Annotated in this window: 48 protein-coding genes (1 of these 48 running past the window's edge); 22 read left to right on the forward strand and 26 right to left on the reverse strand. The window is 46.1% G+C overall.

From position 1 onward, the window contains the following. Positions 1 to 95: 95 nt before the first annotated feature. Complete coding sequence (locus tag MIB40_RS03300; RefSeq protein WP_249690801.1) at positions 96 to 602, reverse strand: ferritin; 507 nt, start codon at positions 600 to 602, stop codon at positions 96 to 98. 170 nt (positions 603 to 772) lie between these two features. Next, positions 773 to 1,675, reverse strand: coding sequence for a THxN family PEP-CTERM protein (locus tag MIB40_RS03305; RefSeq protein ID WP_249690802.1), 903 nt, complete (start codon positions 1,673 to 1,675; stop codon positions 773 to 775). A 277-nt stretch (positions 1,676 to 1,952) separates the two neighbouring features. On the opposite strand from MIB40_RS03305, the gene MIB40_RS03310 reads away from it, so the two are divergent. Next, complete coding sequence (locus tag MIB40_RS03310; protein WP_249690803.1) at positions 1,953 to 2,984, forward strand: hypothetical protein; 1,032 nt, start codon at positions 1,953 to 1,955, stop codon at positions 2,982 to 2,984. On the opposite strand, the gene MIB40_RS03315 is transcribed toward MIB40_RS03310, so the two are convergent. Beyond that, positions 2,981 to 3,844 carry a ThiF family adenylyltransferase gene (locus MIB40_RS03315; RefSeq protein ID WP_249690804.1) on the reverse strand — a complete coding sequence of 288 codons (864 nt, stop codon included), beginning with the start codon at positions 3,842 to 3,844 and terminating at the stop codon, positions 2,981 to 2,983. The two genes, MIB40_RS03310 and MIB40_RS03315, sit on opposite strands and share 4 nt — an antisense overlap. A 15-nt stretch (positions 3,845 to 3,859) precedes the next feature. After that, on the reverse strand, positions 3,860 to 4,639 hold the full coding sequence (locus MIB40_RS03320) for a PEP-CTERM/exosortase system-associated acyltransferase (RefSeq protein WP_249690807.1): 780 nt from the start codon (positions 4,637 to 4,639) through the stop codon (positions 3,860 to 3,862). Positions 4,640 to 4,791: 152 nt separating this feature from the next. Between MIB40_RS03320 and MIB40_RS03325 the strand changes: the two genes are divergently transcribed. The 17 genes from MIB40_RS03325 (at position 4,792) to MIB40_RS03405 (ending at position 24,547) form a co-directional block, all read left to right on the forward strand. After that, complete coding sequence (locus MIB40_RS03325) at positions 4,792 to 5,481, forward strand: GNAT family N-acyltransferase (protein WP_249690808.1); 690 nt, start codon at positions 4,792 to 4,794, stop codon at positions 5,479 to 5,481. Positions 5,482 to 5,648: 167 nt separating this feature from the next. After that, positions 5,649 to 6,281 (forward strand): XrtA/PEP-CTERM system exopolysaccharide export protein, encoded by a 633-nt coding sequence (locus tag MIB40_RS03330; RefSeq protein WP_249690810.1) that lies wholly within the window; start codon positions 5,649 to 5,651, stop codon positions 6,279 to 6,281. Between the two features lie 21 nt (positions 6,282 to 6,302). Further along, a complete protein-coding gene (locus MIB40_RS03335; protein ID WP_249690812.1) occupies positions 6,303 to 7,850 on the forward strand; it encodes an XrtA system polysaccharide chain length determinant in 1,548 nt (515 codons plus the stop codon). 24 nt (positions 7,851 to 7,874) lie between these two features. Then, on the forward strand, positions 7,875 to 8,876 hold the full coding sequence (locus MIB40_RS03340) for an XrtA-associated tyrosine autokinase (protein ID WP_249690814.1): 1,002 nt from the start codon (positions 7,875 to 7,877) through the stop codon (positions 8,874 to 8,876). Then, positions 8,863 to 10,371, forward strand: coding sequence for a TIGR03016 family PEP-CTERM system-associated outer membrane protein (locus MIB40_RS03345; protein ID WP_249690816.1), 1,509 nt, complete (start codon positions 8,863 to 8,865; stop codon positions 10,369 to 10,371). The genes MIB40_RS03340 and MIB40_RS03345 overlap by 14 nt, the downstream gene beginning before the upstream one ends. 9 nt (positions 10,372 to 10,380) lie before the next feature. Then, positions 10,381 to 11,388, forward strand: coding sequence for an XrtA/PEP-CTERM system-associated ATPase (locus tag MIB40_RS03350; RefSeq protein ID WP_249690818.1), 1,008 nt, complete (start codon positions 10,381 to 10,383; stop codon positions 11,386 to 11,388). Position 11,389: 1 nt separating this feature from the next. Next, the gene (wecB, locus tag MIB40_RS03355; RefSeq protein ID WP_249690819.1) at positions 11,390 to 12,496 is read left to right on the forward strand and encodes a non-hydrolyzing UDP-N-acetylglucosamine 2-epimerase; all 1,107 of its coding nucleotides are present in this window, start codon (positions 11,390 to 11,392) and stop codon (positions 12,494 to 12,496) included. After that, positions 12,489 to 13,307 (forward strand): XrtA system polysaccharide deacetylase, encoded by an 819-nt coding sequence (locus MIB40_RS03360; RefSeq protein WP_249690821.1) that lies wholly within the window; start codon positions 12,489 to 12,491, stop codon positions 13,305 to 13,307. The genes wecB and MIB40_RS03360 overlap by 8 nt, the downstream gene beginning before the upstream one ends. 12 nt (positions 13,308 to 13,319) lie before the next feature. Continuing rightward, on the forward strand, positions 13,320 to 14,351 hold the full coding sequence (locus MIB40_RS03365; protein ID WP_249690823.1) for a FemAB family XrtA/PEP-CTERM system-associated protein: 1,032 nt from the start codon (positions 13,320 to 13,322) through the stop codon (positions 14,349 to 14,351). Between the two features lie 3 nt (positions 14,352 to 14,354). After that, positions 14,355 to 15,557, forward strand: a complete 1,203-nt coding sequence (locus MIB40_RS03370; RefSeq protein ID WP_249690825.1) for a TIGR03087 family PEP-CTERM/XrtA system glycosyltransferase — start codon at positions 14,355 to 14,357, stop codon at positions 15,555 to 15,557. Beyond that, the gene (gene xrtA, locus MIB40_RS03375; protein WP_249690827.1) at positions 15,554 to 17,023 is read left to right on the forward strand and encodes an exosortase A; all 1,470 of its coding nucleotides are present in this window, start codon (positions 15,554 to 15,556) and stop codon (positions 17,021 to 17,023) included. Before MIB40_RS03370 ends, xrtA begins: the two co-directional genes overlap by 4 nt. Next, positions 17,013 to 18,146, forward strand: a complete 1,134-nt coding sequence (locus MIB40_RS03380) for a glycosyltransferase (RefSeq protein WP_249690829.1) — start codon at positions 17,013 to 17,015, stop codon at positions 18,144 to 18,146. The genes xrtA and MIB40_RS03380 overlap by 11 nt, the downstream gene beginning before the upstream one ends. Then, a complete protein-coding gene (locus MIB40_RS03385) occupies positions 18,125 to 20,029 on the forward strand; it encodes an XrtA/PEP-CTERM system amidotransferase (protein WP_249690838.1) in 1,905 nt (634 codons plus the stop codon). Before MIB40_RS03380 ends, MIB40_RS03385 begins: the two co-directional genes overlap by 22 nt. Continuing rightward, positions 20,026 to 21,246, forward strand: coding sequence for a TIGR04063 family PEP-CTERM/XrtA system glycosyltransferase (locus tag MIB40_RS03390; protein ID WP_249690840.1), 1,221 nt, complete (start codon positions 20,026 to 20,028; stop codon positions 21,244 to 21,246). Before MIB40_RS03385 ends, MIB40_RS03390 begins: the two co-directional genes overlap by 4 nt. Next, entirely contained in the window at positions 21,243 to 22,472 is a 1,230-nt protein-coding gene (locus MIB40_RS03395; RefSeq protein WP_249690842.1) for a glycosyltransferase, read from the forward strand. The genes MIB40_RS03390 and MIB40_RS03395 overlap by 4 nt, the downstream gene beginning before the upstream one ends. Then, the gene (locus MIB40_RS03400; protein ID WP_249690844.1) at positions 22,465 to 23,742 is read left to right on the forward strand and encodes a putative O-glycosylation ligase, exosortase A system-associated; all 1,278 of its coding nucleotides are present in this window, start codon (positions 22,465 to 22,467) and stop codon (positions 23,740 to 23,742) included. Before MIB40_RS03395 ends, MIB40_RS03400 begins: the two co-directional genes overlap by 8 nt. Beyond that, positions 23,732 to 24,547 carry a sulfotransferase family protein gene (locus MIB40_RS03405; RefSeq protein WP_249690846.1) on the forward strand — a complete coding sequence of 272 codons (816 nt, stop codon included), beginning with the start codon at positions 23,732 to 23,734 and terminating at the stop codon, positions 24,545 to 24,547. The genes MIB40_RS03400 and MIB40_RS03405 overlap by 11 nt, the downstream gene beginning before the upstream one ends. Here the strand turns inward: MIB40_RS03405 and MIB40_RS03410 are convergent. The 6 genes from MIB40_RS03410 to MIB40_RS03435 form a co-directional block, all read right to left on the reverse strand. After that, the gene (locus MIB40_RS03410; protein ID WP_249690848.1) at positions 24,526 to 26,286 is read right to left on the reverse strand and encodes a sulfatase family protein; all 1,761 of its coding nucleotides are present in this window, start codon (positions 26,284 to 26,286) and stop codon (positions 24,526 to 24,528) included. The genes MIB40_RS03405 and MIB40_RS03410 overlap by 22 nt on opposite strands. A gap of 284 nt (positions 26,287 to 26,570) precedes the next feature. Then, positions 26,571 to 27,506, reverse strand: a complete 936-nt coding sequence (locus MIB40_RS03415) for a glycosyltransferase (RefSeq protein WP_249690849.1) — start codon at positions 27,504 to 27,506, stop codon at positions 26,571 to 26,573. Then, on the reverse strand, positions 27,497 to 28,444 hold the full coding sequence (locus MIB40_RS03420) for a glycosyltransferase family 2 protein (protein WP_249690852.1): 948 nt from the start codon (positions 28,442 to 28,444) through the stop codon (positions 27,497 to 27,499). The genes MIB40_RS03415 and MIB40_RS03420 overlap by 10 nt, the downstream gene beginning before the upstream one ends. Continuing rightward, the gene (locus MIB40_RS03425) at positions 28,441 to 29,238 is read right to left on the reverse strand and encodes a polysaccharide deacetylase family protein (RefSeq protein WP_249690854.1); all 798 of its coding nucleotides are present in this window, start codon (positions 29,236 to 29,238) and stop codon (positions 28,441 to 28,443) included. Before MIB40_RS03425 ends, MIB40_RS03420 begins: the two co-directional genes overlap by 4 nt. A gap of 53 nt (positions 29,239 to 29,291) precedes the next feature. Next, complete coding sequence (locus MIB40_RS03430; RefSeq protein ID WP_249690856.1) at positions 29,292 to 30,497, reverse strand: glycosyltransferase family 4 protein; 1,206 nt, start codon at positions 30,495 to 30,497, stop codon at positions 29,292 to 29,294. Then, on the reverse strand, positions 30,497 to 32,224 hold the full coding sequence (locus MIB40_RS03435) for an asparagine synthetase B family protein (RefSeq protein WP_249690858.1): 1,728 nt from the start codon (positions 32,222 to 32,224) through the stop codon (positions 30,497 to 30,499). The genes MIB40_RS03430 and MIB40_RS03435 overlap by 1 nt, the downstream gene beginning before the upstream one ends. A 365-nt stretch (positions 32,225 to 32,589) precedes the next feature. On the opposite strand from MIB40_RS03435, the gene MIB40_RS03440 reads away from it, so the two are divergent. Beyond that, on the forward strand, positions 32,590 to 33,180 hold the full coding sequence (locus MIB40_RS03440; protein WP_249690860.1) for a tetratricopeptide repeat protein: 591 nt from the start codon (positions 32,590 to 32,592) through the stop codon (positions 33,178 to 33,180). Between the two features lie 17 nt (positions 33,181 to 33,197). Here the strand turns inward: MIB40_RS03440 and MIB40_RS03445 are convergent, their stop codons facing one another. From MIB40_RS03445 to MIB40_RS03465, 5 genes are read right to left on the reverse strand one after another with little or no spacing between them, the layout of a single operon-like run. Next, entirely contained in the window at positions 33,198 to 34,130 is a 933-nt protein-coding gene (locus MIB40_RS03445; protein ID WP_249690862.1) for a glycosyltransferase family 2 protein, read from the reverse strand. A gap of 33 nt (positions 34,131 to 34,163) precedes the next feature. After that, positions 34,164 to 37,400, reverse strand: a complete 3,237-nt coding sequence (locus MIB40_RS03450) for a hypothetical protein (RefSeq protein WP_249690864.1) — start codon at positions 37,398 to 37,400, stop codon at positions 34,164 to 34,166. Continuing rightward, complete coding sequence (locus tag MIB40_RS03455) at positions 37,397 to 38,719, reverse strand: hypothetical protein (RefSeq protein WP_249690866.1); 1,323 nt, start codon at positions 38,717 to 38,719, stop codon at positions 37,397 to 37,399. Before MIB40_RS03455 ends, MIB40_RS03450 begins: the two co-directional genes overlap by 4 nt. Then, a complete protein-coding gene (locus MIB40_RS03460; protein WP_249690867.1) occupies positions 38,716 to 39,924 on the reverse strand; it encodes an NHL repeat-containing protein in 1,209 nt (402 codons plus the stop codon). Before MIB40_RS03460 ends, MIB40_RS03455 begins: the two co-directional genes overlap by 4 nt. Further along, positions 39,921 to 41,033: a hypothetical protein gene (locus tag MIB40_RS03465; protein WP_249690869.1), complete on the reverse strand. Its 1,113-nt coding sequence runs from the start codon at positions 41,031 to 41,033 to the stop codon at positions 39,921 to 39,923. The genes MIB40_RS03460 and MIB40_RS03465 overlap by 4 nt, the downstream gene beginning before the upstream one ends. Before the next feature lie 175 nt (positions 41,034 to 41,208). Between MIB40_RS03465 and MIB40_RS03470 the strand changes: the two genes are divergently transcribed. Then, positions 41,209 to 42,027, forward strand: coding sequence for a S1 family peptidase (locus tag MIB40_RS03470; protein ID WP_249690872.1), 819 nt, complete (start codon positions 41,209 to 41,211; stop codon positions 42,025 to 42,027). A gap of 22 nt (positions 42,028 to 42,049) precedes the next feature. Here MIB40_RS03470 and MIB40_RS03475 read toward each other — a convergent pair whose 3' ends face one another. Then, positions 42,050 to 42,319: a hypothetical protein gene (locus tag MIB40_RS03475; protein WP_249690873.1), complete on the reverse strand. Its 270-nt coding sequence runs from the start codon at positions 42,317 to 42,319 to the stop codon at positions 42,050 to 42,052. A gap of 233 nt (positions 42,320 to 42,552) precedes the next feature. Between MIB40_RS03475 and MIB40_RS03480 the strand changes: the two genes are divergently transcribed. Further along, a complete protein-coding gene (locus tag MIB40_RS03480; RefSeq protein ID WP_249690883.1) occupies positions 42,553 to 42,894 on the forward strand; it encodes a hypothetical protein in 342 nt (113 codons plus the stop codon). Between the two features lie 259 nt (positions 42,895 to 43,153). Here MIB40_RS03480 and MIB40_RS03485 read toward each other — a convergent pair whose 3' ends face one another. Together MIB40_RS03485 and MIB40_RS03490 are read right to left on the reverse strand one after the other, a co-directional pair. Beyond that, positions 43,154 to 44,635: a lipopolysaccharide biosynthesis protein gene (locus MIB40_RS03485; RefSeq protein ID WP_249690885.1), complete on the reverse strand. Its 1,482-nt coding sequence runs from the start codon at positions 44,633 to 44,635 to the stop codon at positions 43,154 to 43,156. A gap of 46 nt (positions 44,636 to 44,681) precedes the next feature. Further along, a complete protein-coding gene (locus tag MIB40_RS03490; RefSeq protein WP_249690886.1) occupies positions 44,682 to 46,088 on the reverse strand; it encodes a TIGR03013 family XrtA/PEP-CTERM system glycosyltransferase in 1,407 nt (468 codons plus the stop codon). A 258-nt stretch (positions 46,089 to 46,346) separates the two neighbouring features. On the opposite strand from MIB40_RS03490, the gene MIB40_RS03495 reads away from it, so the two are divergent. After that, positions 46,347 to 48,029, forward strand: a complete 1,683-nt coding sequence (locus MIB40_RS03495) for a hypothetical protein (RefSeq protein ID WP_249690888.1) — start codon at positions 46,347 to 46,349, stop codon at positions 48,027 to 48,029. On the opposite strand, the gene MIB40_RS03500 is transcribed toward MIB40_RS03495, so the two are convergent. The 8 genes from MIB40_RS03500 to MIB40_RS03535 form a co-directional block, all read right to left on the reverse strand. Then, the gene (locus tag MIB40_RS03500; RefSeq protein ID WP_249691307.1) at positions 47,934 to 48,791 is read right to left on the reverse strand and encodes a DMT family transporter; all 858 of its coding nucleotides are present in this window, start codon (positions 48,789 to 48,791) and stop codon (positions 47,934 to 47,936) included. The two genes, MIB40_RS03495 and MIB40_RS03500, sit on opposite strands and share 96 nt — an antisense overlap. Before the next feature lie 128 nt (positions 48,792 to 48,919). Beyond that, entirely contained in the window at positions 48,920 to 49,744 is an 825-nt protein-coding gene (locus MIB40_RS03505) for an SDR family oxidoreductase (RefSeq protein WP_249690890.1), read from the reverse strand. Between the two features lie 18 nt (positions 49,745 to 49,762). Further along, positions 49,763 to 51,748 carry an acetyl/propionyl/methylcrotonyl-CoA carboxylase subunit alpha gene (locus tag MIB40_RS03510; protein WP_249690892.1) on the reverse strand — a complete coding sequence of 662 codons (1,986 nt, stop codon included), beginning with the start codon at positions 51,746 to 51,748 and terminating at the stop codon, positions 49,763 to 49,765. Positions 51,749 to 51,779: 31 nt separating this feature from the next. After that, positions 51,780 to 52,622 (reverse strand): enoyl-CoA hydratase/isomerase family protein, encoded by an 843-nt coding sequence (locus tag MIB40_RS03515; RefSeq protein WP_264758429.1) that lies wholly within the window; start codon positions 52,620 to 52,622, stop codon positions 51,780 to 51,782. Between the two features lie 2 nt (positions 52,623 to 52,624). Next, positions 52,625 to 53,785, reverse strand: coding sequence for an acyl-CoA dehydrogenase family protein (locus MIB40_RS03520; RefSeq protein WP_249690894.1), 1,161 nt, complete (start codon positions 53,783 to 53,785; stop codon positions 52,625 to 52,627). Positions 53,786 to 53,842: 57 nt separating this feature from the next. Then, complete coding sequence (locus tag MIB40_RS03525) at positions 53,843 to 55,459, reverse strand: acyl-CoA carboxylase subunit beta (RefSeq protein WP_249690895.1); 1,617 nt, start codon at positions 55,457 to 55,459, stop codon at positions 53,843 to 53,845. A gap of 19 nt (positions 55,460 to 55,478) precedes the next feature. Continuing rightward, a complete protein-coding gene (locus tag MIB40_RS03530) occupies positions 55,479 to 56,345 on the reverse strand; it encodes an SDR family oxidoreductase (RefSeq protein WP_249690897.1) in 867 nt (288 codons plus the stop codon). A gap of 2 nt (positions 56,346 to 56,347) precedes the next feature. Beyond that, on the reverse strand, positions 56,348 to 57,671 hold the 3' portion of the coding sequence (locus MIB40_RS03535; RefSeq protein WP_249690900.1) for an acyclic terpene utilization AtuA family protein. 491 nt of this gene lie beyond the right edge of the window; 1,324 of the gene's 1,815 nt are visible here — the last part of the coding sequence; the start codon falls outside the window, past its right edge; its stop codon occupies positions 56,348 to 56,350.

The raw sequence follows: 57,671 nt of genomic DNA on the forward strand, positions 1-57,671 counted from the left end.
GCCCTTGTCCAGGTCTCGACATGAACGGCAGGCTTCGCCTTGATAAAAGCCATTTTTAGGATCGCATAGCTCTATCTGAATTAATCAGAGGTGCCCTAGGTTTCTTCTGCCGTAACACTTCGCTGTCCTAATTCCTGGTCTAGTAAGTAGAGTCCTTGTCGAGAGTCGCCAAGGAGTTCAAGCTTTCCTAAAATTCCCGCGGCAGTTGCTTCTTCTTCCACCTGTTCATTAACAAACCATTGCAAAAAGCTGTGTGTTGCATAATCGTTTGCTTCTAAAGCCGAACGTACCAGACCGTTGATAGCATTACTGATCATACGCTCGTGACTTAGGGTGCTTTTGAACACGTCCAAAGGTCCTTCCCATTGGTGCTCGGGTTTTGGAACATCCGAAAGCTCAACCCGGCCATCCCTGTCGTTGATGAATTTAAAAAATTTCATCGTATGGCCAATTTCTTCTTGGTATTGGACAAACATCCAGCGAGCAAGACCCGACAGGTTCTGGCTTTCAAAATAGGCACTCATCGACAGATACAAGTGGGCAGAGGCGAACTCGAGATTGAGGTGGTCGTTCAATTTTTGTTCAATTGCAGGGCTCAGCATCAATATTCCTTAGTCATCTGGTAGATACGTAAAGCAACGTGTGGCATTTCTGGTAGATCAAAAGTTTAACAGGATGTTGTTGTTGCATCACGAAAAAAGGGAACCCAATAGGGTTCCCTTTACGGTAACAGTCCCTGTTACCGAGGATTAGATGCTTCTTAGTAGGTTTACTAGGCGTTGCGCTTGCGTTGCAATCCACCCATAGCCAGCAGTCCTAAAGCCATCAGGGCGAGAACACCAGGTTCTGGAATGGTGCGAACATGGTTGATTTGGAGGGCCGCTTGAAACTCATTCACAACACCTTCAGCGGTTACCATAGCTACACAACCGACTTCAGCACCGGCAGCAAGACATGCCTCATCAGAACCAGCTATTAGGCCGTCGCCAGTTCCAGTATTTTGGAGAAAGACAGATGCGCTATACAGTTCTCCGGCAAAGGGGAAAAGCTGCACAAAGCTAAGGGTATCTGGATCAAATCCGGCACCTTCTACATTCAAAACAAAGACATCGCCACAGCCAGACTCGTTATGGGGTACACCATCGGGGCAAAGGTTATTTCCTTCTGGTGGTATGGCAGGATCCCAAAAGTTAGGGGTCTCAATAAACTCGATGGCAAAGGTCAGTGGTGGGGCATTGAAGGCATCACCTGGACCAGGGGTTGCGGGTGGCACTGGAAGTTCTGGATCCAATGTCAATACGTCCAGTAGAGTAGCACTCTCAAGCGAATCACCCGTAATAACGAAGTTATTATGGGTGTAGACAGATGTGTCAACAATTTCACCAGCAACACCTATACCTGTCTGGATAGATCCATTGAAGGTACCGTTGTTGTCAATCGATAGTGAGCTCTGTGCGTTAGCGTCGTTCGATGGGGTACCCCAGGCTATGGTGGTTGAACCCCCTAAAGCCGCATTGGGGTTTGAACCGGTTACCCCAGGGTTTGGGCTGAAAGCGGTAAAAGCACTGTTCAGGGTGAAGTTCCAATCCGTGACGACAATGGCATTGGCACTTGCAGGCATGAGTAGTGGAGCGGTCAAGCAGGCAGCTGTTAATAAGCGTTTTGTACTAAACATTTTCATTCCCTCGCTAAAAGATCTAATCCTCAGCACGCTCGTTCTCCCTAACCTGTTTCTTAATCACTGCATCAAGGGTGTTGAGCATGATGCTCGTTAACAATGCAATGACTTTGCCAGTTTATTTAAATAAAACATAAATCATTGTTTTATGGGCTTTTTTAGTGGTTTGCTATACTTTCTAAGCTCTCTACTACTCACTATGGTGATGTATTTGTAAACTCCATTGACACTTTAGCTTGTGTTGCTCTGTCCGGCATATTATCAGGAGAATTCTTTGGCTATTTCCCATACATTAAGAGCGATTGTTGAAGCTGCCAGTTATTATCCATCGGCTGATAACTCGCAACCCCTGCAATTTGGAATATCTGAGAATGCTATTAGTATCGGTTGTTCTGAAAAGCGTTGTTCAAGAGAAAGCTACTTCGATTGTGATTCACATGCAGTTGCCTTTAGCATGGGATGTGCTGTTGAATCCCTGTTGCTTGTTGCAAAAAATCTTGACACTCCTTGCCTGGTTGAACCTTTACAAAGTGGTTTTCTTTGTACATTCCCCGAGATTGAAGGAGTAGACGTTGGGGATGAGACCTTTACGCCCGTAAAAATGAGGCATACCAACCGAGGACCCTACCGAAAAGACGCGTTAAGCGATTCACTTCCAGAGCAGCTGCTGGATGAATCTGAAGGCGCTGTTTCAGTAAGTTATTACCGAACCGGTATGTCGACTGGCTTGATCCAGCTAATAGTGAAGGCTGCATCTTTGCGGTTTCGATCCCCGGATTTGGTCAAATTTCTTGCCGATTCACTGCGTGATGGTAGCGACGAAGTGGCACAGGGGGATGGTCTGGATATCGAAACACTGTGTTTGCCGCCAGGAGGGAAGGGGATTTTGTCACTTAGCACTTCGAGTCGTTGGTTACCTAGTTTGAATAAGTTGGGTTTTCACCGTTTGTTAGCAGCCTTTGAAGGCATGATGTTAAAACAGTCGGCAGGGCTTGTAGTCATTTCTGGTGGGACATTAGTTAATGATGCGGTGCAGGCAGGTCAGCTGAGTCAGCGTATTTGGGTTATGCTTAATCAGGCTGGTTGCGCAGTACACCCATATTATGTGGTGACTGATCAATTAATGAGAAAAAGAAAGGGCATGGTATCGAGCGACCTAAAGAGCGAAGTTGATGTTCTGGAGGAAGCTGTAAAGGATGTAGTCGGTTCCGAGAGTCTTCATATGGTATTTCGTGTGGGATTTCCAAAAAGGGACGTTGTTCGCTCCCGCAGGCTGCCTCTGGAAGAGGTTTATTCAAAAAGTTAAGCGTTACTCAGAAACGCCTGTTTTACTTTGTTCATAACAAAACGTGTTATGGGATTTCGGTAACCGCCGGGACGCCAGGTATGTTTTATCTGATTAAGAAATGGGTCGTATTGAATGCCATGTGGTGCTGCCAATATTCGACCTCTGCCTGTTAATATTTTTAATGCCTGTGTTGCCGTTACACTGGCACAGATCTCACATCCCATAACAGTGGAAGGCCCTTTTCTGGCCTTAAAGTCAACGCTCGAAGGGTCTACTAAGTAGGATGTGTGGGCTAGTGATGGAGCCAAGCCTACAAAGAAGCGCAGTGTTTTCTCAAGTTCCGGTTGATTTTTAAATCCAAAATACTCTTCAAAGCTTGTTCCCCCGGGCATGAAAATTAAAGTCGCAGCACCTGTTCCCAAAGGTGCAGCAGTAATGGCCGGAATATCATGTTTATGGCAATAATTGAAGGCAAGTTCTCTCGCATCGAATGCAAAAAAATCTAGTCCATCAATATAGATATCTATCTTGGAGAAAAACCTTTCAATGTTGTCGCGATTTAATCCGTCATCAAAAGACTGAATGTTCAATTCTGGATTAATATCAAGTGCCATAGCAGCCATGGTGGCTGCTTTTTTCTGACCATAGGTTGAGGTTTTGGCGCCGACCTGGCGATTGGTATTCTCGATTCCGTATTCATCGAAGTCAGCGATGTTAAAGTTTCCGATGCCTAGTCGGGTCAATGTCAAAAGGTGGCTGCCACCAACACCTCCCATGCCCGCAATTGCAATTCTGGCTTTTCTTAGCGCTTGTTGCTCGTCTTGGGTAGTCCAACCAATATTGCGTGAAAAAGCGACGTCGTATTGAAAATCTTCCATTCTGTAGAGATACCTTTAGCTGATTTTTGTCAGGGAAGAAATAGGGCTTCGTGATATAGGTTCTGATAGTTCTTTTATGACGGTTTCCTTTATCGATTGATAAAGCTCTGCCATAGAGGGGGTGAGGTGGCAAGTTAAGTAATCCTTAGGAATGAAGTACAAGGCCCGATATCCATGGTAATCCATGACATCACTACCTTTCTGAAACATTACTCCAAACCGTTTCAAGTGCCTGGCGAGGCGAGGTTCCATCATCGCGAACACATAATCAATATTGGCCAGATCTACAATAGCCATAGCAGCAAAGTAAAGGCCCATGGCAATATGCGGAAAATGCCTTTTATCTTCGTTGTCTGGAACTTTATCTGCTCTGGGAAATGGAATGACAGATTTATCTTCATCTTTTCTCCGTCTAAAACTCGACGGGACAGCAAGTCTTGAGGCTTCCCCATAGGAGAAAAGATCAAGTCTGGCTAGATCAAACTGATCCTTGGAAATGTACTGAGCGCAAAATTTTTCAAAGGGGGCCATTTGAACTGTGTCTAAAGGATCAGGTATGACCAGGCGAACACAACCCGCTGGAGTGGCGGTTTTTTTGTGATAAATCAATGTGTGGACCGAGTAACGATCGAATTCATCGGATTCCATTTCCTGGGGTGATTTCTCTTCCCAGCCAAATTCTCGGGCGAAAACGTCGTATCGAATTTTGTAAACTTCTGACTGAAGTTCAGGGGTAAGGGCTAGCGCAATTCGGAAAAAACTATTGAATTCTTCACAAACAGTTGGATTTTCCATATCAGTACTCCGTAATAAAATACCTAAATCCTTATTAGTGAATGGTCTAACCAGCTGTGTTCCAGATCACGAAGATATCAATCAAAGAGTGGTAGTGTTTATTTTATAAGGAATCATTTGGAGAATAGCACAGGGATTCGGGTGCGCTGGAGGTGTTTAGTATTTTTAGGAAAGGTTGGGGGGGAGAAATGAGAGAATGCTTATATGAGGTTTTTGTTGCGGATACCGAATTTGCCAGAACAATTAATTATCATGTTCGCTATCAGGTTTATTGCGAACAAAAATCCTATGAAGAAGCCAGTGATGGTTTTATCGATCTGGAGCGTGATGAGTGGGATGATCGCTCTGTTCACTTTATCGTAAGAGATAGAGAGTCTGGTGAATGGTGTGCTGCGCTACGATTGGTTAAGCCAAATCCAGGCTCTCTATTACCTCTAGAAAGTTTTAGTCAAATTGATGACGATTTGTTATCGGGTCGGCGACATAAAGCTGTCGAACTGTCTCGGTTATGTAAGCCAAAAGTCAAAGGTGTGTCCGCCAGGGAAGAGGGTCGTTCAACGGGGGCTGCTGTACTCACTCTGCTCTCCTCAGTTGCACGGTATTGTAGAGATCACGATTATTCTGAACTGTTTTGCTTAACTTCGCCTTCGGTAATCAGAATGATGCCAAGTTCCTGGAATCTTCGGCCTGTTGGACCGGCGGCTGAGCATAGGGGGACACGGTTTCCTTATTCTCTGGATATTGACAGCATACTGGGTTTTTACGACGAATTATCTCCAGCAGTAGGCTATAGCAACTTTTCCCATGCATTCGGTGGGGCGCCAATCAGGCAGTTTGCTTAATTTCAAAATGAAATAAAAACAATATTTTTAATTTCCAATACTTACCATTATCGTTTGTTGGGGTTTGAAAAGAAGACTTTTAAAAAAAAATAGACTTAAAAATTGCCGACTGAGAAATTGGGTATATAATTTTTGCTTAGCATCCAGTATCTAACGGAGTAGATCAGATGATAAGAAAAATTAGCCAAATAATTGGCTTGATGCTTTTTATGTCAGTTACCGCTTGCACGTCCAATCCGTACCCACCTTTGGAGTCGGCAACTTTTATCGAGTCAGCAACAAAAAATACAGCTGACTACCGTTATTTGGTCGGGCCCGGCGATAGTTTGAATATTTTTGTCTGGCGTAATCCGGAAGTAACAACAACCGTAACTGTCAGGCCTGATGGTTACATCACCACGCCGCTAGTGGAAGATGTCCCTGTTAGTGGTAAAACCCCTACCGAAATTGCCCGTTTACTCGAAAAGGAGCTCTCGTCTTACATTCGAGACCCCTTGGTCACTGTGATTACAGAGGATCATTTAGGTCCCTTTAGTGAGCAGGTTCGAATAGTGGGTGAAGCTGATGAGCCTGAGTTCCTGCCTTACGTCGAGGATATGACCTTACTTGACGTCATGATCGCGGTTGGTGGTATGACCGATTTTGCCGACGGGAATAAAGCCAGCATCGTAAGAATAATCGACGGCCAGCAAAACCAGTACGGTGTTCGCTTGGACGATTTGATTAAGGATGGGGATATATCTGCCAATGTTGATATGTTGCCCGGTGACATCCTTATTATCCCCGAAACCTTTTTTTAAGTGTGCTGACAGGGTCGTATTATGCAGGAAACTATTGACCTGCTGTTTAACTATGTTCGTGAGTTAAGACAGCGACAGTGGTTTGTATTGATTCTTTCTGCCGTCCTCTGCCTGTTAGGCTGGTATGGGGTGTCGAAGGTTCCAGACAAATTTGAAGCCAGTGCCAAAGTGTATATTGATACACAAAGTATCCTTCGTCCGTTACTTAGCGGTTTGACCGTTGAAACGAATACGACTCAACAGGTGGCCTTATTAGTAAAAACCCTGCTAAGCAAGCCAAATATCGAGCGTTTGATGCAAATGACTGATTTGGATCTTGCCGTAAGGGAGGAACTGAAGCGAAAAGATTTGGTTAATAGCTTGCAAAGGGAGATAAAGCTAACACGTGAAAAGCGTCATAATATTTTTTCTATCAAGTATCTAAGTGCAGATAAAGGTGTTGCCAAGAAAGTAGTGGATTCTGTTTTGACGCTTTTTATGGAAAGTTCTGTTGGTGAGAACAGGGAAGACAAGATTAGTGCCAAACGATTTATAGACCAACAGATAAAAGAGTACGAAGCACGCCTTAAAGAGGGAGAGGTGGCGCTGAAGGACTTTAAAAAAGCTCATCTCGGTATGATGCCATCGGATGGAGTCGATTATTATCAGCGCTTTCAAGCAGCATCCAGGCGACTTGCTGAAGCAAGGTTAACGATGGAGGAGCTGGAAAGTGAACGAAATTCTGTCGAGGATCAGTTGGCTGGATTAGAGGAGAGTGCACTACCAGTGCCGACCTCAACTTACACACCAGCAACAATAACTACCCGCTATGATGATAGAGTCTCGCGCTTGGAAGCACAGCTTGATGAGCTTTTGTTAAAATATACGGATCAGCATCCGGACGTAAAGAATATGTCCGAACAGCTTGCCGAACTGAGAAAATCTCAAGAAAAAGAAAGGAAAGCAGCTATGAAGTATCAGCCTGCTTCTAATCAGATAACTGCTTCATCCGGTGGGGGGGTTAATCTTTATAATCACCTAAAGCTTACATTGTCAGATTTGAATACGAAAATTGCTTCAATGGATATTCGTTTGAAAGCTTATGAAGATGAAGAGAAAGAGCTAAAGGTGCTGGTCGATACAATACCTGATATTGAAGTTCAGTTGGGCGACTTGAATCGAGATTATGGTATTACAAAGAAACGCTATAACGAACTCCTTACGCGGCGGGAATCAATAGAAATATCAAGAAAAGCCTCGCAAAATACAGATGATATTCAGTTTAAGGTGATCGAACCACCCTCAGTGTCCGATCGACCATCATGGCCTAATAGAACTATGTTGTTTTCCTTCGTTTTGCCGGCTTCGCTCGGTCTCTCGTCGGGCTTGGCCCTTCTGTTAATTGTTATTAATCCTCGTGTGATGTCTGCAAAATATGCTTCAGAGATTAGCGGTTATCCCGTTATTGGAAATGTAACGAGGGTTAGAAAAAAAAGTGAGATAAACCGCAATAGAAGCTTTCAATCATTATTTGTCATGCTGGCAATCGCATTGGTGATCGTAAATGTCGTTATCACCGTTTATCAGTAGAATCGTTATTCTGGAACTGGGTTTATGGACACCATTGAGAAAGCATTAAGTAAAAAAAGCGTCGATGGAGTGAAGTCCGATGTGGATTCACCTCAGAAAGCGATTTCAAATTCCGATATTGTTGAAAGTGCTGTTACAAGATCTAGAAAAGAAACGGTAAGTGCTGAAAGAAAACCAAGCTCCAGTGCCAATTTAACGGCAAAGGTGGGGACTGAAAAGATACATATAAAAGATTCGTCTATATCCCCAGGTAAGAAGATAGACTCTTCTGAGCGTAGCAGCGCTACAAAGCCTAGTGTAAATCTTGGGGCGCCGATTGTAATAGACTTTGAATTGTTAAGGTCCAAAAACTTTATAGTTCCCGACGAAGAAAGATCGCTTGTTAAAGAGCAATTTCGTCATATTAAGAGGTCGATATTAGGTAAGGCATTTAATGGGAGTCAGTCAACTAATTCCGGTTTTGGGAATTTAGTTATGATTACCAGTGCAAGTCCACAAGAGGGAAAAACCTTTACAGCAATTAATCTCGCATTAAGTATAGCAATGGAGCAGGATAGGAAGATTTTGTTAGTAGATGCTGATGTTGTTCAGCCTTCACTTAATTCTTCACTGAATATTCCCAGGTCTGAGGGTATCGTTGACTATTTGAACAGTGATGATATTGCTTTCGAAAGTATTCTGCATAAAACAAATATAGATAACCTGTCGTTGGTTTTGGCTGGCAATAAGCATCATCTGACTAATGAGCTTCTTGCTAGTCAGAGCATGAAAGATCTTATGGAGGAGTTGACTAACCGTTATCCGGACAGGTTGGTTATGCTCGATACTCCACCTCTATGTCACACAACGGAGGCTTCAATTTTGGCATCATTGGCCGGGCAAGTAATTGTTGTGGTCGAAGAGGGTAGAACAACTCAGCGACGCCTTAAAGATGCTCTGAATCTGGTTTCGGAGCATCAGGATGTGAGCCTGTTAATGAATAAATGCAGTTCTGCCAGGGAAGGTAGTTACTATGGATACTACTAAAAGAGTGCTAGTCGTTAAGGGAATATTTTCGCCACTTTTAATTGTTTTGGCGCTCTCTTACAGCTCGCTTTCTTGGGCTTCTGTCTGGTCATTTGTTCCGAGTTTATCGGCAGGTTTGACATATACAGACAACGTCGAGTTATCCAATAATGATACGGATGATGATCTTGTTTTGGATGTTAGACCGGGATTTTCTTTCTCAAAACGAGAGGGAAGGGTCAATGTTTCCGGGCAATATAGTTTACAAAGAACTCAGCACTTTAGTGATTCCGATCGTAACGATACATTCCATCAATTAAGTAGTGGAATGCGTGCTGAATTAATTCGTAATAATTTTTTCTTAAATGGAAGTGTTAGGGTTAATCAAACTCTTATTGATACGGGTAGGGGGGGGAGCTCCGATAATATCAGTGGGACAGACAATATAACCACCTTTGTCAGTTATGAATTGGAGCCGGTATTTGAAACAGATATTGGTGACAATGCAGCACTGAGAGCTCGCTATCAGTTTGGAGAGGTACTGTACGATTCCAGTGTTGATAAAGATGATGCGTCGGACAGTTCTCAGCATGCCTATGGAGTAGTTTTGTCGAGTAATAACCGACCCAGAGATTTTACGTGGGCGCTTGGAGTCAATGAGCAGCGTACAGTCTATGACAGTAGGAGTGATCAAAAAATAACCACTTACACTACTAATGCTGGATATAGTTTAACCAGACGATTTCAGGTGAATGGTAGTTATGGTTATCAGAAACAAGATAATGACCAGGACAATCTGAGAGACAATCCCGATGGCTCTTTCTGGAACGTAGGTATTGGTTGGAATCCTAGCGATGTTACACAGATAAGCGCTGATTATGGTGATCGTTATTACGGAGACTCTTATGGCCTTTCAGTATTTCAGCGCCATAAGCGTAATGTTTTCACTTTAAGATATAGAGAAGAACAAACAGATACGCGAGATCAGTTGGCGGCTACCGGAGATGGCTTTATTTGCCCAACCAATGGTCCAGCATCTGATTGCCGAAGAGTGGATCCTTCGATCCCGATAGATCTTCAGATCGGTCCAGACGAAGGGTTGTTTGGTAACAACTCGCCTGTTGCAAGTGTTAATGATGATATTTTTGTCGGGAAGACCTGGGAGTTAGGTTATATCTATAGTTTCAGAAAGAGTGAAGTATCCCTTAATGGCTACAGGCAAAAGCGTGACTATCAAACAGTGTTAGGAAGTGAGACGACTTTGGGACTTAGTGGTAACTATCGGCTCAACCACAATGAGCGTATGAGGTCTTCGTTGCGATTCAGCTATGTAAAGGATGAGCTACTTGATGAATTGGATAATAAAACCTATAGCACGCGCTATATCTATAGCAGAAGCCTAGATCAGGATACAACGGCCGATATTAGTCTTGCCTATCGTAAACGAACAAGCAACGAGAATGATTCTGAATATACAGAGAATCGAATAAGCATCGGATTTCTACGGTATTTTTAAGGTCAATGTATGTACGAGAAGTATTACGGATTTACCAGTAAACCGTTTCAGCTTAGTCCTGATCCGAGATTTTATTTCAGCAGCAGAGGGCATAGCAGGGCTATGTCCTATTTGCGTTATGGGTTAGGTCAGTGTGACGGTTTTATTATTATTACCGGCGGGGTTGGTACGGGTAAAACAACATTGATAAAAATGCTTTTTTCTGATCTGGATCAAGAGCAGATTGTTGCTGCCAATATCGTCACGACTAATCTGGAATCCGATGATTTAATGCGAATGGTATCTTCTGCTTTCAGCTTGCCCACTGAAGGTTTGACTAAAGCTGATCTCTTAAGACAGTTTGAGGCATTTTTGTTAGCTTGTGACTCACATGGACGGCGTGTATTACTGGTCATTGATGAAGCTCAAAATCTTCCTAAATCTTCCCTGGAAGAGTTACGAATGTTGTCTAATTTTCAGGTCAATAATCGTCCATTATTACAAAGCTTTTTGTTGGGACAGGAAGAGTTTAGAGATACGCTTCAGTCCGACGGTTTAGAGCAGCTAAGGCAAAGGGTCATTGCTTCTTGTCATCTGGCTGCTTTAGATCGTGAAGAAACGAAAAATTACATCAACCACAGGCTTTCGTTTGTAGGTTGGACTGACAATCCTCATATTGATGAGACTGCCTACCATGCAATTTATGAATACACCGAAGGCGTTCCCAGGCGTGTGAACGTGTTTTGTGATCGCTTGTTGCTTTATGCCTATCTTGAAGAATTATCAGAAATCAGTAATGCCGTTGTAAAGGCCGTCTCTGAAGAGATGAGTGCTGAGATAACCCAAACTACTTCCTCGAAAAAGCGTGGTGGTGAGGTCAATACCGAATTGTTGAAAAAATTCTCTGAAATTGAAGAAGCCGTTGAAAATATCAAGTTTACGACAGAGTCCCTTGAAGCTGCGTTTGCCTCTCGAATGGGAACGCTAAAGAAGCTGATTTTAAGCATAGATAATATCGCAAAACAAAAGGTCAATTAGTATGAATCTGATTCATGTTGTAGGTGCTCGGCCTAACTTTGTGAAAATGGGACCCTTATATCAGGAGTTGATTGGTAGGGATGAGGTGTCTCAAACGATTCTGCATACGGGGCAGCATTTTGATCCGGAAATGTATCAGATCTTCTTCGATCAATTTTCACTGCCCAGACCGGATATTGAGCTGGGCATAACTGGGGCGAGCGTTAATGAGCAGCTGTCCAAAATGCTGTCAGCAATAGACAACATACTATCCTCTTTGCCCCCTAGCGTCATTGTTGTCTATGGTGATGTGACTTCTACGATTGCTGCTGCATTAGCAGCAATACGATATTCTCATAAAATAGTGCATGTGGAGGCAGGCCTTCGTAGTTTTGATCAAACGATGCCAGAAGAAATAAATCGCATATTAGTAGACAGAATTGCACATCGCCTGTATGTCACAGAACAATCTGGGCTTGATCATTTGCTCAATGAAGGTGTTGAAAAAGATAAGGTTGTATTTGTTGGCAATATAATGATCGATTCCTTGTATCGTTATATCGAGAAAACCAAGCCGCCTTATGAGGTTGAGGCAGCGCTTGCTGATGGGCGAGAGTATGCGGTTCTAACGCTTCATAGACCCGCTAATGTGGATTCACCATCCCGCCTGAAAAACATCTTCGATGGGATTGCACAAATTGCCAGCCAGTATCCGGTTGTCTTGCCTCTGCATCCGCGTACCCGTGAGCGTTGTCAGGAATACGGTCTGGATTTGGCATCAATTGAGGGACTCATTCTACGAGAACCCATCGGATACATAGATATGTTGTCTCTCGTTCGCGGAGCTAAAGTCGTTTTGACAGATTCAGGTGGTTTACAGGAGGAGACGGCAGCTATAGGGGTTCCCTGTGTGACTATTCGAGATAATACGGAGCGTCCCTCTACAATTGAGTGCGGTTCTAATCGATTAGTTGCGCCTACTAGCGAAGGTATTATTTTTGGTGTTAAAGAAGCGCTCATTCCAAATCCCGATATGCATGTGCCTCCTCTGTGGGATGGACGGACCGCTAAGCGAATTGCGGAGGATTTGCTGGAGTTTTACGCTAGCAGGGAGAGTATTTGTGCGTAATGCAATGACCATAGACGTTGAGGAGTATTTCCAGGTTTCTGCATTCTCTGAAGTTATTAATCGTGAAGACTGGGGTGGCTATGAGAGTAGGGTCGAAAGATCAATGGACAGGATATTGCGACTATTCGAAGCCCATAGTATCAAGGCAACCTTTTTTGTTTTGGGCTGGATAGCTAGAAAACATCCTGATTTAATTTCACGCATTCATTGCGAAGGTCATGAAGTGGCGAGTCATGGGATGTACCATGACCGCGTAACCGATTTAACATCAAAAGAGCTATACCAGGACCTGTATGATTCTAAGGCAATCTTAGAAGACCTCTGTGGCTGTTCCGTTAAGGGTTACAGAGCGCCGTCTTTTTCGTTACCACTGAACAGTACATCTTATGAAATGCTCGCAAAGTCGGGCTACAGTTACAGCTCAAGTATATACCCAATTCGACATGATCATTATGGTGAACCTTTGGCGGATCGCTTTGTCTTTGATGGCGGATCTGGTGTGAAGGAGATACCCATTAGTACCTTGCGGTTATTTGGTAAAAATTTTCCGGCAGGTGGTGGAGGTTTCTTCCGACTACTACCCTATGTTTATCATTATGCAGGGTTCAATCACCTTAATAGATCGGAGGAGAGGTCTGGGGTGTTCTACATGCACCCTTGGGAAATCGATGCCTCACAACCAAGGCCGTCAGGCTTGTCTTATAAGGCCAGATTTCGTCATTATTTAAATCTTAATAGAACTTTTAAGCGATTATCTCGGCTGGTAGAAGATCACCAGTGGTCGAGTATTGAGCAGGTATATAACATCTAGCAGGAGGCCAGGATGAGTCTCGTTATTGAAGAGGTCAGAGGAACACTGGCCAAAAAAGAATGGAACAGTTATGTTCAAGAAAATGAAAATTCTACGGTATTTCACCGCTATGAATGGGGTGAGGCGGTTGTTGCAACCTATGGCAATGAATATATCTATATTGTGGCCAGGGAAGATGGGGATGTTGTTGGTATTTTACCCTTAGGTAGAAGTAAGAGTCTCTTATTTGGTGACTATCTATGTTCCGTCCCTTTTGGTGTGTATGGCGGTATCGTTGCGAATAATCAAGCGATAGCGGATAAAATTGATGACTACGCATGTCAGTTGGCTAATAGTTTAAAAGTAGATTATCTGGAAGTTCGAAACCAAAACCCCAGCGGTTATGAACGCCCTGACAGGGATATCTATGTGACATTCAAAAAGCCAATCCTGGACACGCCGGATGAAAACCTGAAAGCAATCCCTAGAAAGCAGCGAGCTGTTGTAAGAAAAGGAATTAAAAAAGAGTTGTCCTTTTCAATTTCAAAAGATGTGGATACTTTTTACAGGTTGTATTCAGAAAGTGTAAGAAATTTGGGGACACCAGTATTTTCAAAAGAATTGTTTCGTAATCTGTTAAGGTTTTTTCCACAAGACAGCTTTATCATGTCGGTATATGATCAGGAGAAACCGGTCTGTGCTGTATTGACTTTGCTGTTTAAAGATCAAGTCCTTCCCTATTATGGTGGAGGAGGTTATTCGGCAAGGTCAGTTCATGGTAATGATTTTATGTATTGGAAGCTCATGGAGTGGGCCTGTACCGAAGGGTATAAAGTGTTTGATTTTGGTCGCAGCAAGGTTGACACAGGCGCCTATTCGTTTAAGAAAAATTGGGGGTTCGAGCCTGCACCGCTATCATATGAATACCATCTGGTAGGCGATACCAGCATACCTGATAAATCTCCTTTAAATCCTAGAATAAAGCCACTGATAGAGGTTTGGAAAAGAATGCCTCTATCATTTACAAATCTTATCGGTCCATATGTTTCACGTTCATTAGGGTAGGGTATGGAATCAGTGATATTTGTGGTTCATAGGATTCCTTTTCCACCGAACAAAGGAGATAAAATAAGGTCGTATCAAATATTAAAAGCGCTGGCCAGCAGGTATAAAGTAAAGCTTTTTTGCTTCGTTGATGACAGTGCTGACCTTAAGTATGAAGGTGATCTCAACAAGTTTGCCGATAAGGTCTATGTGGAATATTTGCCAAAATGGCGTGTGTTGTTACGTGCCGCAAAATCGATCTTTCTTGGAAAGTCGATTACTGAGATGGTCTATCAATCAAACTTGATGAGTCAGGCTGTTTCCAGTGAATTCGATCAGGGCGCTTCAGCTGTGATAGCTTTCTCGTCATCTATGGGGCAGTATCTTCCTGAATCCTCAGGTGTAGTGAAGCAGGTCGTGGATTTTGTTGATGTTGATTCCCTTAAATGGCATGACTATGCCCATAAAAAACCTTTCTATTTAACTTGGCTGTATCGCCGGGAAGCTGATCTTTTATCCAAGCTTGAGATAAGACTTTTTCAGGAGGGTGCAATAAGTACATTTGTTACCAACTCTGAAAGAGACCTTTTTCTAAAAATGCTTACCGGATCTACCGATCGAGTTAAGGTTGTAGGGAATGGTGTTGATACTGCCTTTTTTGACCCTTGTATTGAATATCAATCGCCCTATCAAGCGCTAGGTCTGGGAGTTGATCAGTCTATCTGCTTTGTCGGGGCCATGGACTATTACGCAAATGAAGATGCAGTCATGTGGTTTGCATCGAATGTGCTACCACTAATATTGAGCAAGTATCCGAATTGTACTTTCTTTATTGTTGGCCGAAATCCAAGCAAGCGATTACAACAATTTGCTCGATTCACTCCGGGCGTGCTTGTGACAGGGGCCGTTTCCGATGTTCGTCCCTATTTACAATACTGTTCCTTGGTAGTTGCTCCATTAAGGATTGCTCGAGGCATGCAGAATAAAATTCTGGAAGCCTTGTCCATGAATAAACATGTAGTGGCTAGCAGTGAAGCAGCCCAGGGCGTAGATATTGATAGTACTTCCAATTGCTTGTATGCGTGTGAAACCAAAGGGGGGATGGCTGAGAGGATCATTACACTGATGTCTGATAAAGCAGCAGTCTGCGATGGGCGAGAGCAAGTCTTAAAGCATTATAGCTGGGGACCTCAAATGGATCGTCTGCTTGGGGAACTCGAAACTTGAATAGACAACATTCTGCATGGGCGCAGGCGTTAATCGCGTATTCCATAGGTTTCTTGGTGTTGATGCTGGCGTTCAGTAAAACACTGTTCGATATGATAGCTATATGGGAACGTTCCGGAACTTTTAACCACTGTTATATTATCGCGCCTATTTGCTTGTATCTTATTTATCGTAAGCGGCAGTTATTGGTCAAGCTAAGTCCTGAACCCAGCTTGCTTGGATTTGTTTTTCTGCTGTGTGCGATTTTTGTCTGGGTGATAGCGGGGATGGTCGAAGTTCAGGTTGTTCAGCAATTTTCTCTGGTTATTATGCTGTCTTTCCTGTGCCTTGCTGTTATGGGGTGGAAGGTTGTATTAACTATACTGTTCCCTCTTTGTTATAGCCTGTTTATGGTTCCCTTTGGAGAATTCTTGATTCTTCCCATGATGGAGCTAACAGCTTCATTTACGGTTTCGACCATTGCCCTATTTGGAATACCTATTTATGTTGAAGGGTTATATTTCGAATTGCCTACAGGCCATTGGTCAGTTGTAGAGGGGTGCTCAGGAGTTCGATATCTGATAGCTTCGGTGGCTCTGGGCACACTTTATGCGTATCTAAATTACCAAACTATCTATAAACGGTTAATTTTCATTGGTGCATCGATACTGCTTCCTATCGTAGGCAACTGGTTGCGAGCAACTGGTATCGTAATGCTAGGCCATTTCAGTGGGATGAAGCTTGCTGTTGGTGTAGATCACTTGCTCTATGGTTGGGTGTTTTTTGGCGTATTAATGTTGATCCTTTTTTGGGTAGGAAGTCGTTGGAGTGAAGCGGAACGTTCCGGAAAATCTTTTCTACAGGTAGATAAAAAGTACAGTTGGCTTCGAACTTTAACGATGGTCTTTATTCTTGTTCCTGTTTCAATGTGGGCAACCCAGGCAACCAGCCGGAATGGTGATATAGAGACTCCTGTTCTAGAGATTAAATATAATGACAAGGTGCTCACTAAACAGACATATACGCTCCCGTTTAGACCCAGATTTACTCAATCAGATTCGGTTGAAAACTACACTTTTGAAGATCATGGTATAAATGCTTCTTTGCAACTGTATTGGTATGGCTACGGGAACAAATCCGGGAAGTTAGTCACCTCAACGAATCAAATTGTCGCTCAGAAAGATCCAGAATGGCGTTCGATAAAATTGGCAAAAAGTTCGGACGAGTGCCCCGCGGGTAACTTCGTTAAGCTTCAGTCAAAAGATAAAATCTATTATGTGGCATCCTGGTATGTTATCGGTGGCCATAAAGTTTGTGATCCGTTGCGGGCAAAGTTTTCACAGTTAATAGCTAGACTGGCCGGTTCAGATGAACAGGGTGCTCATGTAGTACTAACAATAGATGAGGTTTCAGAAGCTTCAGCAACTAAGCAAGTAATAGATATATCTAGGCGTCTGATGGTTATGAGGAAGGCGGATGAACACTGAACAACCTAAGCTAACAGTGATGCATCTGATCTATCGTTTATCAGCTGGCGGCCTCGAAAACGGCTTGGTTAACTTGATTAACAACACACAGGGGGAAGGTTTTCGTCATATCGTTGTTGTTTTGTCGACATCAACCGATTTTCAAAAACGGTTACCTGATGATGTGCCTGTAGTATTGCTTAATAAATCGATCGGTAATGATATCTCTCTCTACCCCAGGATAATGAAACTGATTAAGCGATATTCTCCTGACGTGTTCCATACCAGAAACCTGTCTTGTATCGAATATCAGACAGTCGCCTGGTTGGCCAGGGTAAAGCGGCGAATTCACAGTGATCATGGTTGGGATGTAGAAGACCCGGATGGTACTCGATTCAAGCCAGCCTTGATTCGTCGAATCTTTAAAAGGTTTACTTCAAAATATGTTGTTTTATCAAAGCAAGCAGAAAATTACGCATTAACACGTGTGAGCGTGGCTGAGCGAGATCTATTTAGAATATGCAATGGCGTTGATACTACTAAGTTTACATCAGACTTAAGTGTTGATTCCAATAAGATTACGGTAGGGACGGTTTCTCGTCTGGAACCCATCAAAGGTGTTATAGACATAATTGAAGTTGCAAAGGAGCTAAGATCCAGAGGGCTCACCGAAGATGAAATACACTTTGTGGTTGTTGGCGATGGATCGCAACGGAATTTGATGCAAGAAACCATTTCCAAGCACAACTTAAATGGCTGGATAACTTTGGTCGGTGAGTGTCCCAGCCCCCTTCAATGGTATCAAAATTTTGACCTGTATTTATTAACATCATATGCAGAAGGTATATCCAATACAATTTTAGAAGCAATGTCTTGTGGTCTTCCAATAGTGGCCACTAATGTTGGGGGGAATCCAGAATTAGTACAGCAATCCTGTAATGGTTATCTTGTCAATCGCGGTGATATTGAAGGGATATCAGATAACATTATGCGCTATTTAACTGACAGTAAATTGCGAAATTCTCATTCTCGCAGTAGCAGAGAAAGGGCAGTAACGAAGTTTTCTATTCAAGCTATGGTCGAAAAATATACACAACTCTATAGGGAAGGAGAGTCCAGCCAATGTGTGGGATCGCAGGAGTAGTTCAGGCCCAAAAGCCTACGCAAGAGCGGCTGCAAAGGGTAGCGAAAATGACTGATAGTTTGCATCGTCGGGGCCCTGATGGTTCAGGTATATTCCATAACGACAAGATTGTTTTCGGCCACCGCCGTCTGTCTATTCTTGATCTCGATAATGGTGCTCAGCCATTGGTAAATACTAATGAAAATTTGATACTCACTTATAATGGTGAAATCTACAATTATCGTGAAATTCGCAGTGAATTAGTAATGCTTGGTCATGATTTTAATAGTAATTGTGATACGGAAGTGTTACTACATGCCTGGGAGGAGTGGGGCCAGTCTTGTGTAGACAGATTTCGTGGCATGTTCGCATTTGCCATTTGGGATCACGGCAGAAACCTTTGTTTTATAGTCAGAGACAGGTTAGGAATAAAACCACTCTACTATGCTAAAGGTGACAGTGACGAGTTTCTGTTTGGCTCTGAATTAAAGGCACTGCTAAGCTACGGACTCGATACGAAAGAGCTGGATCTAACCGCCGTCGATGACTATTTCGCACTTGGCTATGTGCCTGAGCCAAAATGTATTTACAAAGGGGTTTATAAATTGCGAGCCGGTCATATGCTGTGTTATGACCTGTCGAAAAACACCATTAAAGAGACCGCTTATTGGAATTTACGACAATCAACGACCACTAATACGTCTCGTGATTTACCTTCTGAACTAAACCGGCTTCTATCTGAGTCGGTAAACCTTCGAATGGTTTCCGACGTACCTATCGGTGCCTTTTTATCGGGAGGCGTAGATTCAAGTAGTGTTGCAACGTTGATGTCCAGGTTGTCGGACGATGCGATTAATACCTGTTCCATTGGTTTTTCTGAAGCTGAATTCGATGAAAGCGAATACGCATCATCTGTCGCTAAAAAAATTGGATCAAAACACAATACGAAAAAGGTTACGCTCTTTGATACAGATCTTATTGATCAATTGGCTGATACCTATGATGAACCCTTTGCTGATAGTTCTGCGCTACCAACATATCGGTTGTGCGCGCTGGCAAAAGATCAGGTAACGGTCGCCTTATCAGGTGATGGCGGTGACGAGCTTCTTGGTGGTTATACGCGTTATCGCTGGCATTTAAATGAAGAACGATTTCGCCGTTTATTGCCCGACAGTATTCGGTGCCCACTGTTTTCATTAGCGGCTAAGATATACCCTCGCATGAGCTTTGCACCACGTTGGTTAAGGTTGAAGTCTACCTTGGCCGCTCTGGGACGTGATTCGGTAAGTGCATATTTTAATAATATTGCAGTGATACCTGATGATCGTCGCTATCCTTTATACAGTGATACTATGGTTGCAAAAGTATCTGGCTATAATCCGGTTAAATTGTTCAGAGATTACGCGAGGGAAGCAGACAGTAAAGATGCTCTGTGGACAGTGCAATATATCGATATAAAAACTTACCTGCCAGGGGATATCCTGACAAAAGTCGATCGTGCAAGCATGGCTCACGGGTTAGAGGTTAGGGTTCCTATTCTTGATCATAAAGTTGTTGAGTGGGGAGCGACGTTAGCTGAAGATCAAAGGATTAATCAGGGTGAAGGTAAATATGTGTTAAAAAAATCGATGGAGCATTGTGTTGATGAAGATATTCTATACAGGAGGAAAATGGGGTTTGGGGTCCCTCTGTCGCAGTGGTTTCGAAATCAGCTGAAAAGTCAGGTTGAATCATTGATTGATAACAAGTATTTGCTCAAATCCGGTCTGTTCGATATGCAAGAGGTTTGCAAACTTGTTAATAACCACCTTAGCGGATTACATGATAATGGAACTGCACTCTGGTCGATGCTTATGTTTGAAGCCTTCCTTAGACGTGTCCATTATGAGGGAGAGACTCTGTGAAAGTATTACATGTCTTTGATCATTCGATCCCTCTTCACAGTGGTTATACTTTCAGAAGTCGGTCAATTATCAATTGCCAGCGATTACAGGGTATTACCACCTGCCATATAACCGGATCAAAACAGGGCATTCATGCTGACGTCGCTAACTCAAACCCCGAAATCATTGAGGGATTGCCGTTCTATAGATGTCCTGCCCCCCCAAGCTGGATTGCCAAAAACAGGATCCTCCAGCAGCTGTATGTTGTCTATTGGCTAATTATTGGTGTTTATCGAGCAGTAAGCAAAGAGCAGCCGGATCTGATTCATGCTCATTCACCAGCATTAAACGGGTTTTGCGCATTACTTGTGGGGAAGCTTCGTCGAATACCGGTTGTGTATGAGATTCGTGCGTTCTGGGAGGATGCTGCCGTCGATAATGGTAGTACCGTTGAAGGTGGTTTTCGCTATAGGCTGAGTCAGTGGTTTGAAGAATGGGTCGTTAAACGTGCAGATGGGGTTATCACAATCTGTAATGGGTTAATGAATGATCTTGAACAACGGGTTAGATTACCTGACTACAGGGCCATTGTGCCTAATGCGGTTGATGTGGAGAAGTACCCGGATCAATCCGAGAATTTGCGTCGGCGTTGGCAATCCCCAGAGTATGTGCCAACGGTAGGATTTATCGGTTCTTTCTATCGCTATGAGGGGTTGGATATTCTTCTTGAGGCGATTGATCGTCTCAAGAAGAGAAACGTATCTGTCAAGCTTCTATTAATTGGCGGAGGACCAGAAGAAAGCTATTTAAAAACTTTGGTACAAAGGTACGGGCTTGAGCGAGTCGTTGAAATGCCGGGAAGGGTTCCCCATAACGAAGTCGATCAGTCGTACGAGCGAATAGATATCCTGGCCTATCCCAGGCGTTCAATGCGATTAACTGAAACCGTGACTCCCCTAAAACCACTAGAAGCTATGTCAATGGGGCGTCCATTAATTCTGTCAGATGTTGGAGGGCATAAAGAGTTGGTTAGTCCTGAGTCTGGTGCCGAAATGTTCCCTAGTGAAAACGTTGAAGCGTTGGCTGAAAGTATAGAGAGGCTAATCCGCCGACTTCAAAGAGATAATGCTATGGACTGGTTAACCTCAGCGCGAAGACTAGTCGCACAGGAGAAAAGTTGGAAGGCTTCTGTTGATAACTGTTTGCCTCTGTATCATAAGCTGGTTGGCCAAGGATGAGTGCCACAGATCCTTATCAAGTTATCGTGTTTAGCACGCTTTTTCCGAGTGAAGATAAGCCTTTGCAAGGTTGCTTTATTTATCAGAGAATTCACAGAATTAATAACGGTAAGGGTGTGGTGGTGGTTTCACCGCAGCCCTGGTTTCCCTTTCAGGACATAATCGGTAAGTTCATAGGCCATAACCGTAGCCTAAGGCCTGTCGAGGATAAGTTTGAGGCTTTGAGGGTATGCCGGCCGCGATTTTTTTCCATACCTATCATAGGGAAATGGCTAGATCCGTTGTTTATTTGGCTATCGGTAAAAAGCCATATACAAAAATTATTGCTTCATAATAATCATTCTATTATCGACGCACACTTTGCCTTTCCCGATGGTGTTGCCGCTTATTTGCTAACACGAAATCTTGGTCTGCCGCTGGTTGTGACTCTAAGGGGCACTGAGATTAAGCACTGCAAGCATCCAGTGAAGCGCTATATGATCTCTAAAGCTCTTACCTCGGCCAATGTGGTTATTGGTGTTTCCCAGTCACTACTTGAGGCGATGCGTAATCTTGGTATTGAACCAAACTGTTCTGAGCGAGTTGGCAATGGGGTTGATTCCCGGATTTTTTACCCTGATAAATCCGTTCCTTTTAGAAAAAATAATGGGTTTTCTGATAACGACCGACTGTTGATAACAGTAGGAGGATTAGTCCCGAGGAAAGGTCAGCATCTTGTAATACAAATGTTACCTGTATTATTAAAGGATTATCCAACACTTCATTACATACTCGTTGGAGGTGGATCCGGTGAGGGTGATTATGCCAGCAAGCTTAAGGCCATGGCAGAAGAATTTGGTGTTGTAGACCGCGTACATTTCATGGGAGTGTATTCGCCGGAGGAATTAAGGCCGTGTCTTAGTGCCGCGGATCTGTTTGTACTTGCTACTAGCAATGAAGGTTGGGCCAATGTAATTCTTGAATCTATGGCCTGCGGAACACCCGTAGTAGCTACGGATGTAGGTGGTAATGCCGAGGTAATCAGTAATTCATCTTTAGGAACGATTGTTGATTATTCTTATGAAGGCATAGAGCAGGGCATTAAGGATGGCCTGGATAGGAAGTGGAATCGAATTGAAATTGAGAATTACGCTAAAGATAACTCCTGGAACAAACGTATTGGTAGACTAGAAAACATCTATTCAGAGTTATCAAAAAATGCTGTGAGAGGCGCAACAGGTGCGTGATATCTTCGTCACTTCCGTCGTTGCTGTCTGTTTACCTTTTATACTCCGACAACCCTATATCGGAATATTGGTATGGAGTTGGCTGGGTTATATGAATCCTCACAAGCTGGCCTGGGGGTTTGCTACCACGCTACCCTTTGCCCAGATGGTTGCGATAGCAACGTTAATAGGCTTGTTGATCAATAAAGAACCCAGAAAATTCCCAAAGAATGGCTTGGTTACGGTTTTGTTTCTTTACAGTTTTTGGGTATTGGTAACCACCATTGATGCACAGTACAGTAAATTCGCCTGGTTACAACTGGAAAAGGTCTACAAAATATTGTTTATGACTTTTTTGACATTGTATCTGATTAATTCCAGAAAAAGAGTTGAATTGCTCGTGGCAGTAATGGCCTTGTCGATTGGCTTCTATGGAATAAAGGGAGGGATATTCACGGTATTAACAGGGGGAGGGTTCAGAATAATGGGGCCTCCCAATACGTTTATCGGTGGCAATAATGAAATTGGCCTGGCCTTGATAATGATTGTCCCGCTATTTAGGTATTTTCAATTAACCTCTACACGCTCTTCGATACGCCTGGGTTCCGGTATAGCCATGATTCTCTGCACAATATCAATATTTGGTACTCAGTCCAGAGGGGCGCTTTTGGGTTTGGTGGCAATGGCATTGATGTTAATCATGATGAGCAGGAAGCGCTTTGTTTTGTTGTTGGGTTTTGCTGTTATGATGCCTTTGATCCTGATGTTTATGCCTGATAGTTGGCATGATCGAATGGAGAGTATTGCCCATTATGAGCAGGACGCCTCTGCTCAGGGTCGACTAACTGCATGGCGTTATGCTTATCAAATAGCAGTAGATAACCCTTTGACCGGTGGTGGCTTCGAGATTTTTACTGGCCGTACAGATGCACACAGCATCTATTTTGAAATACTAGGTGAACATGGATTTATTGGGCTGGCTTTATTTTTAACCTTGCTTGTTGGAGCCTGGATATCAGCAGGCTCTATTGCTAGGGATAGATCGGTAAAGTGGCGTTCCGACTTGATGTCGATGGTCCGTGTGAGCCTTGTCGGTTATGCCGTATCCGGTGCATTTCTCGGTCTTGCCTATTTTGATCTTTTTTATCACTTGATTGCTATTGTTATAGTAACGAAAGCAATATCCTGTGAAACAATAACGACAGAAGCTGACAATGGATCCGGGAAGAGTGTTGTGCAGAAGGAAGGGTTAACTATTAGTAATGGGAAGCGGTTCCAGAATGGCCAATAAAATCATCGAGAAATCAAAAAATCATTTACAGAGTGTAATCAAGGGTTGTTATCGAGCTGTTCGGCCAGCATCTTCAGAGAAGTCTATTTTGGTCGCTGGTGTTCAAAGGTCTGGCACCAATATGGTGATGGATATTCTTGATAATTGTATATCGACAGACGTATATCACGAAATTGATAGCCGTGCATTCGATAACTACCAAATGAAATCACTTCCAGAAATACTTGAATTAAAAAATAACAGTAGCTCGTATTATTTTGTAATCAAGACGCTTTGCGAGCTTCAAAGGATTGAAAGTATTATCACGGCTCTTGATGATGTTAGGGTGGTTTGGGTATACCGACATTATCACGATGTCGTAAATTCGATGCTGGTTTCGTTTAATAACCAGGCAAGTCAGGTTAACAGGATTGTTAAGTATCGAAATTCAGACGGTTGGTTGTCCGAATTTATGACAGATCAAACCTACGAGGTGTTGTGCAAGCATGCGAAGAACAGGGATTTAAATGATGCTTCTGCAGCAGCTTTACAATGGTACTTTAGAAATGTAATTTTCTTTGAAAAGCATCTCTATAAAGATGATAGGGTTTACTTATTAAAGTATGAAAATCTTGTAAGAAATCCTGAAAATGAGATAAAGCGGTTGTATCGATTTACTGGTATCGAAGAAGAATTTGCCTTTAAGAAGAAAATATATTCCTCCTCTATTAGAAAATCAAAACCAGTAGAGCTTGATGAAGATATAGAGCGATTGTGTTCTGGGCTTTATGAGCAGCTTGAATTTTATGCAGACCCAAAAAAATGATCGTTTAATAAATCTTTAAGTAATTGAGTTTCGTTTTTATTGGTCTTGGAGCAATCATTTTTCATCTCGGGGTCTTCTAGAAGATTGTAAAGTTTCCATTCGGTTCTGTTGATCATGGGTTTTCTGATCAATATCCAATTGTTAAAGATAACGCCGCGGTCCTTGGCGGATTCGATTTCCTCAAGGGCGTTATCAGGGATGATTATTTGACCTGACTTCTGGTCGGATACATCGAGAATTTTATCAATATCCGAGTAATACAAATGGTTCTCATCTATGCCAGGTGGGCGCGTTAGCCACACACCGGTTTCAAGGTAGACGGGCTTACCTTTATCAATGGAGGGAAGGTCTGGTTTAGCAGGGTTAGATGGTGCAAATTGAGTGCTATTCAAGCCTAAAGTATTTATCAATATTGGTAGGATATCTTTGTTGCTAAAAAAACAGTCATTAATGGTTCCTATAGTCTTGGGTGTTTTTATCAGACAGGGTATACGGTGACTGTATAGTCCATCAAGATTGTTACCTTGACCCCAGGAGTTTTTTTCAAAGAAGTCAATGCCGTGATCGGAATAAAAGACAATTGCGCAATCCTCGTATAGTTCACAATTTTTCAGGTGCTGAATAATGTCACCGACCCTTTTATCAAAATTGTTAATGCAACCTTGATAAAGGGCTAAAATTTGATCGAGGTCAAATTCTTTTCTTGGGTCTTTCTGGCTTTTAATTATTTCCTCGGGTTCTGTGAGTTTGATCATACAAAACGGCGAGTTCGTGTTTTTGCTGTTGCTGTACTTCTGGTAATAGGGGGATTCTGAACCGAATGGAGGGTGTGCTGTAGAAATAAACAGATTCAACAGAAATGGGGATTCGGCTTGTCCGTATTCAGTAATCTTATTACAAAATCGATGTGTGGCTTGTTGATTTTGTGGGACGCCAGCAGCTGAGTGTATCTCGGGTAATAGGTTGAATCCCAGTTTTCCCGCTGTAAACAGGGAAAAAAACAGCCGATATTGTTTGGCCCCTTGCTTTAATAGATAGCGGATGTTCCATTGATCGGGAGGCGTGGTTTGTTCGTCAAACTTAAAGTCATATCGATCAAAGTCACTTCCTGCCCAGTCACTGTGAGTGCAGGTTCTATAGCCTTTGCTACTTAGCTCGCTAATGATAGACGTCATTTCAACGTCATTCGGGTTCGTAAAGTTATCAACCAACCTCGAGTTGGTAGGCCATTGCCCAGAAAACATAGCTGCCAAAGAAGGGGCAGTTCTGGGAATAGGAGTCGTCATATTCCTGAAGTGTATGGACTCTTTGGTCAGTTTATCCAGGTTTGGAGTCAGGGATTCGCCGTCGGGACCCTGTTTGCCAAGATAGTCAGCCCTGAATGTATCACAACCAATCATAACGATATTAGGTAGGGCGTTGTTTTTCTTAACAGGCTTAAAAGTTTTGGGGGGGGATGAGTAGCTAATTTTTAAATCGATAAAAATGACTAGGGCTGCCGCGGACAGTGTTGCGAGCACAAATGCATTCTCTGCTACCAGGAGATGGCCAATGCTGACTATCGCTATGGCTATATGGCTCCATTCCAGGATTTCTACTATCCCTGCGGGCAAGATGCTTTTTAATAAGAGCCAGTATTGGCTTTGAATATTGCTATTAATTGCAATAGTTGAAGGGTTAGTGTGTAAAATGCTACTTATTCGTACTTGAATAATGAAGATCAGGACGACCACAGTCATGATTGATAATTGCTGTGAGCTAAGGTCTTCTATAAAAAGTTTATCAATGCTAAGAGCGATACTTAAGCTATATGAAACCAGGCATATCATGATGAATGAGCATATTGCCCATTGTCTGATGATAGATGTGGCAACCAATGACTTGAATCGATCGATAACGTCCTGTGAAATTCCTGGACCCGTTCTTGAGTAAGATCTCAAGGCGACTATTAATATCAAGCTGGAAGACGCAACTCCTGCGAGTATTACAAATAATAGATGGTGAGAGAATTGATATAGATCGATCATCTACTGTTCTCAGTATTTCTAGAAAAGAACCGACTCAGGTAAGCTGAAATTTCGCCCAAAGTGCTCGATGTTCGCATTAGATAGAATCGTAACCTCGGTAGTGGTACTGGAATTAATAGATTGCAGATATTAATAAGTAATTTGGTGTATAGGAATCGAGGGGGGAGCGCAGGTTTTTCTATGTTGATATAGGCGGCAGAGCGGCTTCTGGAGTAGGCTTTTCGTATTAGATAAAGTAGTGATAGCCGTTCAGAATCGGCCCAGTGATACTGGATAGGTCCAGGACTATAGAGCAATCTGAATCCTGCAGTCAGGGCTCGGCGTACATAGTCTCCATCTTCGCCGCCTCCCAGATTATGCCCTGATGGACCAAGGGATACGTTGAAATCACCTGTTCTTTCGAGAACTTCCTTAGCCATGATTAGATTGCCACCACCAGGAAGGCGATTATTAATGGTGATCTCTAGCTCTTCGTTGCCAAGATCATAATGGGGAATCGGCAATGGATACACGGGGTATTCAATATTGTGAATCCATGTAGGTTCTATGCCATCCCAATCAGGTATGATTTTTCCACAAAACAAGCTATAGGTATTTCTCTTTTCAAGGAGCTCTTCTATCGACTCAAAAAAGTGATAATCAATACGATGATCATCATCGATAAATATAATAAAATTTCCCTTAACTACTTCTATGGCTTTGTTCAGAGCATTGGATTTGCCAGGTTTTAATTCCGTAAAAAGACGAATAGGGTAGGGGTACTCATTACTAAGATCCTTAATCATTTCCTCGGTATCATCGTGGCAGTTGTTTGCGATGATTGTGATTTCCAGATCGCTCTTGCTAAGAGGCGCTGCTTTTTCTACTGAGCGTAACGTACGCTGTAGGAGGGTGGATCGATCATGGGTACAGATAATAACTTCTAGACGCATTGAGCTTCGTCCGGGTTCTGTGATCTGTCCCGATAACCTTTAATCATGCCGAATGTGTGCGAAACGTTCATCCATTCTCTGATAGCAGGAGAAAGCTGACGAATACTTGCTGTTGAGGCCGTCAATAATTGTCGCAACAGATTTCTGTACAAAAACCTGGGGGCACCCAATAACCGAGCATCATATGCGGGCTCGCGAAATCTACCTCTTCGATAACCTGCTCGTTGGTGCAGGTTTAAAAAGTAACGGCGCTTTAGACGCCATTCTTCGACAAAGTGATCAACAGCCATTCCGGGCTCATAGCTAACACTTATTTCTGGCGATGATAAAAATTGTCGAAACATAATTCCATCCGACCCACCGCCAACAACATTTCCAATGCGATTGAAGTTTTTGTTAAATCTAAGGTTTTTGTCTTTTCGGAATATATCCATCCGATAAGCGATATTTGCAGTCCAAAGAGGAGTTGTGTCATCGTTTACTGTAAAAGAGACGTTGCCATAGTCAATAGCCGCAAGGAAAGGAAGTAATTCGTCGGTCAACCAGGAGGGGCGTTTATTTTCAAAAGCAATAAGAACTTTACCTCCGACTACATCAAAGCCACTCTTTAGTGCGATGTAGGCAGATTGAATTAACCCTGGTAACGGGATTTCATCATCATCAATGAATATCATATAGTCTTCATTGATGCACTCCTCTATAGCACGATTCCTGGCCGGGACAATTCCTTGTTGATGCTCTGTCACGTAATCTAATCTATGACCTGGTTTAGACTGCAACGAATTCAGGACCTCAACTGTATGATCACTACTGTTATTGTTGATGGCTAGAATTCGTATAGGGATATCACAGGTTTGTTTCCTGATGGCCGTTATAAGTGCTTCCAGGTTGCCCGCACGATTATATGTACAAAAGCACAGGGTTATTCTGTCGTTCATGACTCTCTTCCTTGGGAATGACTTCCATATGAAAGTCGTTCTTTGGCTCTATCTGCCAGATAGGCGAATAAGGTATCGTATCCATTGTCGTTGCTGCCATTAATCAGCATTCTTTGTAGTTTGGTTGCGTTGATGCTGTTATCTATTGTTAGACGCTTTAGTTGCAGGTTTGAACTGCTGGCACTAATTCGACCTGACTCAGTCGTCATTGCGTAATGGAATTTGCAGTCTTTAGCTATTTCAATGACCTTTTCATTGTAACAGCCATAGGGATATGCAAGCCCTTTTATCTCACAGCCAAGGCTGTCTTCAAGTTTGGATTTTCCATCGCGTAACTGCTTGAGTAATGCTTCAGGTGGTATCGTGGTCATGTCGGTATGCTGGAATCCGTGCATGCCTATTTCTATTCCCGATTCTGCTAGGTAACGAATCTCTGATTTATCAAGCAAGGGGAGCGCTTTGTTACCTGGTTGCCAATGGCTCTTTCTCCCAATGCATTCAGTAATGACAAACACTGTGGCACTAAAGCCTGCCGAAGTAACTGATTCTAGTGCTCCTATATTGTTGCAATAACCGTCATCAAAGGTGAGCAAGATATCGGAATTTGATCGCTTTCCATCGATATTACAGACAGAGCTTGCACTCAGTTTGCTCAGTTTTAGCGCCTCTAGGTGAGCCTCAAAATTGGACATGGATAACGACCAATGCCAATCATCAGAAGCGATCGAATGGTACATTAATGCTGTTTGCCCAATGCATTTGGCCATGGAGGCTTGAAGGCTCTCAATAATCATTGAAATCAACGCTGAATTTCATAGCTTGTTAAATTTACAGAAGCTAGTTGTTGTCATGATCGATCCTTCTGGTAATCGTTAATGTCATAGCTCTTTAATGAGGAAGAAAATATTTCCCTCGTGCGAAGAGCCACAGATTCCCAGGAAAATTCTGAGTGAGCACGCTTGTGAGCGGCTTGGGCCAATTGTTCTCGATCGTCCTGCTGTGTCAGTAACCGATAGGTTGCGCTGTATATTTCGTCAATTGAATTTCCGTTACAGTTGACACCGGTCACCTCATGTAAAACAGCTGACACAACACCGCCGCTAATGCCCGATATGGCCGTTTTTCCACAGGCAGCCGCTTCGATATATACCATACCAAAGCCTTCTACATCACCGTTTACTTCGCGGTTTGGCATAACAAAGAGATCACAGGCATTGTATAGCTTTGGGAGTGCGTCATCCTCAATAGCCCCCAGAAGGGTAACTGAATCAGACAAGCCTTCATTATCTATAATATCTTTAAGATGATTAAAGTCTTCTCCGATTCCGGCCACGGCGTAATGTACCGCTACATCATCGTCTCGTAGCTTTTTTACCACAGATAGCATGGTATCAAATCCTTTTCGCCGGGAAAGTCTGCCTACGGATAAAAGAAGGAAGTCATTAGTATTTCCCAATAGATCCTTTCGAATTTGGCGAATCTCATCGCTTTCTGATTTATGATAAATCTGTGTCATTACACCCGGGTGGATCATTCGTATTCGAGATTTGGATACACCAAGTTGGATAAGTTTTCCTTTGGTAAATTCACTGTTGGCAATCACTACATCAGCGTGGCGGTAGAGAAATTCCATTAGTCGTCTTTTGATCGGTGTGCGCCAGGTGGTGATTTCTTCTCCATGGGCGTAGATAAGGCATGGCTTGAAGTAAATGCGTGAGAGCAACCAGGCAATCAGGCCCTCTGGTAATACGCGGCCGGCATGAAATTGAATGGGTTTATTTTTCCAGCTGATTTTAAATCCAGCTACAAAGAGGCGAATATAAATTGCCAGTGACTCTGGCCTGAGCCAGCGGATTCTTTTCATCGTAATGCGATGAATCGAATTGGGATGCTGCAGGTCGACGTCTGAATCACCTTCTGTGGATGCGGCAAGAATTTGAATGTTCTTGCCTCCCAATCGTCGGTAAACCTGGTCGAACCAAACCGCTGTTCCTCCCTTGGTGGGAGCAAAGAGTTCACTGATTACTAATATGGGTTGTGAGGAAGAGGGCACTAGCTTGTCTCTTTAATGTGACTATAAGAGTTATGACCTGGGTTTGCTCCCGGTAAGATGTTCTGTCCAGATGATTTCTGAGTTTCCGATACCCACAACCCTAATGCCATTAATATCCAGGCTAATTCTCCGTAATAATGAGCGTGATTACCATCATTCAATGTAAGGACTTTATCTGGAAGGTCGGACATAAAAATACCCAGCGATTGCAAGGTGGAAATCGATGAACGAGTTAAATCCTGTAAATCCTTATGGTCCTGTAGCCAATAACCATAAGGAAGACCAAAGCCATGCTTGGGCTTGTTGAGTATTTTCTCTGGTAGGAATTCAGACATACTTTGCTTAAACAGATAACGCAATTGATGCCCATTAATCTTTAGTTTGGAGGGCACACGAAGCGAAAGGTCAATCATTGTGTCGTCTAACATCGGATAACTGACTTCGATGCCTGCTAAAGCGCACATACTGTTGACTTTGATTAAGTCGTTATCTGCAAGTGTGTATTTCCAGTCAAGGTATAGCATTCGGTTCAGGCTATCTGTATCGACAGAGTGGTAGAGTTTTTTCTGTCGATTAAAATCTTCTGTTAAAGTCTGTTGATTTAAAAACTCTGGGCTCAATATGGCTGATAGATCAATTTTATGAAGCAAATTGTAGCTATGAAGTCGGTCGGGCAATGGAACTCTTGCTTGATCGATATAACTCTTTGCCTTGGCGATGAGCTTGAGTCGTGGAAGAGGCAAGTTCATTAGGGCTTCAAGAGCATCTCTGGAAAGTTTCGGCATGCAAGCATAATATTGAAACAATAGCTGCTTACGATAGCGTTCATTGCCCCCGAAGAGTTCATCACCGCCATCACCAGCCAGAAGATGGCCAATCCCTTGTTGCTTCGCAAGTTTGGCACAAAAATATGCCGGTACGATGCTCGAATTTCCAAACGGCTGATCAAGACTGGCAATAAGCTTCGGTAAGGTATCGACTATATCTCTGGACTCAACCGTGTATCGGCTTAATGAAGCTCCAAAATGCTCAGCAGCACATTGTGCATACTCTGTCTCATCGTACCTTGGTATAGGAAATCCAATCGAGAATGCATCCTTTCCTTCAGTAAATTGGCACATCATGCCGGTAATTGTTGAGCTATCGAGACCTCCACTCAAGAAACTGCCTGTATTCGGTCTGTAATCAGACATCACAGTGTTTTTTAAACAATTGAAAAGTTCTTCGCTGAGCTCTTGCTGTGATTCTTTGGTTGCTTTGAATTCTGGAATCCAGTTCCTATGGTTAGAATATGTACTTTTATCGATTTGCAATGTCAGGGTCTCGGCCGCATCCAATCGTTGAATACCCTGATAAATAGTGGATGGTGCAGGAATGGAGTGAAAGAAGAGGTATCGATACAGCGCCTTCATATCAAATTGTGGACGCACCCCCGTGGCAGCTATGATCCATTCAAGACTTGTCGATATAGTACATAGCCCTGGAGATTGCTTGTAATACAGGGGGATCTGACCCATACGGTCCGAGATGCATTCTATTTTCTGGCTTTCAGGTTTGAATCTTATCTCTAACGGCGTTTTATTGGATGAGTCCAGGGCAGCAAGGTAGCCCTGTGCCGCAAGGCGACCAATGAAACATTGCTTTGGTAGAAGGCTATGATCCGAAGCATGTAGGCCATCAATATTACCCGGTATATAAACCGCAATGACATCCCCTGTGGGTAGCACTCTATAGTGCGTCCACGCGCATACCGGGATCCGGGCAGCGGATCCGCTACAGATAAGAAGGTGGTCTGGTTGCATTCCTTTGCCAGCTTAATTTTTATGATGATATTCTGAGAGTTAAGTCTAGGACAATAGCCGAATTAAAGCCGGGAAATCCGCAAAATATATATAGTGATTTGAAATTAAAAAATAAATTAATATTTCTTTAGATTTGGTCGTTTGTCGGTAGAAGGTGAGTGAAGTGCACTACACTTGAGAGGCTTGTAATATCCTGTTTTAGCCTTATTGTGCTGTTTTTCAATGTTGCTAGCGTAATCGAAAAATGATTGTTTAACTAATAAAACCAAACGAGCGAGGGTGTCCAAACCATGGAAGGTAGTCGAGTATGCTATTTTCTTCTGGGTCTGTTTTTTGTCATGGAATCGAATAGTGCCTTTGCAAATAGGGTGCAGGATGATGAGATGGCTTTTTTGCCTCCTTATTGTTGGGCAAGGATGCGACCGAAAAGCGAGGCTGAAATCACCCAGTGGCGAAACATCATTGGTCCTGATTTTATGCATGTTCACCATTTTTGTACGGCTAAGGCATTTATCCGTCGTTCATTGGATCCTCGTAAAACAGTAAGCGCCAAACGTGAAGATTTGCAGGTAGCGAAAAATAACCTGGAATATGTTTTTTCACATCTCGAGAATCAGGGATATATTCTACTACCTGAGATAAATATGGTAATGGGGAAAGTCTACGACCGGCTTGAGGAACCCGTATTAGCGGTGCGTTTCTACCAGAAGGCAATTGATATGAACCCCAATTTTACCCAGGGCTATGCCGCTTTTTCAGAGTTTTATCGTCGTCAAGGGAATATGGAGAAGGCTCGGGGATTGTTAATGCAAGGTATCGATAAAAACCCGGATTCTATTATTCTCAAACGTCGCATTGAACGTTTGGCGTCGGAAAAATAGCCTTTGAATTATGCTTGTCAGGTCCGGGGTAAAACCCGTTCCTGGATATAGGTTGGCAGTAAAGAGAATAGGGTATGTGACAGGTCTTTCCAGTGCCATTGCCCCTGTTTTAGCAGGTGGCGAAATAGCTGGCTGCTGGCCGTGAATTCTCCTCTCCAGAAGTTCTCATAAGCCTTACGTCGTACACGATCCCAAGTCCAGTGATTTATTTGGTCATCAGGAATGGTCTGGAAAAGCTCCGGTCGATTTTCCAGAAAGCTGAGTTGAACTTCCAGATGCACGATGATCAAGCGTGCTTTTTGACTGGTGATCTGGGTCGAACTGTGGAAACGATAATAGGATAAGACCTTAGGGACCAGAGCGACGCTAATATCCGGCGAGGCTCTCAACCAAAGGTCAAAATCCATACAGCAAGGTAAGGTTTCATTAAAACCTCCCAAGTGTTCAAGCAGCGATCGGCGGGAGAGGGCAGAGTGAATAGGCCAGACATTTTCTCTCATCAAAGCCTCCATTAAGCCACCTTGGCTGTAATCGGGTGGCACATACCTTGGGCAGAGCTTTTCGGGTAACCCTGTACGTTGCCAACCACAATAAGCAATATCACAGCCGGTTTCGGTCGCGGTTTTGAGCATATCTTGCAAAAACTCGGCTTCCCACCAGTCATCGGAATCCAGAAAAGCGACATAGTCACCTTTGGCCTCCTGCAGAGCCAGATTTCTAGCCTTGGCTGCGCCCTTGTGCTGCTGGCTAAGTAATTTAATACGGGAATCTTTCAGATAGGACTCTATGATTGAGAGGCTGTTGTCGGAGGATCCGTCATCGACCAGAAGCAACTCCCAGTTTGGATAGGTCTGGCTTAATACAGACTCAATACTATGTGCTATGTATTCCGCTGAATTATAGCTGGGCATAATAATTGAAATGCATTGCTTATCTGTTTCGACCGTCACGCTCTGATCCTTCAGTATGGGTGATCAATGGCTCTATTTAAGATCAATTTTTAGCAGATTGGAAATTGCACTCAGGTTTTGATCGTCATCCCAGCTCTTGATTGCCACATAATAGGTTCCTGCGGGTAATTCTGAAAGGTTGAGATTTTGTTCCAAACCAAACCAGGCGTGTGGGCGAATCGCTTCAATATGATAGTTTTCTGTTGTTCCTGCGGCGCTCGGAATAGGCTCGCCTATAAGGTGTTCGGCCATCCAGAAAGCATCTTTTAGTTGCCATTCAGGTGAATGCAATGGATGTTGATCCGACTCTACATCGACCGAGCCTTCTTTAAGCCTCAGGCGTAATTTTTTTCTGCCCTTGGATTGCTCCCTTACCACCTGTTCAACCTGTTGAAGGATGCTATCTCGCTCAGGTGTTCGGGCCGAGTGGTTGGTTTGGGCGTACTCAACAATCGGCCGGTTGCTGATTTTGGCAAAATAACGCTTAGCTTTACCTTCAACGCCATCATCTTCAGGGCTGGTCCACTGTAATTGGATGCCATCCTTTCTCGAAGCACTGATAAGGGTTAAATCTGAAATGGCTTTGGGTGCCCGGTTGGATTTTTTCGCTATTCCTGGAGACTGCTGCCAGCGGTATACCTGGGTAAACCAGGGGCGAACCCAATGTGAAGAGGCTCCATCAAGCAGCTTTTTATAGCGCTGATAGAGTCTGTTATCTCCGGAATAGTAAAAAAGCAGAGGAAGCGCTTGCAGGTAGCGGTCATGCCACAGGGGTTTGAAGGGCGGTTTACCCTTGCCATAACGTCTATGAGGCATAGATGTGGTTTCATTAAAGAGGCCCAAATCTGGGAAAAACAGGGCATTGTTGGCAAAGTAATCTGTTTGAGCCCATAGAGCATCGAGAATTCGTTCATCCATATAGGTTTTGTAGGCTTCATGGAATGCCAGTGGAGCCTGGGCTTCCATCCAGGTTTTGGCTTTTGAGCTATACAGCTTGGCACTTAATGGTGAGAAGAGTTCAGGATGCTGGCTGGTTTGAGCGCCTTTGGGTGATTTCAAATTCGCGATAGGCTTGTCTTTCCAGTTACTAAGCTGGCCGTTTCTAAGCCTGATTAATTTCAGTGCACGGCGGATCTGCCATTTGGCGAAGTAGTCCATAACCGGGTTACCCGTGGCATGGTATCCGGCAAGATTGGTATAAAGCATCCAATTATAGATGCGCGAGTAATGGGCCCTGCGCAGTGCGTTGCGGTCTCGTTCAAAGACCTTTGTGTCGACTAGAGGGGCAGGCTGGCCACGGAAGATTTTCAAATTCTGGAAATTCAAGTCCCAGTTTACAAATCCGTTGATGGTGTCCAGTGCCCAGGGAGAGCCGGTGAGGTAGTACCACTCAAATATTCGAAATAGCGCGTAATGCTCAATATCGGGTAACCATTTGTAAAAATTCAAATAGCTTCTGCCTTCAGCTCGATCGTCCATGTCATCGCTACTGGCCCAAAGGAAGATCTCCTTGGCGCCAAATCCAGTGGTTTGGTTCCATTGGGCTAATTGTTTTTTAATGGTTTCCAGGGGCTGTTTATCTGACCAGATCAGGTTGGGTAGACGATAATGCAACCCCGGGTTGTGATTGATACTCCAGAGACTCCTGGCCTCTTCCCGTTCAATGCTCGATCCCGTACGTTCCTGAAGCGGTGCCAGCCAGCTGGATACGAGACTTTGGTGGTGACCGCCAGAATTGTAGCTGCGTTCCTCTCCGTAAGAGCGATAACCCGCACGGTTGGGTACCCAATAGGGAGCCTTGTTTTTGGGTATCGGATATCCCGTGGAATCGATTTCCTGATACCAGACCTCGGTGTCTCGATACCAGTTAACCGGGGCCATCGCCCTTAAGGGATACTGGAAGGCCTGGGCCATGGATTCCAACTCTGCCACCGATGCTTTTTCTGCTTGCGGGACCAGCAACAGGTCGTGATAGGTACGCTCACCGATATCCAACTGATACCAGGGCTTTGATCTGTTTTCTTGTGTATTCGCAGGGATGGCCTGGGCATTAAAATCCACCGCAAGCTTGCCAGCATTAATTGACAGACGCTGTGGTGCCTTTTGCCAGAAATGGGACAGGGTTACCAGAAGAGAGCTTTTGGAGCCGTTTATAGCGAGATATCGTGCTGTGCTGTTGGCGCTTTTTGCATCGTCAGGCAGTAATAAGGGACCAGGCTGGGATGTATAACGTCCGTGCTTTTTTTTTGTCGATGGGCCGCCTTGCGCAATCCAGTAGTCATTATCAAAGGCTATGCTTTGTGTTGTCAGAGCACCGCCAGCAAAGTCTGATGTACCTATGAGTAACTGTTGTGGATCGGCAATGTCCAAGGTCGCCTGCCAACGGTTAATACGATAGGGCAATATCCAGAAGGGTTGCTTTGGAGAACTGTTACCAACACTGTGTTCGATTCGTATCAGATGACTGTTACGGTAGAGGTGTATACGAGTATCTGATTGATAAAAGGGGTGCTTTAAAGGTTTCCCGCTCAGGGGAGAAAATGCACCACGTACCAGAATGACTGCACGCTGACTACCGTTCATCTCCAGGCTGATATCTTTTGCATTGTAATGGCTTTTAAACCAGCGTTGAGGGTAATCGATTGAGACCCGTTCTTTGGATTTGCTCCAGCCATGGGTGTTCCAGGACTTACCCTGTTGATGTTCGGCAAATTCCGCGGGGTAAGACTCCATCAGTAAACCATCGTCGGAATGCCCACTAAGGATGGTTTGCCCCATCACCGAGATGCTGTGGAACAACTGGCTGCCTTTCAGGTCGAGAATCAGTTGCAACTTGCCGTTATCAAGTTCCCATCGATCCTGAAATTTTTTGATGTTGAGAAATGGCGCCTGAGGCTTTGGGGGTTTGTTTGTTAACCAAAAAGTTTTTTTTGCACCTTTTTTTAGAGACACCTGGTAATCGAGTAGTACCCAGCGGAGGGAATTATCTCGAGCCCAATAGCGGCTGAGAACAGTAATTTGGCTGGCAACCGGGTTGCCATTCTCGTCTTCCAGACTTAGTTGATTGACATCAGATACGATCCCAAAGGGTAGGGGAACCCCACTCGTAACCGGTGTGCTGTTATGGTCGGCCTGCCCCCTGTCTTGAACAACAATAGGAACACGAAAGCGCGTACCATCCCAACTGTATTCCTTAGCCGATTGTTGCAGTTGAGCTGAGCTGGAGTTTGCCCATAAGAAGACTAGCAGGCTTATAAGACAACGAATCATCGAGCATCCCCGGCTTGCCAGAAGCATTGATGGAGTTTAATGCCGCCATTGGCTAAAGCCCGTTCAAAAGTGACAAGACGGTAAGCGTCGTTTGCCGCAACCGATGGGTTTCGGATTGGAGTTGTCGAGGTATAAGGCAAGTGTTCTCTTTTGGTCGATTCCATGCCATAGGTTTCAGCCAATAAGAGCTGATAAAGGTCGCCTTCGTGCTTTCTGTGGGTTTTGGCTACGGAAGCAGTAATCAGGAGTTTGTGTTTTGTATCGATAGCCTGGGAGATGGGGCCGTAAAGTGAATACCCTTCATTAAAAAGAGGATACAGGGTGGCTTTGTCCCAACCAGAATGTTTACGCTTTAACTCTACATTGGCCGGATAAATGGTGGAGAGCTTCGGGTTGAAGCGAAAAGCGGGGGCCATTTTTTGTCCTCTACCGACGATGCTGGCCCCACTGGCAATGCAAACCTCATCGATGTAACAGCCCAAGGTGCCATTGGTGCGGCCGATCAGGGGGCTGGGGGCCTTCAAAATTGTATCGGTTGACCAGCCTTTTTTGCTGGCGGTCAGTGGTGAGTAGTGCCAGCTGATGCTGCCTTTCTTGCCCGGAGACCAGATGGTTTTGTCTTCCCAAGCGATCCAGAGCTGCTCATCAATAGATTGCAATACGGCGTTTTGCCCTTTTATATATCGAACACTATCAGATTTACCTGCATGCGTCTGATAACCCCAGCCTGGAGTATAAGATTCGACTTTTGAATCGCTTCTTGTCAGGTAGCCTTGGTGTAACACCGTGCCTTGCTGATCCATAGTAACCACATAGGGACGATAGAATTCATCGAGATAGCTCATCCAGGAAATTGCGAAGCCGCTATTGTGTCGGGTCACAAATGCTGAGGTTTGATTGTCGGGCGCGTTGCTCAGCGTGATGTTTTTGATGACCTCTATCTTGTCGTTGACAGCCAATATTGCGCCCTGAATATCCCACCCGTTAACCTCGTTGTATTCCTGCCATATCAACAGGTATCGTCCATTAAAAGCCAACTTGGGATTGGCTTGAACGGCATTTGTTAAACCAGAAGTTAACGCTGATGGATAGGCAATCCACTGACCGTTTGATAGCCGAGCCGCTAACTGTATTTTTGAATGGGTCGCTCCGTCATAGGGCTGGCCGAGCTGCCAGGCGAGCATAAAGTCTCTCTTTCCAGCCGCAACGGAGGAGTTAATCTGCAGCGGCGGAGAAAGCTCGTCGTCAAGAAGCGCAGGAAGATCAGAGCATTGTAACCCCAATAACTGGCCTGCAAGAAAGATAGTAATAATGCTCATGGAGCTGCCTTGATGAGAGCAAAACTGTGGGTGGAAATTAGCCCGGTGCCATCGACAAACTGAGTCATACCGATCCAGGGAACAATGCCACCGTAGAGGTTACCGCGCCAATCGCGACCATAGAGAGGGGATACCATCATAACAGTCAGTTTGCCTTCGGGTTTTAGTGTTCCTTTTGTATCCGGTAAAAAAACTGCTGGGCCTCGGATTTTATTGGGGTGTCGGCTAGCTGTTCCCCAGAATCCGTTTTGCATCAGCGTTTGAGTGTGTTCGCCGTCGACTGTTGGAATTCGCCGGATATCATATTCATCGCCGCCGCAGACATAGACCGCCGAACCATCTGGCGCAACAGCGAGTGAGTTAGGTGTATCAAAGTAAGCTTCTAGTGGTGGCCCATCTCCGAGATGGTGGGGTTTGGGGTGTTTGGCAACAACTCCAGCAAAATGACGGATTGTATCCTTGGCATCTATCTGGATAACAACATCGGGAGTACGGGAGACGAAGTAGCTATTACCCTGTCTGTCTGAATCTCCCATCATAAGATTTAACTGCACCTTGTCTGAGCCAGGCATTGCAGTGCTTGCGGGCCAGTGCCCCAGCCATCGCGCTGTTCCTGTATTGGTTTCTACCGACCATGCACCCAATCGACTCGCTATGATGATTTTGTGTTGCGCCTGTAGAGCTATGCTGAAAGTGTTACCGATATTGATCTGGCTGGCCTCGATGGTTTGGCCGATTGACAGGGATTGCACCTTACCGCCACCGGCTATGGTATCGACCATCCAACCCGATTCCTCCCGGCGCAAACGCCTGACTCGTCGATTTCCGGTATCGCCGATGAATACCAATGCAGGGTTGGCGCAAGCAAGGTTATGACTCTTGTAATAGGCACCGATACCCATTCTGAAGCGAGCATAAGGGGCCTTTCCATCGAGGTATCCCGGAAACTCATCGCCTGCGATCGGCCAGCGTTGGCCGTTTGGTGAGATACGATCTATACGTTGGCCACTGGTAAGGAATAAAGAACCATCCTCAACTCCGCATAGATGCTGCAAAGCAGCGCCTGATTGCTCAGCAGAACCGTAATCAGGGCCTCCACTAAGGCTTTGGGTAAAGGGGGTAACCTGCCATTGTTGTTCGGCTGCATGAGTCAGTGGCGTGAGCACAAAAAATTGCAGAAAGATAAGATGAATTACTATCCTCATTGGCTCGCCCCTGATGTTGATGGTTGCAGAACAGCCAGTTGGGCGAGATCAAGCTTGAGTTGCCATACCTTTATTTGGGTAGTGCCACTTAACAGAAAAAAAGCATTCTTTTTCGGGCTGTAGACCATGCAGTAGTTCATTCCCAATGGGGGAAGTTGCGCCTTTGGTAAGCCAAGATACTGATTGTTTTTAATATCGTAGATAAAGGTTAATGCCTGTTTGGGTTTGATCGGCTTACGGTAACCGGATGGCTGGGTCTTAAAAGCGGTATCATCGGGAACCAGTAGAAAAACTTTATCCTGGGTGCTGAAGGCGACAGGGAAATGTTGATCTTCTGGTACCTTGTCTCCCTCTGGTTGGCGTATTTCCCAATAACCATTCGGTCCATCTCCATCAGGATAAAAGAGATGCACTCGATTGCTGTTTTTGTGGTCCCCGAAAACGGCGATAAGGTCATGATGGCTATCGTATTCCATCATGTAGTGTATTTGATGCCCGTTACCCGGACCGGCTTTTTGCCACTTTTCCTCAGCGGAGGGGAGCTGCGACATACGCCACTTGTAGAGTAAAACGCGCTGCCGTTTCGAATCATAGGCTGAGGCCCCGGCAAAGCCCTTGGGCTGAGGATCATTATTAAGAATTGACCAGCTTCGATGATCAACGTGGTATAGCCAGGTGCTCCATATCCCTTTTCGTGGCATTTTTTTTCGCAGTGGATTGTGTTCGGGAAACGCGGTAATCACGAGAGCGCGTCGAGCAGGATCAAACACTATGTTGTCAAAGGTATGCATGGCCCAGGGCATGGGTGTGTCTTCATCGCCAGCGACTAATTGACCCGCTTCAGAGATGCGGTAGGTAGAGATCACCGACGGAGGGTAATGCTCGAGCCATTGCTTCTGATCAAGACCGAATTGATAGACGGCATTGTTGGTGTCACTGCCATGGGTATCAGAGCCAAAGAGGTAGATCGAATCCTCTGAGGGATCGAATGCAATGCCTCCATGATTTTGTCGGCGCCAGTCTTTGGGGGAATACTCGTGATAGAGAATCCACTGATTTACCGGATCGGAAGCGGTGGCATAGCTAGAGACAAAGGGCAAGAGCAGCATGCAAAGATAGCCTGCCAAGTTGCATAGAGTATTGTGAGTCATCTTCGTGCAAGGACGCATTTAACCACCGACAAGGGCATCTAGGGTAAATTTAGAAAGTTAGTCAGGTAATGCAGTTCCAAAATGGAATTCAGACTAAACTGATTGCTATCACAGTATAGGCAAGGAGTCTGTTTTGCAGAGTAATAAGTCCAGTATTAATGGCTTGAAGCCTATCTTTAATAAATCCAGCAATGCCAGTATATCGGGTCTGATTCTCCTGCTGGTGTTTTGGTCTTCTTTTGCTACAGCAGGTAGTGAGCAGTTTGAATCTGTTGTTGAGAGAATAAGTCCTCTAGTGGTCGGTGTGGGTAGTTATTTGAGAACCCGCACACCAGCGCCTTTATTGGCGGGTACGGGTTTTGTTGTCGGGGATGGCTATCACGTTATTACTAATGACCATGTGGTGACCAAGTCGCTGACCGATGAGGTCGGGGAGGAGCTGGTTGTGTTTGTCGGCAAGGGTCGTAGCGCCGAGCGTAGAAAGGCCCGACTACTGCGTCGGGACGCGGAGCATGATCTGGCTCTGCTGCGAATATCAGGAACCTCCTTACCGGCTTTTCCTCTGGCAGAAAACTCCCGAACGGTACGAGAAGGGCGGCAAGTTGCTTTCACCGGATTTCCCATTGGGGTCGTGCTAGGCCTGTATCCGGTTACGCATCGAGGCTACGTTTCTAGTATTAGTCCCGTGGCAATTCCTGCCGTGAGCAGTGGTCAGTTGAATGTCGAAATGGTCAAACGACTGCGTGATCCCTTTTTGGTCTATCAATTGGATGCTACCGCCTACCCAGGGAATAGCGGAAGTCCTCTGTACGATCCCGAGAACGGGGAGTTGTTAGGGGTCATTAACAAGGTGTTTGTTAAGGAATCAAAAGAGAGTTTGCTGGAAAGGCCGAGCGGTATCACCTATGCCATTCCTGCACGTTATGTCAGGGAGCTGCTTAAAGATAAGTAGCTTTCATGGTTTTTAGATGAGGTTAGTAGTGGCGCCTGTCGTAACGCTCCCGTCGGTCAAAGGTAACCGGTGTACCATCAGCATCGATAAAGGGGTAGTAGACTTCTCCCTGATGACGTCGGCGGATGAATGTTGAGCGTGCACGTGCTTCCAGAGGGGATTCCAGTGTTTGGTTGATGCTCATGCCTGGAGTGCGGTGGTGATGGCGTAAACGGCTGGAAAAAAGCAGGATGGTAGCGAGTATTGCTCCCAATAAGAGTACAGCACTGGCGAGGTACAGCTCTTCTGACATGGCTGATATCCTAGGTTAGTGTTGAATACAATCTACAGATTAACCGTACTGCTGATCTCCCTGGGTGTTACAACACAGGTTGTCTAACGTCGATTCTGTCATTGGAGATAAAGCAAATTGCATACCTAAAGCTGTTATCTCTATAGTTTCAGCTGGTTAGGCAATCGATAGCTGTCCGATCTATGACGATTGTTAAAAACTTTGACACTGGCCGGTAGAGGAAGTTCTATAAGATGAATGGATGGATTGGGGTGGATTTGGATGGAACCCTTGCTCAATATGATCGGTGGCGGGGGGCTGATCACATAGGTGATCCTATTGAGCCGATGCTAATTAGAGTGAAGGGTTGGATACGGCAAGGTATTGAGGTTCGAATATTTACCGCCCGTGCATCGGTACCGGAATATATACCTCCGGTAAAACAGTGGCTGCTCGAGAATGATCTTGGTGATCTTGAGGTCACGAATCAAAAAGATTTTTCGATGGCCGAGTTGTGGGATGACCGCTGTATACAGGTTGCTAGAAACCAGGGGGAGCCCGTTATTAAACAGGGTCTCTTTAAAAGGAAATCCTAGGGCACCTCTGATTAATTCAGATGAACTCTGGCTTTCAGGTGAATCCAGAATCGCGGCACGTCTTTGCAGTAAGGTCTAGACCTTTCAAAAAGGCGTAACAAAGAGGCTGGATTCGCCTGAAAGCCGCGTAGGGCGCTCCTAAAATGGTTTCTCTCGGTGTTGAAACCCTTGTTCAGGTCTCGACATGAACGGCGAGCTTCGCCTTGATAAAAACCATTTTAGGATCCGCAGAGATCTATTCGAATTAATCAGAGGTGCCCTAGTCAACATCTTTTGATGCCGAGGGATGCAAGCCGATTTTCTTTCGGACTTGATCGATTACCCGTTGTTTTTCTTCGCGAATTTCAGGCACCGGTGCGAGCATAAAAATTGCGCCATACACCAGGGCTCCCCAGACAGAAGTCAGTAGCAGGTAGGTCCAGGATCTATGGTCCGTAATAACCATATCGCTGAGCGTCAGGGCGGCTAGCATCAGCAGGTTCATAACAATGGCCGGTACCATAGCTCGGAACATGATGCCAATGGAACACCCCAGAGACCGGCATGCTAATAAGCCCATACGAAACGAGAGATAGGCCATACTGGGCAACATTGCAAAGGCAACCCCTAGAATTCCCCATTGAACGCCAATAAGTACGGCAATCAGTTTGATGCAGGTGGCCTCAATTTGAATGGGCACTTCCTTGCCTAGCTGGTTTTGGGCGGCGACGACAGCGCCAGAATACATCGAGGGGGTATGGAGTAGGGCCGCAATGCAGAAAATCTGCAGTGGGGGTACACAGAACAACCATTTTTCACCATAAACCAGAAGCACAAAAGGCTCGGCAACCCATGCCAGACCGAGATAGCAGGGCCAGCTTACACATTGCATTAACACCAATGCCTTTTGAAACAGGTACAAAGATTGGTTCTTATTATCCTGTAATGACGAAAGCGCTCTGAACAGGGTCTGATACGCGGATGAGACCACAATTTTTGTTGGCAGTTCGGATAAACTGCTGCCTTTATTCAGTAACCCCACCTGTTGAGCCCCCAGCTGGTAGCTGGTGATAAGGTTCTCGAGTTGCTTTCTTGTGTACATAACAATGTCGATGGTGGCGAACTTTACGCCAAACCAACCCAATTGTGTGGCACTGTCTCGGTCGTAGGTATACCCAGGACGCCATCCGCTCGCAATCATTAACGCCAGGGCTTGAAAACTGGCTCCGATTAATCCGCCAAATATCAAACTCCAGGTCTGCCAACCGATATAAGCAAGATAGATGCTTGCGCTAGAGCTGACGATTAAGGTCAACATACGAACGATGGCAACCTCTTTAAGACGCTGTGCTCGTGTTAATAAAGCGGAAGGGATGTTTGACAGGGGGCGAATAAGAAAGGTGAGTGCGGACACTCGCAACATATCGCGATAAATGCTGTCGTCAAACCATTGGGCAAAAAAAGGAGCAATACCATAAAAGATTAGAAATATGATCAGGCAAATACCGCTTTGAACGCTGAAGACAACATTGGCATCGTTTTCTTTCAGGTCTCTGGCCTGAATAAGTGCGACACCCATGCCGCCTGCGGCGATAAGTCCGGCGGCACCGGTAAAAATCTGAATTGTAACGAGCATGCCGAAATCGGCGGGGGCAAGAAGCCTGGCCAAAATAATGCCGGCCAGGAAGGCCAAAATATTTTGGCCAACATTACCCCCAAGCATCCACAAGGTATTAATTCGAATACGTTGGCTTAAGGTCATAGCCAGCAGAATTCAGTCAGAACATGCCGGTGAAGGGATAACCACATTAGCGCGCACCCTTGCCAAAAAGAATAACCTCAGCGGTCTGTATCAGGATTAATATATCGAGAAACAGACTGTGGTTTTTTAGGTAGTAGAGATCGTATTTGAACTTTTGACGAGCGTCGTTGATGGTTGCACCGTAGGGGTAGCAGAGCTGGGCCCAGCCCGCTAGCCCGGGCTTGATACGGTGACGCTCATCGTAATAGGGTATTTGTTCTTTCAGTTGCTCGATAAATTCAGGACGCTCTGGTCGGGGTCCAACAAAGCTCATATCCCCGCGTAACACATTGATCAGCTGAGGCAGTTCATCAAAGCGGTAGGTCCGCAGTATTTTTCCGATTCGTGTGGTGCGTGGATCATTTTTACTGGCCCAGACCGCGCCATCTTTTTCTGCATCGATGACCATGCTGCGAAACTTAATGAGCTCAAAAGGCTCGCCACCCAACCCGGTTCGAATCTGGCGAAACAGTGCGGGGGCTGAAAAACCATCATCCAGTTTGATCGCAAGGTATGTGGCCAGAATAAGAGGGGAAGTGATAATCAATAATGTTAAGGCGATAAGGATATCGAATAGCCGACGGGTTTCCAGTTTGTACAGGCCATTGTGGAAACCGTCGGCAAAGATGATCCAGCCCGGGCTAAGTAAATCAATTTCTATCTTGCCAGTTTCACGCTCGAAAAAACTGACTTCGTCAATGACATCGATGCCTAACATTTTGCACTCGACTAAGTCCTTGACCGGCAGGCCCTGGCGGCGATCATCTACTGCTACCACAACTTCATCGATCTGGTGGGCCACGCATAAATTGCTAAGGGACATGTCAGTAATGATAGCGCGATCTGTACAAATCATGGGTTCCTGATCATTGGCAGGAAGGTAACCGACAATTTTAAAACCTCGACGATCAGATTGACGCCTGAACCGCTTGGCAATACGGCTGGCACGTTCGCCGGCGCCAAGCACCATAACCCTGACCCGTAGCACCTTTTCATCAACGAGTTTGCCAAATACCAGCCTGGTAGCACTGAGAAACAATAGATTGATAACAGCGGAAATAAAGAAAACGCCTCGACCAATAATGAGTTCAGGAACCAGAAAGTAGAACAGCGCTAATGTGAGATTGGCTATGGTAAAACTAATGAGGGTTCTTAACACGAGGCCACTGGAGCCTTCCCGTAGGCGCGATTGGTACATGCCCAGGGCGTACATACAGACAACGAAGGTGGCGCTGACCAGACCGGCACGGTAGGTTAAAGGGAGTAACTCTTCGTTGCTAAGCTCTGGTGCCAGTGAACCATAGCGTAACCAGATGGCACAAAATATTCCTGTGAAGAACAAGGCGAATTCTAATAGACCCAAAATAAGGTAGGGGGTTCTTACATGGTGTTTGAATATTCGAATACTGCTCACGCTAAGTCCTTTTGCGCCAACACAGTCCGTTTGCGTTGGGAGGTTTTAGTATATATAAACGGTGAGAATTGACGGTCTTACATATATATTTTTTCGAAATAATAAATAAATTTTTAATTTTCTATTCTTTAGCTATAAAAGCGGTTGTTTCGCCATTAATATTGGCGGCTGTTGTGGCATTGCTAAGATGTATTACCCTTACTTCAGTATATGAGTACTTTAAATATTTTGCGTAGCCAATTAAGGGATTAAATCAGGATGATACTGGATGTAGAGGGCGTAGAAGATGCCAGGATTCCAGCACTGGGTTGGGTCCTGTGCGCAAATTATCGGTCTGGCCAGGTGCGTGTTCTCTATGGAGAGCACGTTGAATGGCTGCAGGACGTTATGGTTGAGGGGGTTTGGTCCGAACCCTTTGAGTCAGCCCGCCCTCAAGCAAGTAAAAATCTGTTTGGAAGCTGCGTCGCCTTTTCCAGGGATAGCCTGTTGCTCTGTCCCAGTACGGCAACCTCTGAACCAATTTTCTTCCAATTTATTAATCGGGTCTTGTACGCTGCAAATTCGCTGGTGTTATTGCTGGCTGCCCTTAACGATTCCTTGAAGGTGGGTTGCCAAACTTACAAAACACTCAATGAAGCCCGCACCCGTGGTTTGGAAAATACCGTATTGAAGACCCCAACCACCAATGGATCTATTAATCGCCTGATCCATCACAACCTGAAAGTGGAGAGCGCCGGCTGGGTGATACAGGAAAAAACAGTCCCTGAGCCTTTTAGGCGCTTTTCGAGCTACAAACAGTACCTGCAGTCCAGTTTGTGGGGTTGCCTTGACAATGCCAAAGCTACATCCAGAAAATTCCCGTTTCAGCTGGTGACAACCCAGTCTCGAGGTTACGACTCTACTGCTGTGAATGCCCTTTTGGGGCCGCATAAACCGGATAGAGCTTTTACCTGCAAGGATTCAAAGCCGGTTGGTGAGGTTTTTCGTAAAGGTCAACAAAGCCGCGGACCCAGTGATGATGGCTCCGAAATATCGGCTCAATTAGGGTTCGAATGCGACAAGCTTGAACGAGATGCCTTCTTACAGAATCTGGATCTGGAAATCCTGTTTAATGCCGCCGTACACAACAATGAAGACAGGAATCTTCAACCGATTTTTAACTTGCTCGGTGCTCCATCATTACTGTTGACCGGAACAATGGGCGAGCTTTGGTATAACCAGCGCTCTATGGAGCATGCCAACTTTGAAAAAGATGCCGATAATCTATTGAAACGTGCCGATCTATCCGGTTTTGGCATGAGTGAAGCCAGATTGTGGAAAAGTATCATTCACATCCCCGTACCCTATATAGGGGCCAGACAGCGCGAATCGATCCATCAAATCACCGAGTCTGAAGAGATGGATCCCTGGCGACTTAATAATGACTATGATCGTCCAATTTCGCGGCGTATTGCAGAAGAAGCCGGTGTGAAACGGGAGAGTTTTGGTCAGAAGAAAATGGGTTCGGTGGTATTGATGCCCATGCCCGAACTTCCTCTTGCTAGCAATACCCGCCGTGACTATCTGGAAGACCTCGTACGGAATAAGCTTTTAAGCCCCTGGCAGAAACCTGTCTTGGGCGCTGTGCAGCGTTACAATAACTGGATTCGCTGGACCAATCCCAACCGCTATTTCAGTAACCATCGTCGCTATCCGGCATTTTATTATCTATCACGCCTGATAGAAAAACTCACCGGGAAACGCTTTCGCTTTAGGCCATTGTTAGGGCATCTGGAGGCTGAACTCTATCGGTATTCCTGTAATAGGATAGTTAGTGAATATACCTGGCTAAGCAGTGCCTTTAGATCAACCTCTGTGACCCATGCGGCCAATGAAAACTCCCAGCAAAACGACCCCGGCAGCGAGCACCTGAAACAGGGTGAAGGTCTCACCCAGAATTAACACCGCCAGGACTGCAGTACACAGGGGGAGCAGATTGATAAAGCTGGTCGCCAGCGAGGCAGGCATCTGGCCGACCGCGTAGTTAAACAGACCATAAGCACCCAGGGTAACGATTACTCCCAGATAAAGAATTGCCAGAATACCTTCCAGTTCAAACGTGGTTGGAATGCCTTCGTAAAGCGCCAGGGGCAGGAAAAAGACAGATCCTATCCAGGCCTGAACGGCTGTCAGAAACAGCGCTCGATATCGGCTTGATAGATGTTTCAGTATCAATGTGTATCCCGCGGCGCAGCACATCGCCAGGAACTCAAGAAAGTTGCCCAGCAGCGGGTTGGGGGCCTGTTCATTGCTTGGACTGTGTAAGCTCAGCCAGACACTGCCGCCGACGGCGATTACGAAACCTGCCAATGACAGTCGGGTAATTTTTTCCTTAAGGAACAGAAATGCCCCCAGGGCGACCAGCAAAGGCAGGGTAGCTGAAATCATTCCGGCCTGTGCAGCACTTGTATTAAGCAGAGCATAGGCCTCAAAAATAAAGTAGAGACAGGGCTCACATGCGGCCATGGCCACCAGATAACGCCAGTCACCCTTCTGGTATCTGGGGCGGCCTAGCATGGGCAGTAGAAGAATAAAGCAGAAGGTTGCCGTGATCATCCTCGCGAAAATCACAGCCATGGGAGAATAGCTGTCAAAGGCTATTTTCAATGCTATGAATGAGCTGCTCCAGAGCAGAACGGCGCACAGTAAGGCCAGCGTCGGCAAACGCAAGGATGTCGATGAACTCAAGGAGATATCCGCCCAGGTAGGTTTTAAAGGCGGAGTATAACGGCAGCCTTGAGGCTACGCCAGATATGATCTGGCGTAGCCTATCGCGAGCCGCCGTAGTGCGATTAAACGAACAGGTCGGGCATTAATTCGCCGCCGTCTGGGTTGTAACGATAGCAATCGAAGTCGGTGACACCGCGTTCACGTAGCAGTGTTTCGTCGATCAGGGTTCGGCCAGTCAGTTCAAGATTTTCACTGCGCAATATTTCCCAGGCTGCATCGGCCATGATGGCTGGAGTGCGGGCACGGTCAAAGGCTCGGCGACCTCCCAGCTCAAATTCAATCGCCGCTGTGGCAATAATAGTGCGTGGCCACAGGGTATTGACGGCGATGCCTTTGCTACGAAACTCCTCTGCCATGCCGATGCTCAACATCGACATGCCGTATTTGGTGATGGTGTAGGGGGCGTGGTTCTTGAACCATCGTGGGTCCATATCCAGAGGCGGTGACAGACTAATAATATGGGGATTCTCTGACTTTTTCAGGTAGGGAAGAACGGCCTGGGAGCAGACGAGTACGGCACGGGAATTCACCTGGCTCATCAGGTCAAAACGTTTGATTTCGGTATTTTCGACGTTGGTTAAGCGAATCGCTCCGGCGTTGTTGATCAAGGCATCAATGCCACCAAATGTCTTGGCGGCTTCGGCTGCCATTGCTGCGACCTGTTCAGGATCTCTGACATCGACCTGAATTGGTAAGGCTTTACCGCCAGCGGCTTCAACCTCCTTGGCGACTGAAAAAATGGTGCCATCAAGGTGCTTGTGTTCCGTGGCAGATTTGGCAGCAATAACGAGATTGGCACCATCTTTGGCACAGCGCAGGGCGATTTCCCGGCCAATGCCCCGGCTGCCACCAGTGATAATAATTGTTTTTCCTTTAAGCGACTGCATTCTTTTCGACTCCATTATCTATTGTTCGTCTGGCGCTAATATTGAGAGATGAATCAGGGTTTGACGAGTTTTTACCTGATCGCCGCATTGACCGCGAATGTCTTCCACAACACCATCTATTTCAGCTTTTAAAGGATGCTCCATCTTCATGGCTTCAACGACCGCGAGGGTCTGCCCACGAGTTACCTTGTCGCCTGAATTGACCATCAAGGCTACCAGGCTGCCGTCCATTGGGGCTTTTACCTCCGTTGCGGAACCCTCGGCTGCATTGTGCGTTGAAAGTTGGCTACGGTTTTCGATGGCGTAATAGGCGCCATCAATTTCCAGCTCCAGTGTTGATGATTGCAACGAGAAACGGGCTCGGTTTAATTGTCCTGCAAGCATAAATTCAACATGGCCAGGTTCGGTGATCAATAACTCGTCAAACTTGATGGTAGTTCCGTTTTCGATATCAATCGTTTTGCTATTGCTATCAGGTAGTGCCGTGCAATAAACGATGTGGTCACTGTCATTACTGCGCAGACTTAAGCGGGTTCTGGCCGAAGCAGCCGAATGCCATGAGTTGTGTGCGCCAAAGTTTTCATCGTGGGCAACCAGAAGACCGGTAGCAAGTGCTAGCGGTAAATCGGGAATGGTCTCCATCCTTAGTGAGGGGTCATCACTGAACTGATCGTTAATAAAGGCGGTCGTGGAGAGTCCCTGAGCGAAATTCTCATGCTTGAGTATGTTTCGCAGGAAGTGCTTGTTGGTGCGAACACCAAAAAGGGTGGTTTCTTCCAGAGAGCGAACCAGACGCCGGCGAGCGACTTCTCGTGTCTCTCCCCAACAAATTATCTTGGCCTGCATGGAATCATAAAAGGGTGAAATCTCGCTACCGGTTGCCAGATTATGATCGATACGTAGCCCCTCAAGGTTCGCGGGACTCCAGTCCGTTACAATACCCGTTTGCGGTAAATAGTTGTGTGCCGGATCTTCCGCATAAAGCCGAACCTCTATCGCGTGTCCGGATAATGTGACTTCATCCTGTGTCAGGGGCAGAGGTAATCCCTCAGCCACTCTGAGCTGCCAGGCGACCAGGTCTGTATTGGTCACCAATTCGGTCACCGGGTGTTCGACTTGCAAGCGGGTATTCATTTCCAGGAAATAGAAATTGCGATCGCTGTCGACCAGGAATTCAACCGTACCTGCTCCGACGTATTGGCAGGCTTGAGCCGCTTTAACGGCGGCGGCGCCCATTTTCTGGCGAAGCGTTTCGTCAACAAAAGGTGAGGGAGCCTCTTCAACGACTTTCTGATGGCGCCGCTGGATAGAGCAATCCCTCTCGCCAAGGTGAATGCAGTTACCCAGCTGATCACCGAAAACCTGGATTTCAATATGACGCGGCGCAATAACGGCTTTTTCCAGAATCAACTCATCGTTACCGAAGGCGGAAAGTGCTTCCGATGCGGCGCGTTCCAGTTCCTGTTCCAGCTCGGCCGATTCTGTAACGAGGCGCATGCCACGGCCTCCACCGCCAGCAGATGCCTTGATCATCAGAGGGAAACCAATTCGGTTGGCAGCGTCGCGCAATGTGGCAAGCGATTGGTCTTCACCTTCATAGCCGGGAACCGTTGGTACGCCGGCATCGATCATGGCAATTTTCGACTGGCGCTTGGAACCCATCAACTCAATAGCCTGGGCTGAAGGGCCGATGAAGATCAACCCTGCCTGCTCACACGCGGCCGAAAACTCGGCATTCTCGGACAGGAAACCATAGCCAGGATGGACCGCATTGGCCCCGGTGCGTTGAGCAGCCTTTAGTATTTGTTCGGCATCAAGGTAGGAAGACTGAACCGGCCCTTCCCCGATGCAGATAGCCTCATCGGCCTCTGCAACGTGAAGTGAGTGGCGATCCGCCTGGCTAAAAACTGCGACAGTTCGATATCCAAGGGATCGTGCAGAACGTAATACGCGAACCGCAATTTCTCCACGATTCGCAACCAATACTTTCTCTATAGCAGGCATCGAATAGCTCCGTTAATAGTCTGCATTCTTATTATTCGGCCCAGGCCGCTTTTCGTTTCTGAACGAAGGCGAGGGTGCCTTCACTGCCTTCTGCACTATAGATCGAATCGGCGAAACGGCCGGCTGCGAAATCAAGCAGGGCTTCATGCTCCATGGTCTCTGCAGCCAGCAAAATGGCTTTGGTGGTGGCATTAGCGCCAGGGGCACAGCGTTTGATTTGAGACAGAATCGATGACAGTAATTCATCCAAACGGTCTGGGTTGGTTTGGTAATGCACCAGTCCCAATTCGTGGGCTTCTTCGGCGCCAAAACGAGAGCCGAGTAGCATCAGGCGTCGTGCCTGGGTAAGGCCAATACGCTTAAGCACGAAGGGTGCGATTTGGGCCGGAGGAATACCCAGACCCGTTTCCGGTAGCCCGAACTGGACACCATCAACTGCGATCGCGACATCGGAGATGCAGGCCAGGCCAAAGCCGCCGCCAAGCACGGCGCCCTCCAGTACAGCTACTACAACCACAGGGAGCCGGTTAGCCCGGGTAATCATGTGACCGAATTCGCGGTTCAGTTGGTAGAAAGGGTCGTTTGAAATATCGGAGCTTTCGATATCCTGAGACTTTTGTGAGGCAGAAGCTGCTCGGGCTGCCGCCATGTCCTTGATGTCGCCACCGGAGCAAAAATTGCCTTCGCTGCCGCGAAGTAACAGGGTACGAATCTCCGACTGATCTTCGAGGATTTCAAACAATGCCATTAGCTCCTTGACCATTTGCAGGCTCATGGCGTTGCGACTTTTCGGCCGGTTGAGCCATACCTGCAAGCAGTGCTCGTTGAGCTCGAGTCGAATGCTGTCAAACTCTGGAAAAGAAATAGTGCTCATAATCAGGACTTCTTCTTGCCGGGCAGGATATTCATGTACTTGCAGATAATACCCAGCATAATTTCATCAGCGCCGCCGCCAATTGAAGCCAGCCTTGAGTCCCGATATGAGCGGGATGCGACGTTATCCCACATAAAGCCCATGCCGCCCCAGTATTGCAGGCAGGAATCAGACACTTCACGGGCCAGGCGGCCGCCCTTGAGTTTGGCCATCGACGCCAGTTTGGTAACGTCCTTACCTTCGATGTAGGTCTCACACGCCTGGTAGGTGAGGGCCCGCAAGGCTTCAATTTCGGTCTGCAATTCAGCCATACGGAAATGTATCACCTGATTATCAATCAGTGGCTGACCAAAGGTTTGGCGCTCGCGGCAGTAAGCGATGGTTTCATCAACTACTCGCTCCAAAGCTTTCAAGGTGTTGGCAGCACCCCAGAGACGCTCTTCCTGGAACTGGATCATCTGCATCATAAAACCGGCGCCTTCGCCACCAATGCGGTAGCGCTGTGGAACGCGAACGTCATCGAAGAATACCTGTGCGGTATCTGAGGAGCGCATTCCCAGCTTCTTCAATGGTTCAGATAAGGAGATGCCTGGCGTGTTGGCGGGTACGACAATCAGGGATTTATTACTATGAGGTTTACCTTCGCTGGTGTTGGCCAGCAGGCAAAAGAAGTCGGCCTGGGTTGAGGTGGTGATCCACATTTTTGCGCCGTTGATAACGTAGTCGTCGCCATCCTTACGAGCGGTGGTTTTCATGCCCGCAACATCGGAACCCGCACCGGTTTCGGATACGGCGATACTGGCCACCAGATCACCGGCTATGGCTGGCGCCAGAAATTCTTGCTGCAAGGCTTTATCCGCAAAGCGAGCCAGGGCGGGTGTTGCCATATTGGTTTGCACGCCAATGGCCAAAGGAACGCCACCGCAATGTGCGACCCCAAGCTCTTCGGCGGCGACCAGCTCATAGGAGTAGTCAAGGCCCATACCGCCGACACTTTCGGGTTTGGAGATACCCAGCAAACCCAGGTCACCCATCTTTTTAAACAGTTCATGGGCCGGGAATATTCCGGCTTCTTCCCACTCGTCAACAAACGGGTTGACTTCTTTTTCGATGAAGTTACGAGTTGTGCGACGTAGCTCTTCGTGTTCCTGGGTGTATTTCATAATAGGTTCTCTCTTAACGTCTTTATCTTGGTTTTGGTATAAGTCTGCCGCCAGGTGTTACAAACGGGCAACGCCAAAACTGTTGGGTTGTAATTGACGACGCTTTGCTTCGTCGCAGGTAGCCAATAGGAAACCGAGCAGGTTTCGTGTGTCTCTTGGGTCAATAAGGCCGTCGTCCCATAAACGGGCGGTGCCAAATAAGGCGGTTGAACTCGCATCGAGCTTTTCGGCAGTAACCTTTTCGATCATATCCAGCATTTTGGGATCGGCTTCTTTACCAAGCTTTTCATGTTTCTGTTCGGTCACAATACGCAATACCTTACCGGCCTGGGCTCCTCCCATGACGGCGGTTCTACTGTTTGGCCAGGCAAAAATAAAACGGGGGTCCAGCCCGCGACCGCACATGGCGTAGTTTCCCGCACCATAGGATCCACCCACAACGATGGTTAATTTAGGAGTACGTGCATTGGCAACGGCTTGGATCAGTTTAGAACCATGTTTAATGATGCCGTTGCGCTCGGATTCGGTGCCGACCATAAAGCCGGTGGTGTTGTGGAAAAATAAAACAGGGGTCTGGCTTTGATCACAGAGTTGAATAAATTGCGCTGCTTTTGTCGCTCCCTTGGCAGTAATAGGGGCATTGTTACCAATGATGCCGCACTGAAAGCCCTGTATTTTAAAGTGACCACAGATGGTTTGGTTATCGTACAGAGGTTTGAAGTCGACAAACTCAGAACCGTCGGCGATGCGCGCTATGATCTCCCTGACATCGTAGGGTTGCTTGGCTTCGGCGGGCACGACACCCAGCAGTTCGGAAGGGCTGTATAAGGGTTCCTGGTAGCTGGCTTCGGGCTTGTAGGCGAGTTGTTCGTTCCAGGGGATCTGCTGCAGCACTTCTCGGGCAATACGAAGCGCGTCGGCATCGTCTTCACCCAGGTACTCGGCGGTCCCCGCAACCTCGGCATGCAGCTCGGCACCACCAAGTTCCTGATCGGTAGCAATTTCGCCCGTTGCTGCTTTTAACAGCGGCGGACCGGCAAGGAACATCTTGGCTCGATTGCGCACCACGATGACGTAATCGGAAAGGCCGGGCTGATAGGCTCCTCCTGCCGTTGAGCTACCGTGTACGACGGTTATCTGAGGGATGCCGGCAGCGGACAAACGCGCCTGATTAGCGAATCCTCGCGCGCCTTCCACAAAAATATCGGCTGCGTAGTTCAGGTTGGCACCTCCGCTCTCGGCAAGGGTCACCACGGGGAGTTTATTCTCCTTGGCGATCTGTTGCAGACGCAGGGATTTTTCCAGGCCTGCGGGAGAGATTGTGCCACCTTTAATTGCGCTATTGTTGGCGATTAACAGTGAACGAATACCCGCAATAAAACCAATTCCTGCGATGATGCCGCCTCCCGCCAGGGAACCATCTTTATCGTCGTGCATCTTGTAGCCGGCGAGGGTGGATAACTCGACAAAAGGGGAGCCCGGATCGAGTAGAAGTTGAAGGCGGTCTCGAGGCAATAACTGGCCTCGTTTATCAAATTTTTCTCGTGCTGCCTCTGAAGTTTCAAGCACTTTGTTCTCGACGCTACGGAAAGCATCAATCGCTTCCTGCATTGCCTCACAGTTTTGCGCGAACTGGGGCGAGTGAATGTCGATGTTGGATTCCAGAATTGCCATGTTCGATTCCTGTCAGAGCCTAGTCTTCCTGTAACACTTTGGGTGTTACAGCGCGATGAAAACCATTGTATGAATGAGAGTTTCGGGCTTTGGGGAGTGGCCACATGCCAGTGCCTTGCGAGGCCGCACCATCCACGCGAACGGTATCCCCGCTGATAAAGTTAGCCCCCTCACTGAGCAAGAAGCAGATCACTGAGCTGACCTCTGCTTCGGTTGCCAGGCGTTTAAGAGGAACCTGATCGCGCAGCTTCGGGATCACCGCACGGAAGGCTCCTTCGTAGGTATCCATGCCGCTTGAAGCAACCCAGCCGGGTGCGACGGCATTAACACGTACGCCGGCACAACCCCATTCGTAGGCTGCCGTCTTGGTCAGGTTGTCCATACCAGCGCGCGCAGCACCTGAGTGGGCCATGCCAGGCATGCCGCCCCAGTTATCGGCCGTAATATTGACGATGGCGCCGCCATGTTTTGACATCGACTGGTTGTAAACCTCGCGAGCAAAAAGAAAGCCACCAACCAGATTGGTGCGGACCACGGTTTCAAACCCTTTCTGGTTAATGGCGGCCATTGGAGAAGGGTATTGGCCGCCGGCGTTGTTGACCAAACCGTGCACGGTGCCGCATTCACCTACGATGGATTTAACGCAGTCTTGTACCGCCGTCTCATCGCGAATATCGCAGACGCGGTATTCGGCCTTACCCCCATCTTCGATGATCTCTTGCACTACGGTTTCCAGTTTTTCCTGCTTGCGGCCGATCAGATAGACCCGGGCACCGAGCGCACTCAACTCGTGCGCCGTACAGCGCCCAATGCCACTACCACCACCAGTGACAATAATGTTCTGGTCGGCAAACAGACTACTGTTAAAAATGGATCGGTAACTCATGTTTATGACTCTTGGAATGATAGTTGTTGGGCGATTGAAGAGGGCACAGGGATTTGCATGTCCAGCAGCTGTTGGGCGAATGCCTTACCCTGAGGGTCGATACGCAAGCTGGCTATGCCGCCACCGCCCAGGCTGTTTTCCAGCAGAAAATTGAGCGCACTTAAGCCTGGCCATTCCCAGCACAGGACGCGACTGTCTGGATGGTCGAGTAGATGCTTGAAATATTGTGCTACCCGATCTTTTGAGAGGGCGTCTCGAATATAGGGTAAGTACTCATCTTTGCGAGCAATAACACCGATATTGCTGTGATTGCCTTTGTCGCCACTGCGAGCCCAAGCCAATTTGATCAATGGTACTGAGGCATCGCAGTGCTGAAGCGCTGGCTTCGTTTCCGTCTCGGTGTTCTCACTGGCGGGTGCCTGATAACTGGTTTGCGAGCGGATGATATCGACAGGGGTGCTTTTACCATCGAGTTCAAAACTGACCGAAACCTGACCTTTATCTATCAAAAAGGAGAAGAGTTTGATGACGGGCTGAACATTGGGGCGACCGCCGACCATGCCGGTTAAGCCCGGAGCCATACCCGTTGCGGCCTGGGCAATTTCTCTTGAAAAAAGAATCAGCGCCTCTTTTTTGGGGTGAGCTACTGACATTTTAAGGACAACTTCACGAGTGTCCCGGCGCTGACCATTAACGCCATAGGTCGCTTCGGTGCCTAATAGCTCAACGGATCGGGCTGTGAAATCCCCCAGGTTTTTTTGTCCGAATAAAGTAGAAACTTTTTTCAAAATAGCATCGGCAACTCGCTGGGCCTTGGCCGGGGCATCGATGCCGCCAATCAAGCAAGTTGCAGTGCAACGAAAGCCATCCATATAGGTGGCCGATACCTTGTAGCTGTCACTGGCGGGTTTGCCCTTGGCACCGCTTACTGCAACACGGTTAGTGCCCTGTTGTACCAGCGCAATATCACGGAAGTCGCAGATGACATCCGGCAGATAGTAGTTGCCTGGATCACCAATTTCATAAACAACCTGTTCAGCGACGGTGGCGCAATTGACCAGACCGCCGGTTTCTTCGGGTTTGGTAACCACAAAAGAACCATCAGAATTCACCTCGACAATAGGAAAGCCGATATTCTCGTAGTCGGGAATCGTTTTCCAATCGGTAAAATTACCGCCTGTGCATTGTGCTCCGCATTCGATGATGTGTCCGGCCAGGCTGGCTTGAGCGAGTTTGTCGTAGTCCTCGTAGCTCCAGTTGAATTCATGCACCAGCGCACCGGTGACCACAGCGCTGTCGACAACGCGTCCGGTAATCACAATATCA

The sequence above is a fragment of the Aestuariirhabdus haliotis genome (assembly GCF_023509475.1).
Classification (GTDB): Bacteria; Pseudomonadota; Gammaproteobacteria; order Pseudomonadales; family Aestuariirhabdaceae; genus Aestuariirhabdus; species Aestuariirhabdus haliotis.

Excerpts from the sequence above, each read along its gene's own strand:
- MIB40_RS03380 (WP_249690829.1), top strand. The coding sequence starts at position 17,013 with ATGAACACTGAACAACCTAAGCTAACAGTGATGCATCTGATCTATCGT.
- MIB40_RS03515 (WP_264758429.1), bottom strand. The coding sequence starts at position 52,622 with ATGAGCACTATTTCTTTTCCAGAGTTTGACAGCATTCGACTCGAGCTC.
- MIB40_RS03305 (WP_249690802.1), bottom strand. The coding sequence starts at position 1,675 with ATGTTTAGTACAAAACGCTTATTAACAGCTGCCTGCTTGACCGCTCCA.
- MIB40_RS03530 (WP_249690897.1), bottom strand. The coding sequence starts at position 56,345 with ATGAGTTACCGATCCATTTTTAACAGTAGTCTGTTTGCCGACCAGAAC.
- MIB40_RS03345 (WP_249690816.1), top strand. The coding sequence starts at position 8,863 with ATGGATACTACTAAAAGAGTGCTAGTCGTTAAGGGAATATTTTCGCCA.
- MIB40_RS03450 (WP_249690864.1), bottom strand. The coding sequence starts at position 37,400 with ATGATTCGTTGTCTTATAAGCCTGCTAGTCTTCTTATGGGCAAACTCC.
- MIB40_RS03365 (WP_249690823.1), top strand. The coding sequence starts at position 13,320 with ATGAGTCTCGTTATTGAAGAGGTCAGAGGAACACTGGCCAAAAAAGAA.
- MIB40_RS03405 (WP_249690846.1), top strand. The coding sequence starts at position 23,732 with ATGGCCAATAAAATCATCGAGAAATCAAAAAATCATTTACAGAGTGTA.
- MIB40_RS03525 (WP_249690895.1), bottom strand. The coding sequence starts at position 55,459 with ATGGCAATTCTGGAATCCAACATCGACATTCACTCGCCCCAGTTCGCG.
- MIB40_RS03460 (WP_249690867.1), bottom strand. The coding sequence starts at position 39,924 with ATGAGGATAGTAATTCATCTTATCTTTCTGCAATTTTTTGTGCTCACG.
- MIB40_RS03440 (WP_249690860.1), top strand. The coding sequence starts at position 32,590 with ATGGAAGGTAGTCGAGTATGCTATTTTCTTCTGGGTCTGTTTTTTGTC.
- MIB40_RS03510 (WP_249690892.1), bottom strand. The coding sequence starts at position 51,748 with ATGCCTGCTATAGAGAAAGTATTGGTTGCGAATCGTGGAGAAATTGCG.
- MIB40_RS03320 (WP_249690807.1), bottom strand. The coding sequence starts at position 4,639 with ATGGAAAATCCAACTGTTTGTGAAGAATTCAATAGTTTTTTCCGAATT.
- MIB40_RS03420 (WP_249690852.1), bottom strand. The coding sequence starts at position 28,444 with ATGAACGACAGAATAACCCTGTGCTTTTGTACATATAATCGTGCGGGC.
- MIB40_RS03350 (WP_249690818.1), top strand. The coding sequence starts at position 10,381 with ATGTACGAGAAGTATTACGGATTTACCAGTAAACCGTTTCAGCTTAGT.
- MIB40_RS03425 (WP_249690854.1), bottom strand. The coding sequence starts at position 29,238 with ATGATTATTGAGAGCCTTCAAGCCTCCATGGCCAAATGCATTGGGCAA.
- MIB40_RS03505 (WP_249690890.1), bottom strand. The coding sequence starts at position 49,744 with ATGCAGTCGCTTAAAGGAAAAACAATTATTATCACTGGTGGCAGCCGG.
- MIB40_RS03340 (WP_249690814.1), top strand. The coding sequence starts at position 7,875 with ATGGACACCATTGAGAAAGCATTAAGTAAAAAAAGCGTCGATGGAGTG.
- wecB (WP_249690819.1), top strand. The coding sequence starts at position 11,390 with ATGAATCTGATTCATGTTGTAGGTGCTCGGCCTAACTTTGTGAAAATG.
- MIB40_RS03520 (WP_249690894.1), bottom strand. The coding sequence starts at position 53,785 with ATGAAATACACCCAGGAACACGAAGAGCTACGTCGCACAACTCGTAAC.
- MIB40_RS03480 (WP_249690883.1), top strand. The coding sequence starts at position 42,553 with ATGAATGGATGGATTGGGGTGGATTTGGATGGAACCCTTGCTCAATAT.
- MIB40_RS03455 (WP_249690866.1), bottom strand. The coding sequence starts at position 38,719 with ATGAGCATTATTACTATCTTTCTTGCAGGCCAGTTATTGGGGTTACAA.
- MIB40_RS03370 (WP_249690825.1), top strand. The coding sequence starts at position 14,355 with ATGGAATCAGTGATATTTGTGGTTCATAGGATTCCTTTTCCACCGAAC.
- MIB40_RS03410 (WP_249690848.1), bottom strand. The coding sequence starts at position 26,286 with ATGACTGTGGTCGTCCTGATCTTCATTATTCAAGTACGAATAAGTAGC.
- MIB40_RS03335 (WP_249690812.1), top strand. The coding sequence starts at position 6,303 with ATGCAGGAAACTATTGACCTGCTGTTTAACTATGTTCGTGAGTTAAGA.
- MIB40_RS03385 (WP_249690838.1), top strand. The coding sequence starts at position 18,125 with ATGTGTGGGATCGCAGGAGTAGTTCAGGCCCAAAAGCCTACGCAAGAG.
- MIB40_RS03475 (WP_249690873.1), bottom strand. The coding sequence starts at position 42,319 with ATGTCAGAAGAGCTGTACCTCGCCAGTGCTGTACTCTTATTGGGAGCA.
- MIB40_RS03300 (WP_249690801.1), bottom strand. The coding sequence starts at position 602 with ATGCTGAGCCCTGCAATTGAACAAAAATTGAACGACCACCTCAATCTC.
- MIB40_RS03485 (WP_249690885.1), bottom strand. The coding sequence starts at position 44,635 with ATGACCTTAAGCCAACGTATTCGAATTAATACCTTGTGGATGCTTGGG.
- MIB40_RS03330 (WP_249690810.1), top strand. The coding sequence starts at position 5,649 with ATGATAAGAAAAATTAGCCAAATAATTGGCTTGATGCTTTTTATGTCA.
- MIB40_RS03415 (WP_249690849.1), bottom strand. The coding sequence starts at position 27,506 with ATGCGTCTAGAAGTTATTATCTGTACCCATGATCGATCCACCCTCCTA.
- MIB40_RS03315 (WP_249690804.1), bottom strand. The coding sequence starts at position 3,844 with ATGGAAGATTTTCAATACGACGTCGCTTTTTCACGCAATATTGGTTGG.
- MIB40_RS03465 (WP_249690869.1), bottom strand. The coding sequence starts at position 41,033 with ATGCTGCTCTTGCCCTTTGTCTCTAGCTATGCCACCGCTTCCGATCCG.
- MIB40_RS03395 (WP_249690842.1), top strand. The coding sequence starts at position 21,243 with ATGAGTGCCACAGATCCTTATCAAGTTATCGTGTTTAGCACGCTTTTT.
- MIB40_RS03495 (WP_249690888.1), top strand. The coding sequence starts at position 46,347 with ATGATACTGGATGTAGAGGGCGTAGAAGATGCCAGGATTCCAGCACTG.